General features: G+C 40.3%; 37 protein-coding genes and 1 tRNA gene (2 of these 38 cut by a window edge). 24 read left to right on the top strand and 14 right to left on the bottom strand.

The features are described from left to right. Positions 1-1286 carry the 5' portion of an MFS transporter gene (locus tag ACNOGP_RS21930; RefSeq protein ID WP_418213735.1) on the bottom strand. It extends 43 nt beyond the left edge of the window, so 1286 of the gene's 1329 nt are visible here — the first part of the coding sequence; its start codon is at positions 1284-1286; its stop codon lies beyond the left edge, outside the window. A 168-nt stretch (positions 1287-1454) separates the two neighbouring features. Between ACNOGP_RS21930 and ACNOGP_RS21925 the strand changes: the two genes are divergently transcribed. Beyond that, positions 1455-2357, top strand: a complete 903-nt coding sequence (locus tag ACNOGP_RS21925) for a helix-turn-helix domain-containing protein (RefSeq protein WP_418213734.1) — start codon at positions 1455-1457, stop codon at positions 2355-2357. Between the two features lie 346 nt (positions 2358-2703). Here ACNOGP_RS21925 and ACNOGP_RS21920 read toward each other — a convergent pair whose 3' ends face one another. Further along, positions 2704-3867 carry an exo-beta-N-acetylmuramidase NamZ domain-containing protein gene (locus ACNOGP_RS21920; RefSeq protein WP_418213733.1) on the bottom strand — a complete coding sequence of 388 codons (1164 nt, stop codon included), beginning with the start codon at positions 3865-3867 and terminating at the stop codon, positions 2704-2706. Positions 3868-3934: 67 nt separating this feature from the next. Here ACNOGP_RS21920 and ACNOGP_RS21915 point away from each other — a divergent pair, with 67 nt between their 5' ends. Next, the gene (locus ACNOGP_RS21915) at positions 3935-4471 is read left to right on the top strand and encodes an HDIG domain-containing metalloprotein (RefSeq protein ID WP_195475026.1); all 537 of its coding nucleotides are present in this window, start codon (positions 3935-3937) and stop codon (positions 4469-4471) included. Positions 4472-4560: 89 nt separating this feature from the next. Beyond that, a complete protein-coding gene (locus tag ACNOGP_RS21910; RefSeq protein ID WP_007767018.1) occupies positions 4561-7269 on the top strand; it encodes a putative LPS assembly protein LptD in 2709 nt (902 codons plus the stop codon). A gap of 80 nt (positions 7270-7349) precedes the next feature. On the opposite strand, the gene ung is transcribed toward ACNOGP_RS21910, so the two are convergent. Both ung and asnA read right to left on the bottom strand, forming a co-directional pair. Then, entirely contained in the window at positions 7350-8012 is a 663-nt protein-coding gene (gene ung, locus ACNOGP_RS21905; RefSeq protein ID WP_418213732.1) for a uracil-DNA glycosylase, read from the bottom strand. Positions 8013-8017: 5 nt separating this feature from the next. Further along, positions 8018-9055, bottom strand: coding sequence for an aspartate--ammonia ligase (gene asnA, locus ACNOGP_RS21900; protein ID WP_143864966.1), 1038 nt, complete (start codon positions 9053-9055; stop codon positions 8018-8020). A gap of 218 nt (positions 9056-9273) precedes the next feature. Here asnA and ACNOGP_RS21895 point away from each other — a divergent pair. Further along, positions 9274-9346 (top strand) — tRNA-Arg (locus ACNOGP_RS21895). A 601-nt stretch (positions 9347-9947) separates the two neighbouring features. On the opposite strand, the gene ACNOGP_RS21890 is transcribed toward ACNOGP_RS21895, so the two are convergent. Beyond that, complete coding sequence (locus tag ACNOGP_RS21890) at positions 9948-12800, bottom strand: bifunctional fucokinase/fucose-1-phosphate guanylyltransferase (protein ID WP_418213731.1); 2853 nt, start codon at positions 12798-12800, stop codon at positions 9948-9950. Positions 12801-12818: 18 nt separating this feature from the next. Then, positions 12819-13511: an HAD family hydrolase gene (locus ACNOGP_RS21885; protein ID WP_007767008.1), complete on the bottom strand. Its 693-nt coding sequence runs from the start codon at positions 13509-13511 to the stop codon at positions 12819-12821. A 102-nt stretch (positions 13512-13613) separates the two neighbouring features. Between ACNOGP_RS21885 and ACNOGP_RS21880 the strand changes: the two genes are divergently transcribed. Next, positions 13614-14114 (top strand): DUF5035 domain-containing protein, encoded by a 501-nt coding sequence (locus ACNOGP_RS21880; RefSeq protein ID WP_032839490.1) that lies wholly within the window; start codon positions 13614-13616, stop codon positions 14112-14114. Positions 14115-14234: 120 nt separating this feature from the next. Here ACNOGP_RS21880 and ACNOGP_RS21875 read toward each other — a convergent pair whose 3' ends face one another. From ACNOGP_RS21875 to lysS, 3 genes are all read right to left on the bottom strand, one after another. Beyond that, on the bottom strand, positions 14235-15572 hold the full coding sequence (locus ACNOGP_RS21875; RefSeq protein WP_007751853.1) for a glucose-6-phosphate isomerase: 1338 nt from the start codon (positions 15570-15572) through the stop codon (positions 14235-14237). 19 nt (positions 15573-15591) lie between these two features. Beyond that, positions 15592-16587, bottom strand: coding sequence for an NAD(P)H-dependent glycerol-3-phosphate dehydrogenase (locus ACNOGP_RS21870; protein ID WP_287663849.1), 996 nt, complete (start codon positions 16585-16587; stop codon positions 15592-15594). A gap of 87 nt (positions 16588-16674) precedes the next feature. Further along, the gene (lysS, locus tag ACNOGP_RS21865) at positions 16675-18405 is read right to left on the bottom strand and encodes a lysine--tRNA ligase (RefSeq protein ID WP_195475021.1); all 1731 of its coding nucleotides are present in this window, start codon (positions 18403-18405) and stop codon (positions 16675-16677) included. 75 nt (positions 18406-18480) lie between these two features. On the opposite strand from lysS, the gene ACNOGP_RS21860 reads away from it, so the two are divergent. The 3 genes from ACNOGP_RS21860 (at position 18481) to ACNOGP_RS21850 (ending at position 24180) form a co-directional block, all read left to right on the top strand. Next, complete coding sequence (locus ACNOGP_RS21860; protein ID WP_418213730.1) at positions 18481-19866, top strand: MATE family efflux transporter; 1386 nt, start codon at positions 18481-18483, stop codon at positions 19864-19866. Positions 19867-19969: 103 nt separating this feature from the next. Beyond that, on the top strand, positions 19970-21040 hold the full coding sequence (locus ACNOGP_RS21855; protein ID WP_143864972.1) for an efflux RND transporter periplasmic adaptor subunit: 1071 nt from the start codon (positions 19970-19972) through the stop codon (positions 21038-21040). Beyond that, on the top strand, positions 21037-24180 hold the full coding sequence (locus tag ACNOGP_RS21850) for an efflux RND transporter permease subunit (RefSeq protein WP_418213729.1): 3144 nt from the start codon (positions 21037-21039) through the stop codon (positions 24178-24180). Before ACNOGP_RS21855 ends, ACNOGP_RS21850 begins: the two co-directional genes overlap by 4 nt. Here ACNOGP_RS21850 and ACNOGP_RS21845 read toward each other — a convergent pair. The 5 genes from ACNOGP_RS21845 to ACNOGP_RS21825 form a co-directional block, all read right to left on the bottom strand. Then, positions 24177-24416 carry a DUF4248 domain-containing protein gene (locus ACNOGP_RS21845; protein ID WP_418213728.1) on the bottom strand — a complete coding sequence of 80 codons (240 nt, stop codon included), beginning with the start codon at positions 24414-24416 and terminating at the stop codon, positions 24177-24179. The genes ACNOGP_RS21850 and ACNOGP_RS21845 overlap by 4 nt on opposite strands. A 140-nt stretch (positions 24417-24556) precedes the next feature. Further along, positions 24557-25021 carry an HU family DNA-binding protein gene (locus tag ACNOGP_RS21840; RefSeq protein WP_195532663.1) on the bottom strand — a complete coding sequence of 155 codons (465 nt, stop codon included), beginning with the start codon at positions 25019-25021 and terminating at the stop codon, positions 24557-24559. Between the two features lie 95 nt (positions 25022-25116). Continuing rightward, positions 25117-25743, bottom strand: a complete 627-nt coding sequence (locus ACNOGP_RS21835) for a DNA-binding protein (RefSeq protein WP_195475019.1) — start codon at positions 25741-25743, stop codon at positions 25117-25119. A 352-nt stretch (positions 25744-26095) separates the two neighbouring features. Then, positions 26096-28894, bottom strand: a complete 2799-nt coding sequence (locus tag ACNOGP_RS21830; protein ID WP_418213727.1) for an outer membrane beta-barrel protein — start codon at positions 28892-28894, stop codon at positions 26096-26098. Positions 28895-28943: 49 nt separating this feature from the next. Next, positions 28944-29672 (bottom strand): GntR family transcriptional regulator, encoded by a 729-nt coding sequence (locus ACNOGP_RS21825; protein WP_418213726.1) that lies wholly within the window; start codon positions 29670-29672, stop codon positions 28944-28946. A 144-nt stretch (positions 29673-29816) separates the two neighbouring features. On the opposite strand from ACNOGP_RS21825, the gene ACNOGP_RS21820 reads away from it, so the two are divergent. The 16 genes from ACNOGP_RS21820 to ACNOGP_RS21745 form a co-directional block, all read left to right on the top strand. After that, the gene (locus ACNOGP_RS21820) at positions 29817-31547 is read left to right on the top strand and encodes a class I mannose-6-phosphate isomerase (RefSeq protein WP_418214789.1); all 1731 of its coding nucleotides are present in this window, start codon (positions 29817-29819) and stop codon (positions 31545-31547) included. Between the two features lie 37 nt (positions 31548-31584). Further along, positions 31585-32688 carry an ROK family protein gene (locus ACNOGP_RS21815; protein ID WP_418213725.1) on the top strand — a complete coding sequence of 368 codons (1104 nt, stop codon included), beginning with the start codon at positions 31585-31587 and terminating at the stop codon, positions 32686-32688. A 24-nt stretch (positions 32689-32712) separates the two neighbouring features. Next, entirely contained in the window at positions 32713-33873 is a 1161-nt protein-coding gene (locus tag ACNOGP_RS21810) for an MFS transporter (RefSeq protein ID WP_418213724.1), read from the top strand. Further along, positions 33873-37124: a SusC/RagA family TonB-linked outer membrane protein gene (locus ACNOGP_RS21805; RefSeq protein WP_418213723.1), complete on the top strand. Its 3252-nt coding sequence runs from the start codon at positions 33873-33875 to the stop codon at positions 37122-37124. The genes ACNOGP_RS21810 and ACNOGP_RS21805 overlap by 1 nt, the downstream gene beginning before the upstream one ends. 22 nt (positions 37125-37146) lie before the next feature. After that, complete coding sequence (locus ACNOGP_RS21800; protein ID WP_418213722.1) at positions 37147-39063, top strand: RagB/SusD family nutrient uptake outer membrane protein; 1917 nt, start codon at positions 37147-37149, stop codon at positions 39061-39063. 18 nt (positions 39064-39081) lie between these two features. Next, the gene (locus ACNOGP_RS21795) at positions 39082-41430 is read left to right on the top strand and encodes an FISUMP domain-containing protein (RefSeq protein ID WP_418213721.1); all 2349 of its coding nucleotides are present in this window, start codon (positions 39082-39084) and stop codon (positions 41428-41430) included. An 86-nt stretch (positions 41431-41516) separates the two neighbouring features. Beyond that, positions 41517-43085 carry a sulfatase gene (locus ACNOGP_RS21790; RefSeq protein WP_418213720.1) on the top strand — a complete coding sequence of 523 codons (1569 nt, stop codon included), beginning with the start codon at positions 41517-41519 and terminating at the stop codon, positions 43083-43085. Between the two features lie 14 nt (positions 43086-43099). Further along, positions 43100-44539, top strand: a complete 1440-nt coding sequence (locus tag ACNOGP_RS21785; protein WP_418213719.1) for a sulfatase — start codon at positions 43100-43102, stop codon at positions 44537-44539. After that, positions 44532-45944, top strand: a complete 1413-nt coding sequence (locus ACNOGP_RS21780; RefSeq protein WP_418213718.1) for a sulfatase — start codon at positions 44532-44534, stop codon at positions 45942-45944. Before ACNOGP_RS21785 ends, ACNOGP_RS21780 begins: the two co-directional genes overlap by 8 nt. 7 nt (positions 45945-45951) lie before the next feature. Further along, positions 45952-47364: a sulfatase gene (locus tag ACNOGP_RS21775; RefSeq protein WP_418213717.1), complete on the top strand. Its 1413-nt coding sequence runs from the start codon at positions 45952-45954 to the stop codon at positions 47362-47364. A 7-nt stretch (positions 47365-47371) separates the two neighbouring features. Then, complete coding sequence (locus ACNOGP_RS21770; protein ID WP_418213716.1) at positions 47372-48772, top strand: sulfatase; 1401 nt, start codon at positions 47372-47374, stop codon at positions 48770-48772. A gap of 4 nt (positions 48773-48776) precedes the next feature. Then, a complete protein-coding gene (locus tag ACNOGP_RS21765; protein WP_418213715.1) occupies positions 48777-50561 on the top strand; it encodes a GxGYxYP domain-containing protein in 1785 nt (594 codons plus the stop codon). A gap of 16 nt (positions 50562-50577) precedes the next feature. After that, the gene (locus ACNOGP_RS21760; protein ID WP_418213714.1) at positions 50578-53715 is read left to right on the top strand and encodes a GH92 family glycosyl hydrolase; all 3138 of its coding nucleotides are present in this window, start codon (positions 50578-50580) and stop codon (positions 53713-53715) included. A 162-nt stretch (positions 53716-53877) separates the two neighbouring features. After that, entirely contained in the window at positions 53878-55464 is a 1587-nt protein-coding gene (locus ACNOGP_RS21755; RefSeq protein ID WP_418213713.1) for a GxGYxYP domain-containing protein, read from the top strand. A gap of 25 nt (positions 55465-55489) precedes the next feature. Further along, complete coding sequence (locus ACNOGP_RS21750; protein ID WP_418213712.1) at positions 55490-56428, top strand: alpha/beta hydrolase fold domain-containing protein; 939 nt, start codon at positions 55490-55492, stop codon at positions 56426-56428. Between the two features lie 5 nt (positions 56429-56433). After that, positions 56434-57671: the 5' portion of a metallophosphoesterase family protein gene (locus ACNOGP_RS21745; protein WP_418213711.1), read on the top strand. It continues 559 nt past the right edge of the window; only the first 1238 of its 1797 coding nucleotides appear in the window; the start codon lies at positions 56434-56436; the stop codon falls past the right edge of the window.

Here is a 57671-nt window from a genome sequence, read left to right as displayed (position 1 = left end):
GATAATAATGTGAAGATGAAGCCGATTAGCATGGCTGTGTGGCAAATAGCAACCATATCTGCTGTATGGGTTGTACAAGCTACCATTACAGAAAGCCCGACAGAGCATCCTATCTGATGTGCCGCATTGACCACCCCGGATGCCGCTCCTGAGTCTTTAGGTCGTACTTCTTGTATTCCAAGATTTGTAAGAGGGCTCATCACCAATCCCTGCCCAAATCCAATCAATATCATCGGTATGCCTATTCCCAGCCAATAACCGCTCGTAGTATTTAAATAAAGCATGCCTATAAATCCGGTTAGCATCAATACAAAACCCCCGAACAGAGTTCTTTTATCTCCCCAGCGCCTTACTGCCCGTGGAACCTCTATTGCACCCCAAAAAGTAAATAGGGTTAAAGGAAAAAACGCAATACCCACCCATAAGGGCGAAAACATAAAAACCTCTTGTAGATATTCAGACACGAAGAAATAAAATCCCATCATCGCTCCGGCAAATAATATGCGGGCTATGTTGGCACAAGTGCGGGACTTGTTGAACAGACGCAAAGGCATAATGGGAGCTGTGGCTTTTGATTCAATTCGCATGAACAGAAAAAGGGAAATGCAGGAAACTATCAGCCATAGCCATATATTGCTTGCCCCATTAATGGCATAGACAAAGCTGAAAATGCCTATGACGGAAGCAATCGTTCCATAAATGTCAAAATACCCCTTGGAATGTTTTTTGTTATTTTTATTAAGCATTTTCATTGAAACAATAAGCATGAACACAATAAGTGGAAGATAAATAAAAAATCCATATCTCCAAGAAAAGAAACTGGCTAAAGTTCCACCCATAACCAAACCTATGCACATGCCTAAACCGGAAATAGAACTGTACCACGCTATTGCTTTTACACGTTCTTCGCCAGTGAAGTAGTCCATAATCAAAGCCAGTGAAGTAGGTGCGAGAATAGAAGCACCCACTCCTTGAATAAATCGGGAGAGAATCAATATTGTTGCAGATGTAGCGATTCCTGCAAATAGTGAACCAATTCCGAAAAGCAAGAGTGATAGGTTCAAGATAACTCGCCTACCGAAAGCATCGCTCAATCGCCCGCCCAATAGCATGAAACATCCCCAAGCCAATACATATGAATTCTGCACCCATGACAACACAGATTGGTTTAAATCCAAATCTTTAGCCATGTTCTCCAATCCTGTAATGACTATCGCCCCATTGATGGCAGTTGCCAAATAGCTTAACAATACAATGGTCAATATGAATTTCTTTTTTATCTCCATATTCTTATTCTTTTTTCGGGTGCAAAATTAGGGTGTATCAGGCTTGTAGTCGGTGCAAATACTACGGATAGAATTATAAATTTTATCGGTACAAGGTGGAAATTCTGTATTTCAATGCCTGTATTGACTGGAAATAAATACCTTTGCTTTAGAATTTTGCAATAAACGATGATGAAAATAGCAGAAATAAAGAATATACGGCAATATTGTGATATGATTGGGGCGGAAACATTACATCCATTAGTTAATGTCGTGGATTTCGCAGCACTTCCACCTATCCGTTATATCAATTTGCATCGGAGAGTAGAGTATTATGCCATTTATTTAAAAGAAAGCAAGCATACGGCTTTAAGGTATGGGCATAGCGTGTACGACTATGAAGAAGGTACACTCGTTTTCATAGCTCCCGGTCAAGTGGTCGGTTCAGAAGAAGATGGTGAATATCATCAAGTAAAAGGGTATGCGTTGCTGTTCCAACCTGATTTGTTGCAAGGCACTGAATTGGCACAGAACATGAGGCGTTATTCTTATTTCTCTTACGACATTCACGAAGCATTGCACCTGACGGAGCAGGAAAGGTCAATTTTTGTAGATTGTCTGATACACATACAAAATGAATTGCGGCATTATGATGAGCAAAGCAAATATTTGATTACTGACTACATTAAGTTGGTTCTTGATTTTTGCGTTCGCTTTTACGACAGGCAATTCAAGACACGAACAATAGAGAATAATAATGTCTTAGCTCGGATGGAAAAATTGCTTGATGATTATTTCCTTTCTTCCTTGCCTGTGCAGAAGGGATTGCCTACCGTGCAATACTGTGCCGATAAGCTATGCCTTTCCGCTAATTATTTGGGCGACCTTGTTCGGAAAGAAACCGGAATCTCTGCTTTGAAGCATATTCATCGCAAAACATTGGAAATAGTAAAGTTACGATTAGATGACCAGTCCAAATCTATTAATCAGGTTTCAGAACAGTTAGGCTTCTCTTCTCCGCAACACTTTAATAGTTGGTTCAAAAAAATGGAGGGAAAAACGCCCAATGAATATAGGGTACAGGGGTATTAAAAAGATTAGTTGAATAAGTTTAGTCTATTCTTTTGCCTATATATCCAAAACGGACTAAACCTATTTCTATTGACAGCAAATTATATATGCTGGCGAAAAGAAAAAAAATAGTATTTTTCTTTTCGCCAGTTTTACTTTTATGGTTAGGGGGCATTTGTTACCTTTGCACATGAAGCCCACCACAAAGCGATTTCTTCGTTTTTTTTGTTACTATTTTGTTACCCACTGTTAGTAATAGGTGGGCTTTTGTTTTGATAATCAATATTGTATGCTGTCGTATATATAATATGTGGCAAAATATCATTAATAGTTGGCAATTGTGGAAGAAAAGAAAGCGAGAAGAGAATCAATAAAGCAGATACTTCTTTCTCGTCTCCCGATAAGCCTGTAATTCTTTTTTCCAACTATTTCGAATAGTTTCTTCAGATTCTCCTCTGAGAATAGCTTTGCGCACCGTGTCGGTTCCCATAAGTAAATCAAACCATCGGGGGCGGGAAAAGAATCCGGCTCCTTCACCTGATATTTGATAAAAACGTAGGAAGTAGTAAAGGGTAAAACCATTAGTATCCGTGTTGTTCCGTAGGTCTTCTCCGTAGCAGGCTATTCCTTTGTGTAATGGATTCTTGTCGAATCTGGGCAGGGAACGAGGAGTGAAAACGAAACTGCCATATTTTTTATTGGGTGCACCTAATACCTGAAAAGGAAAGGTTGTTCCCCGTCCTACGCTGATGCGGGTTGCCTCAAAAGGACAAAGTGATGCATACAAACGAATAGACTGGTCATTGGGCAGATTAGGAGAAGGTTTAATCGGAAGCGAATAGGGCTCTCCATGTTTCCAGCCTGTCATTGGAATTACTTTTAATAAGCAGGCGTTTTTTTTGTTGGCAATCCATCCTTCTCCGTTTATCATTTGTGCCAGCTCGCCTATGGTACATCCATGAAGTATAGGAATGGGAAGCATACCAACAAAACTCCGATAGGGGGATTTGAGTACCGGACCGTCTACATAGTCGCAGGGGTTAGGCCGATCTAGTACGAGCATTTCTTTTCTGTTTTCTGCACAAGCCTCCATGACATAGTACATTGTACTGATATAGGTATAAAAGCGCGCTCCTACATCTTGGATATCAAACAAGATGACATCAATGTCTTTTAATTGACCAGCGGTAGGCTTCTTATTATTGCCATAAAGTGAAATAATAGGGATACCGGTGCGTAGGTCCTTTCCATCCTTTACTGTTTCGCCCGCATCCGTATTGCCACGAAAACCGTGTTCGGGGGCAAATACTTTCACTATTCTTATATCCAACTTTAATAAGGTGTCGAGCAAATGAGTCTGTTCTATTCCTACAATAGAAGTGTGATTGACTACCATTCCGACACGTTTGCCTTGAATAAGTGATAAGTATTGTGCGATACGTTCTGCACCGGTTGTTATCTTACTGTGGGTATATCCTGAAGGGGATATAGCGAGTAGAAAAAAAAGAATGAGCAAAGTTCTAGCTTGCATGTCGGCATTTTTTTGTAATATTGCACAAAAATATTAATTTCTCATCAAGAGAACAAAAAAACGACACATGAATCCATACGAAATCATTGATAAGTATTATCCGGAGAATACGGAACAGCGACAAATCTTAGTAATACACAGCCTTTCAGTGTCAGGAAAGGCTATGAAGATGCTAGATGCACATCCGGAATTGCATTTGAACCGGAGTTTTGTGAAAGAGGCCGCTCTTTTGCATGATATCGGTATCTTTCAGACAGATGCTCCGTCCATTCGATGTTTCGGTACTCATCCTTATATCGCTCATGGATATTTAGGAGCTGAAATTTTGCGTGCTGAAGGTTTTCCTCAACATGCGTTAGTTTGCGAACGCCATACAGGGGCCGGTCTTTCCTTGCAGGATATTATTGATCAGCAACTTCCGATTCCTCACCGTGAGATGCTTCCTGTCACATTGGAAGAGCAATTGATTTGTTTTGCGGATAAGTTCTTTTCTAAGACTCATTTGGATGAGGAAAAGACGGTGGAGAAAGCACGGAATAGCATTGCAAAATATGGTGAAGAAGGGCTAAACCGTTTTGACAGATGGTGCTCTCTTTTTTTATAGCACTAAAAAATAATTAAATAACGGAGATTCTAACTCATAATTGGTGAAGTTTGTGTACTTTTGCCACTTCAAGCGTAAACTATTAGTTAATGGCGCCATTGAAAGCAAGAATACTTATATCATTTATACTGCTGATTGTCTTACTGATGCTTCCCGATGAGGCTACGTCTCAACGTCGAAGGAGAGGAATGATTACCTCCAATACTGCACAAAAAGATTCACTACAAGGAAGCGATTCGTTGAAGGCAGATACGGTTACGGTACGCATTGATTCTATAGCACCTGTTAAGAAGAAGCAACCGCTCGATGCACCGGTTGTTTATGAATCCAACGACTCCACTGTTTTTACATTGGGAGGATCGGCCACACTTTATGGTAGTGGAAAAGTGAACTACCAGAATATAGAGTTAGCTGCGGAGGTTATCTCGATGAATCTTGACAGCAGTACGGTTCATGCATACGGTATTAAAGATTCTACCGGAGTGGAGAAAGGTAAACCGGTCTTCAAGGAAGGGGATACTTCTTATGATACGGAGACTATCCGCTATAATTTCAAAACTAAAAAAGCCGGGATTACCGATATTGTCACTCAGCAAGGTGAAGGTTATGTGACCGGAAGCAAAGCTAAGAAAGGGGCCAATGATGAAATCTTTATGGAACACGGTCGCTATACTACTTGCGATCATCATGATCATCCTCACTTCTATATGCAGCTGACTCGTGCAAAAGTGCGTCCTAAAAAGAATGTGGTGACAGGACCTGCTTATCTGGTAGTGGAAGATGTTCCTTTGCCATTGGCTGTACCGTTTTTTTTCTTTCCGTTTTCTAGTAGTTATTCATCCGGTTTTATAATGCCGACTTACATGGACGACTCCAGTCGTGGTTTCGGTTTGGCTAACGGAGGATATTATTTTGCTATCAGTGATATTATGGATTTGAAGATGACGGGAGATATCTTTACAAAAGGTTCATGGAGGCTTTCCGGGTTGACAAATTATAATAAACGCTATAAATATTCCGGAACGTTGCAGGCAGATTATCAGGTCACCAAAACGGGTGACAAGGGGATGCCGGACTATGCGGTATCTAAAGACTTTAAAATTGTCTGGAATCATCGTCAAGACGCTAAAGCCAGTCCGAACAGTACTTTCTCGGCCAGTGTAAATTTCTCGACCAGTAGTTACGAACGTTCTAATATCAACAACCTCTACAACTCTCAGTTGCTGACTCAGAATACGAAAACATCAAGTATCAGTTATTCACGTAGTTTTCCCGATATCGGCCTGACGCTTTCCGGGACGACCAATATCGCTCAGACAATGCGTGATTCTTCTATTGCGGTAACCTTGCCCGACCTTAATATAACATTGAGCCGTCTGTTTCCATTCAAACGTAAGAAGGCTGCGGGAGCCGAACGTTGGTATGAAAAGATATCCATTAGTTATACCGGACGTCTGACAAACAGTATTCGTACAAAGGATGACCGCTTGTTCAAAGCAGGTCTGAGCGAATGGGAAAATGCAATGAATCATAATATTCCTATCAGTGCTACTTTTACATTGTTTAAGTATTTGCAGGTTTCTCCTTCAGTCAATTATACGGAACGTTGGTATACCCGTAAAATTAATCAGCAGTATAATGAAGTGGACCACAGATTGGAGTCGTTGCCGGGTGATACGTTGAACGGTTTCTACCGAGTGTCTAACTATTCGGCAAGTTTGAGCTTGAGCACGAAGCTTTACGGTATGTATAAACCTCTTTTCGCAAAGAAGAAAGAAATACAAATCCGTCACGTATTTACTCCGCAAGTGAGTTTGAGCGGTGCTCCGGGATTCAGTAAATATTGGGAAGAATACACAGACTATAATGGTAACACGCAATATTATTCACCTTTCACCGGACAGCCTTACGGTGTGCCTTCGCGTGAAGGTTCGGGTACGGTTAGTTTCTCTATTTCCAATAATCTGGAAATGAAGTATTATGATGCAAAGAAAGATACACTGAAAAAGGTGAGCTTAATTGATGAATTTGGAGCGAGTATGTCTTATAATATGGCAGCCAAAGAACGGCCATGGAGTGATTTGAGTATGAATCTCCGTTTGAAACTGACCAAGAATTATACGTTCAATATGAATGCGTCATTCGCTACTTATGCCTACACGTTCGATAAAAATGGTAATGTGGTTACCGGCAATCGTACAGAATGGTCTTATGGTCGTTTCGGACGTTTTCAAGGCTATGGATCTTCTTTTAATTATACTTTCAACAACGATACCTGGAAGAAATGGTTCGGACCGAAAGAGGAACAGGGGAAGGATAAGAAAAAAGGAGACGAGGAGGATGAAGATTCAGACGGGAGCGATGAAGAAGAGGCTACAACTAAGAAAGTAGAGAAAGCCGCGGCTGATGCGGATGGTTATCAAGTGTTTAAAATGCCGTGGTCATTAAGTCTTAGTTACTCATTTAATATTCGTGAGGATAGATCGAAGCCGATTAATCGTCATTCAATGAGATATCCTTATACCTACACACATAATATCAATGCGAATGGAAATGTGAAGATCTCCAATAATTGGTCGCTCTCATTCAATTCCGGTTATGATTTTCAGGCAAAAGAAATTACGCAGACCTCTTGTACTATCACACGTGATTTGCACTGTTTCAACTTGTCTGCCAGTCTTTCGCCTTTCGGACGTTGGAAATACTACAATGTGACAATCCGTGCGAACGCAAGTATCTTGCAAGACTTGAAGTATGAGCAGAGAAGCCAAACTCAAAGTAATATTCAATGGTACTAAAATAGATGAATATATAAAAAGTGGCGGCATTTTTCTTTCGTAATAAATGCCGCCACTTTTTATATATTATTGCAAACTTTCTACCAGATAATTTCTGTTTTTCCGTGTGCCTTCAAATAATCGTTTGCCCGGCTGAAATGTTTGTTGCCGAAAAAACCATTGTAAGCAGAAAGGGGAGAAGGGTGTGCTGATGTGAGTACTAAATGTTTGTTGCGGTCGATAAAAGCCCCTTTCTTTTGTGCGTATGATCCCCACAAGATAAATACGATATTTTCTCTATTTTCTGCTAACGTGCGGATGGCTGCGTCAGTAAAGACTTCCCATCCCCGATTTTGGTGTGAACCGGCTTGATGAGCTCGCACAGTTAGGGTAGCATTGAGGAGCAGAACTCCTTGCTCGGCCCAACGTGTTAAGTTACCCGTAGCAGGTGCATCGGTACCAAGGTCCGCTTTAATCTCTTTGAAGATATTTACCAATGAAGGAGGGAAAGGAATTCCGTCATTTACGGAAAAACAGAGACCATGTGCTTGACCGGGACCATGATAAGGATCTTGCCCTATAATTACAACTTTCACTTTGTCGAAAGGACAAAGGTTGAAAGCATTGAAAATCAGTCTTCCCGGAGGAAATATCTGATATTGACTATATTCGCTTCTGACGAAATCTGTTAATGTCCGAAAGTAGTCTTTGTCGAATTCAGGTGCTAAATGTGCTTTCCAGCTTTCTTCAATTTGTACGTTCATGATAATTATATAAGGTGAATTTCTAGTTCTTCGCATTCCTTGCGCATATCTTCAGGCCAAATACTGGCTTGTATCTCTCCGATATGGGCTTTACGAAGGTAAAACATACACAAGCGAGATTGACCGATACCTCCACCGATGGATAATGGAAGTGTGTCGTTCATCAAACGTTTATGGAAATAAAGTTCCAGTCTTTTCTCTTCTTTTTCTTCTTTTAATTGTCGTTGTAGAGCCTCCTTGTCTACACGTATACCCATTGATGATAATTCGATGGAACGTTGCAGTACGTCGTCCCACAGAAGAAGGTCACCGTTTAATCCGGGTAAATTATTCAGTCCGATTGTTGTATAATCATCGTAATCCGGTGCGCGTCCGTCATGTTTTTTACCATCACTCAATTTGCATCCTATACCAATGATGAATACAGCACCGTATTTTTGGCAGATGGCATGCTCACGGCATTTAGGTTCCAAGTTAGGATAGAGTTGGCGTAACTCCTCTGAATGAATAAAATGCAGCTTTTGTGGTAAACAAGGTTTAATTTGGGGATACATTTCGTATACCATATATTCGGTGCGAATCATGGCTGCATAAATACGGTTTACGATTTCTTTTAGGAAGTGTATGTTTCTGTCTTCATCAGTGATAACGCGTTCCCAGTCCCATTGATCCACATATAGAGAATGTAGATTACCCAATTCTTCATCTGAGCGAATTGCATTCATATCCGTATAAATGCCATATCCCGGTTCAATGTGGTAATCAGCTAAAGTTAGTCTTTTCCATTTGGCCAATGAATGAACTACTTCTGCCTGTGCGTCTCCCAAGTCTTTGATGGGGAAAGAGACAGGACGTTCAATTCCATTTAAGTCATCATTGATACCCATTCCTTTTAATACAAACAAGGGGGCTGTAACACGTCTGAGACGTAATTCAGATGATAGATTTAATTGGAAGAACTCTTTTATTTGTTTAATTCCCAGCTCGGTCTGTTTGAGGTCGAGTAGTGGTTTATAGTTCTTAGGTTTTATCAAGTAACTCATAGGTTTGTTGAATGTTAATTGTCGGCAAAGATAGGAATAAAATTGATATATGTAATGGTAAATCTCTAAAAGATTGTCAAATTGATAAAGTATATGCTCTAAATCATTTCAAAATAACAAACTCTTAATAAGATGGATTGCCTTAAGAACTATAAAAAAAGGAGAAACATTAGGAAGATGAGAAGATTTTTTATACTTTTGCTTCGCATTAAAAAAATGGCCTCGTAGCTTAGTGAATAGAGCGTCAGATTCCGGTTCTGAAGGTCGTGCGTTTGAATCGCACCGGGGTCACGAAAAAATCCCTTGATAATCAGTAGATTGTTGAGGGATTCCTTTTGTTTAGTGGTGTCGTTTAAGAGTGGATTCATAATGTAGAATAGTATATAATCAGCACTCTTGTTTCCTAATAGTTTCCTAATTTATAATGAACTAATATGGACTTAATCTTGTCTAATATGTCTTATTGTTGATCTATTGTTGACCTTAAATTCATATTTAATCGTAAACTCCGAAGACTGAATTTACTTCTCTTCCATATTGATTTCATACCTCTTCTTTCATGAATCGGTACCATCTTTTACTTTATACTTGCATAATTTAGTTCAAATTATACAAATAAGTTGTTTAATACAATCGGTATTTCCGTAGAAAATATTATTTTTGCAATGATGATAATTTGTATTAACCCTAGATTTTGCTTATTATGGAAGAAGCTGGAAAAAAGAAATGGTCTAGTATTGTGTTGATTGTTGGAGCTATCATCTTTATCGTTCTTTTAATTTATTTTACAGTAATCTCAAGTATTAATCTGTAAACAAGCCAATTATGAGAATTGAAAATTAGAGCCTGGACATGACGGATAATTCCTATGTCCAGGCTTTAATTTGAGATTTTAGCTTCTTGAAATCTGAAGTCCTTTATCGGAAAGAGACATTTCTACAAAGCGGGCACGTGGATTTGGAGCCTCTTCAGTCAGAATCCGACGAATCAGTCCTGCGGCTTGTGGATCTTTGGCTACCATATACAGATAGCCACCACCACCTGCACCCGGCAGTTTATATCCTAACGTATAATCTTTGATCTTTTCGATAATGGCAGCTACTGCCGGTGGATTTGTTCCACAATCCAATGCTTGGTTCTGTATCCAAGTTTTGCCCACCAGATTGCCGAAATTAGTGAAATTACTACGGAGGATAGCTTCGCTCATATCCATAGCGTGTGCTTTCATTTCCGCCAATAGACTCAGATGTGTGCCTGAATTAAGGAACATGGAACTGACTATTTCTGCCAGAATACCTTTGGCTGTGCGGGTGATTCCCGTGTAATATAATAAGTGGCAGTCACGATAGTCAGGATGAACAAATAGCTGGTCGGGCAGCCATCGTACCAATGGATTCTGTTCGAAACCTGCTTCGGATTGAAGTAGCTTGACACCAGAGAAGACACCGCCGTATTGATCCTGCCATCCGCCTCCTGTGGTCAATAACTGTTCCAATACAAGTGTGTAACTGCAAATCTCGTTTTTATCCCAAGCCAGTCCGCAGAAGTCATTGATTGCTCCGAGTACGGTAGAAGCCAAAATAGAACTTGTTCCCAAACCTGAACCGGCAGGAATCGCTGCTAATAACGTTATTTCAAGGCCCGAACCAAAAGCTTTCAATTGCTCTTCCAGTGAGGTGTAACGTTCGGCAGAGAATGCGGGAGCGAAACCTGCCAAAGTAAGAGCGGCTTTGGGGATAGAAAACGGAGAACCTACTTTCTTGTAGTCTTGCAGTTCATCATAATTACTTATGACCTCCATAGCTCCCATATCTATAGAACGAAGAACAATATGGAACTCCTTGCACGGTTTTACATATACCTGTAAGGGTGGCTGACCGTTTAATTCAATGGCGAGATTGACAACACTTCCTCCCGAATAAAGAGAATAAGGAGGTGTATCCGTCCATCCTCCTGCCATGTCAATTCGTACAGGGCTGCGCCCCCATACGATTTGATCGGAATAAACGCTGAGTGTCGGATGATTTTTTCGTGCGGACATTGCTCCTAGTAAACCATCGCGGAGAAGTTGGAAAGCTGCTTGTTCTTCTTTCTGCCATTCGCCGTTTCCACGTAATTTCATAATCCGTGCACGGAGCATTCGGTTATGTACCCGTACCATTGGAGCCGCATCTTCTTTCAAAATGTCGGGAGTTTCCAAGTCTAAATGTACAAACTCGTTGGCAGCATCCTGTAAATCGAGCTGATAGAAAACACTTTTCTCATAATTAGCTGCCAAGCCTTTCCAATTCTCACACCGATAATTGCGACGTTGGGTGTAAAGACGTTTGAGATTGGCATTTGCCGAGATTTCATCAGCAGAAACTTTCACGGATTTCTTCCAAAGTTCTTTCCCTTTTTCCAATTGTGGCTCCGATGTCATCCACCGGAGTACTATTCCTAATTCCTCAATGGAATTGGTTCTTGGGAAGATAGCAGCCGATTGTAAGTCGTCCGTCCGGCCTTCGATTGTTTCCCAGTCAAGTCCTCTTTCTTGCATCCACTGTGAAAAAGGGATATTGAGATACACAGTCGTTTCATTGTTCAGAGCTCCCTTGAATATGTCATCCAATCCATACGGGCGTGCTATAAAATCATGTTCACCGATAGGGATGATATCGATGCAGACATTGTCAGGAAGAGTTATATTCCAATGGTTTTCAGGAACTCCCGTTATGATTTGGCGTGATCCCAGTTTCCATTCTTTTCCCACATGGCTGTTTTCGATCCACAAATTAGCATTGTTGGCGGAAAGAGATACCTGTGTGATGGAATTCTGAATGAAAATAGCCGGATTCGGTTTTACTTTACGGTGCATGATTTTCCGTTGGTCGCGTACCTTATCCTGTATGGTCAAAGTAGAAGATATCAATTCGTGGCTTGTGCCGTAATGATAAAATTCTCCACCGGGCAGTGGCAGGATTGCTACCGATAAGCGGTTGATTTCTTCATCTTTCGTTTTAGGGTGTTTTCCCAAAGCCAGGCCGTAGTCCGAATATAAGTCATAATAGTTAATATCGCTCGTTCCACTTTTTAATGACCGTTTCATTAATACTTCAATGGCACGGTCGCTTAAAATCCAGATACCGATATCCATCAAGAAGAGATGTGTCTTCGACAGCCTTTCCAAGTCTTCGAGAGAAGGCTTCTGTAACATGAAATCAAGAATCTCCGGACTTTCCCGATTAGAAACAAACACACCGTGATGTGTTGCTAATGAAGGATTTACCCATAAACCGTAACATACCACGTCTGCATTCGGAATGTCTTGTAGTGGCTTTTCCGAACGGATATATACATCGCCGCTCGCTATCAAAGTATTCAGCCCGTCGGGAGCTTGTTTCATGATTCTTTCATATAGCGGCAGTTGCAGCGACAGCAGGTTCTGTCCTAGCTTTTGTCCCCGTTCCCAACTGAAGATTGGGATCGGAGTCAGTATCTTGCCGGAAGGACCGTAGCTTGGCAGGCGACGGCTTTGTCCGCCCGCATGGAGTAATATTCTTTTCTCTCGTCCTATCCAATCACTGAAAGGAACTTGTGGAGCAAATTCCTGATGACAGGCTTGCAGTAGCCATGTGGTTCCACCACCGGAGCCTAATTTGCTTCCGACAGGATCAGACGTGCAAAACCAATCGGTACGATTCACTCCTTCCAGTTCATGAAAGCAATGAATTAAATTTGGGGGTAAAGACAATAACTTTTGCATAGTGGAATTGGTGTTAACTTAGATCGAATCTAGGTGAATTAAGCAGTTGTCCCATTCATCGCATAAGGCTTGCATGGAAGGAAACAATAAATCAGCTCCGGAATCCAGCAAAACCTGACCATCTAGCGGACCTGTATTAACGGCGATAGTGAATATGCCAGCTTTATGTCCGGCTTCCACTCCTAAAGGAGCGTTTTCTATAACTACGGCTTCGTCGGCTTTCAGTCCGCCTTTTTTAAGAGCCATCAAATAAGGTTCCGGATTTGGTTTCCCATATTTCACATCAAAAGCTGTTACCATCAGTTCTTTATGAAACATTCCGGGAAAGTTGTGTTCCAGCCGTTCGAGCAGAGACAACTGTCCGGAGCCTGTCACTACCATAGGAACCAGTCCTTCATTTTTTATTTTTTGCAGCAACTCCCATGCGCCGGGCATCCGCTCGGCTTCTGTGTAAGAATTGAATAAGACACTCTTCTCTTGATAGATACTTTCTATTTCTTCCTGTGTTGCCTCCCTACCCAATTCGCGTTGGAATACAATATTGATAGTAGCGGCTCCCGTTCGTCCTTCGTGCATATAAGCTTCTTCGCGACTAAGAGTAAGTCCATGCGATTTCATTACATTATGCCAAGCTTCAGAGTGGTAAGGCATAGAGTTAAAGAGCACACCGTCCATATCGAATAGGACAGCTTTTATCTTTTTCTGAGACATATCTAAATATCTATTAATTAGTTTTGAAGCACAAAGTTACACATTTTTTGCTATTTAGAAGATAATATGTATTTTTGTAGCATTATAAAATTAGACGATAGCATGAAAAAGAGAGTATTATTACTGCTACCATTGTTTCTAGGCGCCTGCTCCGATGGCGGGGAGAGTCCCATCATTAAAATAGAGAAGCTATCTGTTAAGGTTGATTCTGACAATAATAGCGTTGAAGGAGAAGACTATGCCAATAAGATGGATAATTTGCCGACTCTGAAAGTGGGGGATGAGGTGGAAGCTCTTTTACTTTTGGACGGTAACGGAGCTGAATTAAAAACATTCAAACTTCAGAATGATGAAGAATTGGCTACTAAGCTTATTTATAAAGAGGAGGAAGTTTCGACTGAGGGAAATCTGACGGATGAAGATAAAGGGCAACTGCGTTTCAAAGACGGCGTGACACAAAGTCAGGTTATAGTTCGAGCTACCATCGAACACGTTGATGAGAACGGTGACGTGAAATTGGAATTTTATCTTTCCTCCAAAGCTGAGTGTGAAGGAGCTGAAGAAGTCATCGGACTGAAAACAACGAATGAAAAAGAAAATTGATAGCTGATTGCAGTTTATTGGTTTAAACACAGAATTAACGCAGATTCTCGCAAAGGAACCTTCTTATAAAGAAGCCTGATCTGCGAAAATCTGCGTTAATTCGCATTTAAATAATATTACTTACAGTCTTGCCTGAATCGCTTTAGATTCTTCTTCATAACCCGGCTTGTTCAGCAAAGCAAACATATTCTTTTTGTATGCTTCCACACCCGGTTGGTTGAAAGGATTGACGCCTAGCAGATAGCCACTGATACCACAAGCCTTTTCAAAGAAATAAAGCAGACCGCCGATATTGTACTCGGTCAGTTCCGGAAGAACGATACGCATATTAGGTACACCGCCGTCAACATGAGCCAATTGAGTACCCAATTCCGCCATTTTGTTTACTTCATCCACGCGCTTGCCGGCTAAGAAGTTCAAGCCATCCAGATTTGCTTCGTCAGAAGGAACTTCCAGTTTATGATTTACCTTCTCTACTGAGATTACAGTTTCGAAGATAGAACGTTCACCTTCCTGAATCCATTGGCCCATAGAGTGAAGGTCAGTTGAAAAATCCACCGATGCAGGGAAAATACCTTTATTATCTTTTCCTTCAGATTCCCCGTAAAGTTGTTTCCACCATTCGCTCACATAGTGCAATTTCGGGCAGAAGTTAACGAGAATTTCAATCTTCTTGCCATTTCTGTATAACTCGTTACGGGTCGCGGCATAGATAGCAGCAGGATTTTCAGCAAAAGCAACGTCAGAACCACATGCCTTTTCCATATCGGCAGCACCGGCAACCAGTTTCTCAATGTCGAATCCGGCAACTGCAATCGGCAGTAAACCTACCGGAGTCAGTACAGAAAAACGTCCGCCCACGTTATCGGGGATGATGAACGTTTTATATCCTTCCTTGTCGGCTGTGACACGGGCAGCACCCTTTTTTGCGTCCGTAACGGCAACGATTACTTTCTTGGCAGTTTCTTTACCGCGTTGGTCTTCACATTGTTTTTTCAGCAAACGGAAAGCGAGTGCTGTTTCAGTTGTAGTTCCTGATTTGGAGATATTAATGACACCGAACTTCTTGTCTTTCAGATATTCAGTGAGTTCATACAAATAATCTTCGCTGATATTATGTCCGGCATAAATCATGATCGGATCAGCCTTCTTATTCTGCAACCAGGTAAAGCTGTTGGACAGAGCCTCGATGACGGCACGTGCTCCCAAGTAGCTACCACCGATACCGGCAACGATTACTACCTCGCAGTTATCTCTCAAAACCTTTGCAGTAGCATTTAAGTCAGCCAGGTGTTCTTTAGTGATAGAAGAAGGCAAGTGCAACCATCCTAAAAAGTCATTACCTTTGCCTGTTCCTTTTTCAAGCATTTCCTGTGCGGCTTTAACCTCAGCTTCGTAAGCAGAAACTTTTTCTTTGGAGATAAATCCAAATGTCTTTTCAATGTTCAAGTTTATCATATCGTTTTTGTTTATAAGGTTATCTAAAAGAATCAGTTAATAATTTAATCTCGATCATGGGCGAGATACGCTCGTACAGGATGTTGTAAACAGCGTCCAATATCGGCATATTGACATGATGATGTTTGTTGATTTCCTTGATACACTTCGTACCATAGTAACCTTCCGCAATCATTTCCATTTCAATCTGTGCACTCTTCACGGAATATCCTTTGCCTATCATCGTGCCGAATGTACGGTTACGGCTGAAATTGGAATAACCGGTCACCAGCAAGTCCCCCAGATAAACAGATTCATCTACGTTTCTGTTCAACGGGTGTACCGTGTTTAGAAAACGGTTCATTTCCTGTATGGCGTTGGAAATCAACACAGCTTGAAAGTTGTCACCATATTTCAACCCACTGCAAATACCGGCAGCAATGGCATATACATTTTTCAGCACCGAACTGTATTCGATACCCGAAACGTCGTCGCTGACCGAGGTTTTGATAAAACTACTTCCCAATCTGCGCGCAAAGATACGTGCCTTATCCTTGTCGGGACAAGCGATGGTTAGATAAGAAAGACGTTCCAAAGCCACTTCTTCCGCGTGGCAGGGACCTGCCAGCACAGCGATGTTTTCAGATGGTACGCCATATTCCTTAGTGAAGTATTCGGACACGATAACATTGTCGTCGGGTACGATTCCTTTGATAGCGGTAATGATAAATTTATCTTTAATCTTGGTTTTCAGCTTTTTCAAGTGTGCCTTCAGATAAGGGGAAGGAGTGACGAAGATTAGTGTATCCGATTCTTTCACAATATCGTTGATATTGGAACTGAAAGAGATACGTTTGGTATCGAATTTCACTCCTGTTAGATAGGCCGGATTATGCCCTAATCTCTTGAAATCTGCGATGCGGTCGTCGCGTCGCATATACCAATTGATAGAGTCTTCTTGAGCCAGACACATCTTTGCGATGGCTGTAGCCCAACTTCCTCCGCCCATTATCGCTATCTTGCCGGGTAATTTCATTTCTAATTGAAAGTTGAAAGTGGAAAGTTGAAAGTTAAGACTTGAAAATGTTATTCATATAACAACTTTCAACTCTCAACTCTCAACTTATTTAAGTTTGTTAATCCACTCAGTTACGTCGTTTACCGACGGATTGGTAAGCTCTAATTTATATTTTTTGTTGATACCGCAGATGTCTTGGTGCAGTTTCTGCGGATTCACATCTTTCATGTCGTCTACTGTGTTGTAACCGGCTTTCTGGATAACCGGCACCCAGTCTTCTGCGATTCCCAGTTCCATATATTTAGCGGCCGCATCCTTCTTCACAACCTTTTCCGGACGCATTTGCGGGAAGAACAATACTTCCTGAATAGTAGTCTGTCCGGTCATCAGCATTACCAGACGGTCTATACCGATACCGATACCCGATGTCGGAGGCATACCGTACTGCAAAGCACGCAGGAAATCCTGGTCGATGATCATCGCTTCGTCATCACCCTTGTCGGCAAGACGCATCTGCTCTTTGAAGCGTTCTTCCTGATCCAGCGGGTCGTTCAATTCGGAATAAGCGTTTGCCAACTCCTTGCCGTTGACCATCAATTCGAAACGTTCGGTCAATCCTGGTTTAGAACGGTGCATCTTAGTCAACGGAGACATCTCAACCGGATAATCAGTGATGAAAGTAGGCTGGATATATGTACCTTCACAGAACTCTCCGAAGATTTCATCAATCAGTTTGCCTTTTCCCATTGTCTCGTCGATTTCCTCCATTTTCAGTTCCTTGCAAACCTGGCGGATTTCCTCTTCATTCTTACCGTTCAGGTCGTATCCTGTTTTTTCTTTGATAGCGTCGAGGATAGGCAGACGGCGATAAGGAGCTTTGAAGCTGATCGTTTTTCCGTCAACAACACTTTCCGTACAACCGTTTACAGCGATACAGATACGTTCCAGCAACTTCTCGGTAAAATTCATCATCCAGTTGTAATCCTTGTATTGCACGTAAAGTTCCATACAAGTAAATTCCGGATTATGAGTTTTGTCCATACCTTCGTTACGGAAGTTCTTACCTATCTCATATACACCTTCAAAACCACCTACGATCAGTCGTTTCAGATAAAGTTCCGTAGCGATGCGGAGATATAAGTCTATATCCAATGAGTTGTGATGTGTGATGAACGGACGTGCGCTTGCTCCACCGGCAATAGATTGCAGGATCGGAGTTTCCACCTCTGTATATCCGGCTTCGTCCAAAGCGTTACGCAGCGTTTTCACTACGGTTGCGCGCTTCAGGAATGTTTCTTTGATGCCGTCGTTTACCACCAGATCCACATAACGTTGGCGATAACGGAGTTCGGGGTCTTCAAAAGAGTCGTATGCTACTCCGTCTTTGTATTTTACGATAGGTAGCGGTTTAATAGACTTGGCGAGTACGGTCAACTTCTTTGCATGGATACTGATTTCACCCATTTGTGTACGGAATACGAAGCCCTCGATACCGATAAAGTCACCTAAGTCGAGCAGGCGTTTGAACACAGCGTTGTAAAGTTCCTTATCTTCTCCCGGACAGATATCATCACGGGTGATATACACCTGGATGCGGCCCTTCGAGTCCTGCAATTCGATGAAAGAAGCTTTACCCATTACGCGGCGGCTCATGATACGGCCGGCTACGGAAACCTGGCGCGGCTCCTCGTCGTCTTTGAATTCAGCTTTGATATCTGTAGAGAAAGCATTGGTTACATACTCTGCTGCGGGGTACGGATCGATACCCATTGCACGAAGCTCATTCAGGCTGTTACGGCGAATGATTTCCTGTTCACTTAGTTCTAATATATTCATTTCGTTACGTATTAACTCAATTTTGGAGGCAAAAATACGAAACTTTTCTCATATATCCTGTAATCCGTCTCTTTTTTGTATCTTTGCCGCTTCAAACTAATAGGTATGACAGGACAAAAGACACCCACTGCGCTGGGTACGGAAAAGATTGGGAAGCTTTTAATGCAGTATGCCATTCCGGCAATTATAGCCATGACGGCATCTTCTCTTTATAATATGGTAGACAGTATTTTCATCGGTCACGGTGTGGGGGCAATGGCGATCTCCGGGTTGGCGCTGACCTTTCCACTGATGAATCTTGCCGCAGCTTTCGGTTCGTTGGTCGGTGTGGGAGCGGCGACACTTGTTTCGGTGAAACTGGGACAGAAAGATTACGATACGGCCCAACGGGTGCTCGGCAACGTACTGATTTTAAATATTATAATCGGGCTTGCCTTTACGGTGGTTACTTTGATATTTCTTGACCCGATTCTCTATTTCTTCGGCGGCAGTGATGCGACGGTAGGTTACGCCCGCGATTATATGGTCGTTATCTTGTTAGGTAATGTCATTACCCATCTTTATCTAGGTTTGAATGCTGTGCTCCGTTCAGCAGGCCATCCTCAAAAAGCGATGTATGCCACGATTGCTACGGTAATCATCAATACGATACTCGATCCGGTCTTTATCTATGGTTTTGGCTGGGGGATTCAGGGAGCGGCTGTGGCTACCATTACCGCGCAGGTTATCGCGTTGGCATGGCAATTTAAATTATTCTCCAACAAAGAAGAATTGCTGCATTTTCATAAAGGGATTTTCCGGTTACGAAAGAAGATTGTTGTAGATTCGCTTGCCATCGGTATGGCACCGTTCTTGATGAACCTGGCGGCTTGCTTTATTGTCATCCTGATAAATCAAGGATTGCAGCGTCACGGAGGTGACCTTGCCATCGGGGCGTTCGGAATTGTGAACCGGCTGGTGTTCCTTTTCGTAATGATTGTGATGGGCTTGAATCAGGGAATGCAACCGATTGCAGGTTATAATTATGGAGCCAAGCAATATCTTCGTGTGACGAAAGTGCTGAAAATAACGATTTATGCCGCTACCATAGTGACAACTGCCGGATTTCTGATGGGAATGTTGATTCCCAAACTCGCCGTTTCCATTTTTACAACGCATGAAGAACTGGTTGATATTTCTGCCAAAGGGTTGCGAATCGTCGTGATGTTCTTCCCGATTGTCGGTTTTCAGATGGTGACTTCCAATTTCTTCCAGAGTATCGGAATGGCAGGCAAGGCAATCTTTTTGTCAATATCCCGTCAAGTGCTCATTCTGATCCCCTGCCTGTTGATTCTTCCACAGTTTTACGGACAATTGGGTGTCTGGATCAGTATGCCGGTTTCCGATATCACAGCCAGTCTGATAGCAGGAACAATGCTGTGGTGGCAGTTCCGGCAGTTTAAAATCCGGGAAAAATCATAATGGACTAGAAAATACGCCAAATCGGACAAAAATTGTCCCGATGCCCCTTTGTCGTCTTGCTCGTTTGAGATACATTTGTGGAAAACAAATTGCAATCTAAAATATGAGACGATTCAACTTATTATTAGCAGGAATTTTAGCCGTTCTATCGGCTTCCTGTGGTCATCGTACGCAGGGTACGGAGGACAGGCCGACAGTAAAAATCGATACAGTACTTTCTGCCGATGAGCAGACATCATTGCAATTTCCGGGTAGGGTGAAGGCTGCGCAGGATATAAGTCTGGCTTTCCGGGTGAGCGGGACTATTTTACGTATGCATGTCAATGACGGTTCTTATGTACGTAAAGGCCAGCTGCTTGCCGAGTTAGACCCTACCGATTACCAGATTCAACTGGATGCGGCGGAAGCCGAATATCAACGTGTGAAAGCGGAGGCCGGACGTGTGATGGCACTTTATAAAGAAAATGTGACGACACCCGATGCCAATGACAAGGCTGTGTATGGATTGAAACAGATTACCGCCAAATATAATCATGCCAAAGACCAATTGGAGTATACCCGTCTGTATGCTCCTTTCAACGGTTATGTGCAAAAACGCCTTTTCGATTCACATGAGACGCTTGCTGCCGGTATGCCGGTGGTGTCAATGATTAGCGAAGGCAAGCCGGAAGTGGAAATTAATCTTCCGGCTGCGGAGTATATACGCCGGGAACAGTTTACAAGCTACCATTGTACGTTTGATATTTACTCCGGACAGCAATATTCATTGAATCTGATAAGCGTCACTCCCAAAGCAAATGCCAATCAATTGTATACCATGCGCCTGCAACTGGAAAGAACGGGCGGACAACCTCTTCCTTCTCCCGGCATGAATACGATGGTCACCATTGAACGTACTGAAAACGGGCAACGAAATTTATCTGTACCTACAGGTGCGGTTTTGCATGAAAAGGGAAATACGAGTGTTTTCCTGTATAATTCTTCTACGCAGACTATTCACCGTTGCAGTGTGACGATGACCCGTTTGCTCAGCGACGGACGTTGCCTGGTCACTTCGGATGAAATAAAGCCCGGAGCACTGGTTGTGGCGTCGGGTGTGCATCATGTGAAAGATGGCGAAAAGGTGGAACCTCTTTTACCCGCTTCTGAAACCAATGTAGGAGGATTATTATGATAGATATAAGTAAGTGGGCATTTGAAAACAAGAAGCTTATTTACTTCTTGATTGCCGTGCTAGTGCTTGGCGGAGCTTATTCGAGCTATGAAATGAGTAAACTTGAAGATCCTGAGGTGACGGTGAAAATCGCTATGGTAGTAACTGTCTATCCCGGAGCTTCTGCGCATCAGGTAGAGTTGGAGGTGACTGATGTGCTTGAGAAGAATATCCGCACGATGGGAAACATAGATAATGTGGAAAGTTACTCTTACAATGACCTCTCCCTGATTCAAGTGGAACTGAAAACTACGGTCGGTGAAGACGACGTGGAACAATGTTGGGATTTGTTGCGCCGAAAAGTAGCGAACGCGCAGGCGGAACTGCCCGCAGGTGCCGATCCTCCTTTGGTGAAGGATGATTTTGGAAATGTTTACGGAATGTTTTATGCTTTGACGGGTGACGGCCTTTCGGATAGGGAACTATCCGATTATGCGGAGCTTATCAAACGGGAGGTCAGCGAACTCGACGGAGTGGAGCGGGTGGATTTGTATGGAGAGCGTTCGGAGTGTATCAATATCTCTCTGTTGCAAGACCGCATGGCGAATCTGGGTGTGAAACCTGCGGAGGTGCTTGCTACGCTGAACGGGCAGAATAAGACTACTTATACCGGATATTATGATAATGGCGATAACCGTATCCGTGTGACGGTCAGTGACAAGTTTAAGACGGTGGAGGATATCGGACGTATGCTGATTCAGGGACATGATGACGACCAGTTGCGTCTGAGTGATATAGCCCGCATCGAAAAAGATTATGAAAATCCCACTCGCAATGAATTGTTTTACGACCGTCAACGAGCTATGGGAATTCTGATTGCCGCTTCTTCGGGGTCGGATATTATCAAGATAGGTAAAGGAGTAGAGCGTAAACTGGAGCAGTTGAAGGCGGAACGGCTTCCGACAGGAGTCGATTGTCACAAGGTGTTCTACCAGCCGGAACGTGTTTCCGGTTCATTAGGGACATTTATTATCAATCTGATAGAATCCGTCATCATTGTGGTTGTCATCTTGATGATAGCAATGGGATTTAAGAGCGGGATGATTATCGGTATCAGTCTGGTAGTGACGGTGTTCGGCTCTTTCCTGTTCCTGTATTTTATGGATGGTACGATGCAACGTGTTTCTTTGGCTTCGTTTATCCTCGCTATGGGGATGCTGGTAGATAACGCGATAGTCATTATCGATGGCATTTTGGTGGATTTGAAAGCGGGTAAAAGCCGGATGGAAGCAATGACAGCTATCGGGCGACAGACTGCAATGCCCTTACTTGGAGCTACTCTGATTGCGATTATTGCTTTTCTCCCTATCTTTATGTCGCCCGATACTGCCGGAGTCTATACAAGAGATCTGTTTATAGTGCTGGCTGTTTCATTATTGCTGAGTTGGGTGCTTGCTTTGGTGCATGTGCCTTTGATGGCGGACCGCATTCTGCATCCGGGAATTGCGGATAAAGAGACGGATGCCGGAAAACGTGTTTACGAAGGGAAGATATATGCAGTATTGCGTTCCTTATTAAGATTCAGCCTGTCACATCGCTGGAGTTTCGTTTTTGCTATGTTGGCATTGGTAGTACTTTCCGCTTTCAGCTACCGTTTTATGCGGCAGGGATTTTTCCCGGATATGGTGTACGACCAACTTTATATGGAGTATAAATTGCCGGAAGGAACTAATTTCACGCGTGTCACGAGCGACCTGGAAGAGATTGAAGCTTACTTGAAAACCCGTCCGGAGATTACGCATGTCACGGCTTCCGTAGGAGGAACGCCCGGACGTTATAATCTGGTACGTAATATAGCCAATCCCTCTCTGTCCTATGGTGAACTGATTATCGACTTCACTTCTCCCGAAGACCTGGTGGATAATATGCCCGAAATTCAACAATATCTCTCGGCGCATTATCCGGACGCTTATGTGAAGTTGAACCGTTATAACCTGATGTTTAAAAAGTATCCCATTGAGGCGCAGTTTACAGGCCCGGATCCTGCTGTGCTGCATCAATTGGCGGACAGTGCCCGGTGTATTATGGAACAAAGTCCCGATGTGTATCTTATAACCACTGACTGGGAACCGCAGATACCGGTGCTGACCATCGAGTACGACCAGCCTACCGCCCGTGCTATCGGGCTGAGTCGCAATGATGTGAGTCTTTCCCTGCTTTCGGCTACGAGTGGGATTCCGATAGGTTCATTTTACGAAGGAATCCATCGGGATAATATTTACCTTCGTTGCCTGGACGAACAAGGCAGACCGATTGAGAATCTTGATAATACCCAAATCTTTTCGTCTCTTCCCTCACTGAACGGTCTGTTGACGCAGGAGATGATGATGAAGTTGAAAACAGGTACGCTGTCAAAGGAAGAGTTGGTGGAAACGCTGATGGGGACTACTCCGTTGAAACAGATAAGTAAGAAGATTGATGTGAGATGGGAAGACCCGGTGGTTCCCCGTTTCAACGGACAGCGTAGCCAACGGGTGCAATGTTCTCCCGTTCCGGGAATAGAAACGGAGAAAGCCCGCCAGTCTGTGGCGGAACAAATAGAGCAAATTCCGTTGCCGGACGGATATAAGCTGCAATGGCAGGGAGAAAGGAATGCCAGCACGAAATCCATGCAATATTTGTTCAAGAATTTTCCGTTTGCCATCATTCTGATGATTGCCATATTGATTATGCTGTTCAAGGATTATCGCAAGCCGACCATCATATTTTGTTGTATTCCTTTGGTTTTTGTCGGTGTAGTGGCTGTAATGCTGCTTACCGGGAAAACATTCAATTTTGTAGCGATTGTCGGAACTTTGGGGCTGATTGGAATGATTATTAAGAATGGTATTGTGCTGATGGATGAAATCACACTGCAGATCAGTCAGGGGATAGAACCGGTTACGGCTTTGATTGATAGTGCGCAAAGCCGTCTGCGTCCGGTGATGATGGCCTCGCTGACTACGATTCTGGGTATGATTCCGTTGTTGCCGGATGCAATGTTCGGTTCTCTGGCGGCTTCCATTATGGGAGGATTGTTGTTCGGTACATTGATAACGTTGTTGTTTATACCTATTTTATATGCTCTGTTCTTTCATATAAAATATTCCGGTCATTCCTAAGGAATGTCCAGAATATTGGTGATAATTCTGACTTGTCGGGGAGTGAACGTGCGTGTTCGCGGATGGTAACCGGTTTCTGTCAATAAACGGAATAACTCTTTGTTCATTTTAATCCATTTGGTGAATATACGTATGGCACAACGTGGGGTGATGCTTGGGCTGTACATACAGGCTAATTCCTTTTTTGTATAGGATTTGAAAATGAACGGTTTTTCTTCTTCGATTGATAATTCCATTTTTATAGTTTTTATTATTAGAAGTTGTAAATATACAAAATTATAGGGCGTTTGTCAAGGGATTAATAGAATAATGTGGAAGAGAGTGTCATTTTACTATTCATTGTGACACTCTCTTCATGCCTCAAAGAGGGCAGGGGTTATTCTCCCGGATCGGGAGCTTCTCCATCCCCTTTGTCCGGATTTACCGGTTCATCCGGTACCATAGAACCATCAGCGGAGACAATCATCTTTTGGACACTGACTTTGTTCAACATCTCTTTAAATTTATATCCTGGGGTAAAGATGATTTTCACTCTTCGGATAGTATCGCTATCCACATCTTTGGCGGTATCCTGACTATCACAATTCAGACTGGGACGAAAGCAGCCAAAATCACCTAATTGGACTGATATACCTTTATTCAGGTTCATATTCAGCGTATCAATGAGTGCGTCGAGCACAAATTTGACAGCTCCACTGGGTACTAATCCGACTTTGGTAATTTCATCACACAGATTTCTGAAATCCAACGTATTGGTGATTACATTCTGCGCTACATACTTTTCGGTTTTAGTCTTGTCAAAACCGAATGTTCTTTTTTTAATAACATATTTCAGTGACATAATTTTGTTTTTTTTAATTAATACTTTTGGTTATCGTTTCTCTTTCTTTGTGATCACGATGCAAAGATATAACAGTCACTTACCGGTGAGGTGCTTTAATGGTGCTCAATGAATGCAGATTGGTTTAGACTTGTGTATACGCTTAATTTTCCGACTCCTTCTTTACGGATAACTCCATCGCTGATGAATGAATTTAATTCTTGGATAGCAATCTTCTTATTCCGTCCGGTTAAGAGGGAATAGTCTGTCCGGCTGATAAATAAATGATTCTCCAAATATTTGTTGAGACGTGCAAGGCAGGTTTCCCGGCTAATGCTATTTCTTTTGGGACGGATCGGTGATTCGCCACGCTGTAATCTCATTTTGTCACTGACCTCCTTTTTGAATGAACGGCTTGCGCGAAGATGGATGTTTTTCATTTTAATAGAGGTGGAGCGGATTTCTTTTTTATCTTTTACCGGTGGGCATTCCAGCGATGTGGATAGGAAACCGAAATTTCCTATTTCTACATTCCAGCCCTCCGCCAGCAAATCTCTGGCTTCATTGGAAAAAGATTCCATTGCACCTGTCAGCAGGCTGCGGCTGATTCCTGTGAATTTATGCACACGGTCCAGAAATTCGTCTTTACTTATTGTTCCTTTGGATACAATACGGGCATGTAACGGCTGTTTCTCCTGTTTGTTAGGACTGGGAGTTTCAAATAAATCATATATTGCACTCATATACTGATGTCTGTTGCTTTATTAGTTAGTATTAATTCGTTTTACAACTGTTGACTTTTAGTTCCACAGTTGTTTCCCTTTAGTTCTATATCTATTATCGTTTTGTTCCATATCTGTGGAACGAATCGGTATCTACTACAAAAGTAGGTAGTTTATGTAGCGTAGAGGTGCTTTAGATAGCAGGAGTGTTAATTTATACTTTAAGAAAATGTCCGCAATCTGTTCTTGCTCGACTGGATGTAATAACCGTTCCTTATTGCGGATGCGATAATACATATTAAAGAATATAAATTTTGGCGTATGGTAATTGCTATGGTATGTGACTTTATTGGTGTATCAGATTGAGATTGTTTCACTGTCTGCCTTTCTTTTTGTGGTATGCCCTTAAATGATAGACGAATTGTATTCCTGCATATCGGCCTATACCTTGGTTGGTAATATTGTTGGTACCGGAGGCATTGATAGTATGTACATAACGGTAGTTGTTGTTATTGAAAAGATCGTTTATGCCGATACTAATCTCGCCGAGATGGTTACGGAACAACCGACGGCCTAGGTAGAGATTACATAATAAGATTCGATCATTGTAAGAGTCTGAGATACCTTTTAGTTGCTGGAAGGTGAGGGAACCAGTGAAAGTAAATCTGCGCCAGAAGGCCCATTTGATATCTCCTGAAAATATTTGTGAGAAGTAGTCGTTGCTATTCTTTATCCCTTTTGCAGTGAATTCACCTTGTGAATATTGTCCGGAATAATTAATGCGAAAGTCTAAATCTTCACTAATGTTGCTTGATAGTGAAATGGCTGCAAGGTGGTTGTTGCGATGAATGGGCGCTTTTTCACCATTGATGACACCTGGTAAAATATTCATGGTAGAGCTTACTGTTATGTTTAGATTGCTGCGTAGGGCATTTACGGGAAACCCGTAGGTAACTTTGCCTTGTAGTCGATGGTATCCACCGATATTGGCGGAACGGACGAATTGATTGCCTTCTCCTAGTGTAACTCCTTCTGTTACAGTGAAATCAGGGTTGTCTATTACTAAAGAGTCTCCGATATAGTTGTGGCTGCCACTATAGTTCAGAGAGATGGCAAAGGTACTGCCGCGGGAAGGATTGGTATGTATGTATCGTACTCCCCAATCGTGCAGATATGATGGGTTTAAGTTGGGATTTCCTGCTCTGATGAAGCTCAAGTTGGCTAGACTTACAACATTCTGAAGTGAGGATGCTGCTGGATTGATAGTGCGTCCTCTGGCGTCAATCCGAATTGTATTTGAGCGATTGGCGGTAATATTGGCTACAACTTCGTATGTTGGATTGTCGAATGATTTTCTATTTTTGTCGGTAGATGGAAGGATGCTGATTCCTTTGAAATCAATATGTTGAAATGCTGCGCTTACCATAACAGACGTTTTACGGAATGCGTATTGAAAACGCGGTCCTATCTTATGTGTCAAGTATGTTCCACTGTTGTTGCTTGACTGTCTTGTGTCTGCTTCCCTATTCAGTTCCCCCGTTTTCTTATCTAATAAAAATACCTGTTTATTTGCTTTGTCGTGGCTATACAGAAAAGAGTATTCCCAGCTCATACGCAGAAATCTGCTTAATGGTTCTGTATAAGTGATTCCAGTACGTGTTGTTATTCGTTCGGTTGTGTTAGTGCTTTGTTGGGCGGAGTAGGCAGTCGCATTTTCCGGTATCAATGGAATATTCGGTTTACGGAAAGTGTATTGTTCATTTTCCGCATCAGTTTTATTGTCATAGTAACTGCCGAATAATGAGAATGACAAAAACCGTCCTCTTTTATTAAATCGGTAACGATAGGTGAGTGAATTGGCGAGATTGATACCTAATCTGTCATTTTGATTATTGCCTAGTCGATTGTGCAGAAAGCGGATGTCTTCTTCAGAAAAACGGTTTTGTACGTGTATTGTCTGTTGCCTAAGGTCTGATAGATTTTGTATTTTCACTGACGGGCGGACAACAAAGCTGTGTCGGGTACCGGCGCTTAAGTTTATTTTGGCGGAGAAGCGGTGATTATAACTTGAAGCTTCGTAGTCATTTTCTGCATCGGTAAGTTGTGTTTTTGTTCCGTCTCCTAAATTTTCCTGTTGACTGCTTTGCTGATTGTTGTTATTCGTTCGGTTAAAGAAGTAACTACCGGAAAAACATTGGGTGTTGAGGTTGGCACCGATAGATTGTACTGACGAAATGCCCGGAAGCGGTTTTACTATAAAATCGGAGTTCCCGTTCTTGCCGCTCTCTTCAGTAGCCCCCACTATGTCTTCGGTAACGAAATTGTGTAGACTGAGGTTGTTTGCCATTCCAACTACAGAAAGTTTATGTTTGGGAGTAAAATTATTTAGATTACCTCCCATTATATATTTGTCTGGAATACCGTAACCACCATATATACGACCGAAAATACCTTGACGGCGTTCTGATTTAGTTACGATATTGATAGCTGTGTATCCACGTCCATCATCTACTCCTGTCAGTTCTGCCTCATCGCTTAGTTTATTGAATATTTCAATGTCTTCTACCATATCTGCCGGAATGTTCTTTAGTGCTGATAGTACATCACTACCAAAGAACTCTTGCCCGTCTATCATTACTTTGTTCACTTTTCTGCCATGTGCTTCTATTCCTTCCGATGAGACTGAAACGCCGGGCATTTTGGTTATCAGTGATTCGGAATTGGCTCCTAAAGCCACTTTGTAAGCATTGGCACTGTAACTTAATGTGTCCCCGCTTTGCGTAGATCTAATAGCGGGAACACTGACAAGGACTTCATTAAGTTGTACAGATGAGGGTTGAAGTAATAGTGGATTTAGTTGAAAGGATGGTTTGTTGAGACATATTTGTCGGAATGCGGGGTTATATCCTAAAAAGGTAACCTTAATTTGGTAGTTCCCATAAGGAAGGTCTTGAAACTCAGCACGACCTTCGGTGTAGGAAATGGCATGGAATCTTTTTTGATTGTTCAGACATACTAATTCAAATACAGCTCCTTCAATTGTTTCGTTAGTGATTGAGTCTCGTAGGTAGAACTCTATGTTGCCATATAGCTGTTGTGCATGGCCGATAACGGAAAAGCAAAAGGAAATTGTTATAAAAAGTATGATACGAGTATTTTTTGTAGATAACATATAATACTTATTTGCGGACGGTCAGAACTGCCGCATGAAAAAAACTGATTTATCTGCTTGCTTCTATGGTATAAGTGAAACTGTCTGCCCGGTAGTATCCAATGTTGTATTCGATTGGGATTTCGTTCACATCATAAACGAATCGCTTCCTTATTAATATAGGATCACTTGATTTAATATCTAACTTTTCTGCTATAAATTCTCCGGCTAAACGTGCTGTAATTTCTTCTTTACTGGTTTTTACCACTATATTATATTGTGTTTCTAGCATTTCATATAATGGGCGGGTAAAATCTTCTTCACCTGTTAGTGGAATATGAGGGTTGAAATATGAGATAAAGTACACAAACGGATATTCTTTTTTCCCTCTTACACGCTCCATAACTACACAGCGGCTATCGGAATTGGGACCTAAATCAAAGAAAGTTCCAATTTCTTCTGTTGGACGTTTTAGACTGATATGTAATTCAAAGTTACGTATTTCAATACCTAACATCTTCATTTCTTGTGAGAAACTAAGCCAATTCTTTACTCCGCCTACAATTCCTTTCTTTACGACTTTTGTTCCGAATCCTTTTTTTCGTAATAAAAGGCCTTCGAAGACTAACTTATTAATAGCTTGTCTTAATGTGTTTCTAGAAATGTTTAATTGTGCAGACAAATCTACTTCGTTCGGAAGTAGTTTCCCGTTTTTGTATTCTTCGGATTCAATAAGCCTTCTAAGAATTGCTTCTGCTTGAATATGAAGTGGTTTATTACTGCTATGATCTATTTCCATATCTTTTGAATTGGTTTAATTTTTGGCAAATATAAGATTTATCAAAAAATAATCCAAGTTTTGTTTGGAATAAAAATAAAATCTTTATATTTGCACAAAATAAACTATGTATGAACATATAAATTCTTAAAAATGAAGATGAATATAAGGAAGGCTAATTATGATAAATATCCTTCAACAAAAATGTCGGGGATGCTTGTTCAGGGTTGGGATGCTATCATTTCTGTGTTAAAAAAGCAAATGGATGCAAGAAAAGTGCTGGCAGTGGATTTATATACTGGAGTATATGAAGAAGAAGTGCTGGATGCTTTTTCAAAAGAATTCTCCGGAAAGGTGATGAATGTACGTGATTTGATGAAACCGGAACAAGAGATCCAAACTTTGACGGAACGCTTCATGACGGAAGATGTGTTGTTTGGCTATGTGACCAATTTGAAGCTGGAAGATTATTTTGATGCGGATAAATTAGCTGCTGCGCAAAAGCAAATTAGTGAAGCGGAGGATACTATTGTAATAATAGGTACGGGAGCTGCCATGGTGGCTCCGCAGGATGCGATGATTGTATATGCGGATATGGCACGTTGGGAAATTCAACAACGTTTCCGTCGGCATGAGGTAAAAGCTTTAGGGATAGACAATCGGAAAGATGCCGTTTCTTTGCAATACAAGAGAGGCTATTTCAATGATTGGAGAGTATGTGATAGGTATAAGGAAAGATTGTTTGACAGGGTAGAATTCTGGATTGACACCCATGTGGCCGGAACACCGAAGATGATTGATAAGGATACTTTCTTTAAAGGGGTAGAGGCAACGGTGAACACGCCGTTCCGGGTAGTTCCTTTCTTCGATCCGGCTCCCTGGGGTGGTCAATGGATGAAAGAAGTTTGCGATTTGGATCGTGAACGCGAAAATTTTGGTTGGTGCTTTGACTGTGTGCCCGAAGAAAACAGCCTCTATTTTGAGGTGAACGGAGTGCGCTTCGAACTTCCTTCGGTCGATTTGGTTTTGCTGAAAAGTAAAGAGTTGCTTGGCGAACCGGTGGAAGCACGCTTTGGAAAAGACTTCCCCATCCGTTTCGACTTTTTGGATACGATAGGTGGAGGTAATTTGAGTTTGCAGGTACATCCTACCACTCAATTTATCCGTGATAGTTTCGGTATGTACTATACACAGGATGAAAGCTACTACATGGTAGACGCGGAAGAAGATGCCGTAGTTTATCTGGGAGTGAAAACGGGTGTTGATAAAGAAGCGATGATCGACGATTTGCGTAAGGCACAAAAAGGTGAATTGGTGTTCGACGCAGAAAAGTATGTCAACAAGATTCCGACAAAGAAACACGATCACTTCCTGATTCCGGGAGGGACGATTCATTGTTCCGGTGCGAATAGTATGGTGCTTGAAATAAGTTCGACTCCGAACCTCTTTACTTTCAAACTATGGGACTGGCAACGTCTGGGACTGGACGGAAAACCACGCCCAATCAATGTGGAACGTGGTAAATGCGTAATCAACTGGAACCGGGATACGGAATATGTAAATGAACATCTTCGCAACCAGTTTAAAGAAGTGGCTTCCGGAGATGGGTGGATTGAGGAACGTACCGGATTGCATCCGAATGAATTTATCGAAACCCGCCGTCACCGTTTCTCGTCACCGGTGCTGCATCACACAAACGACAGTGTAAATGTGCTGAATCTGCTGGAGGGAGAAGAGGCCGTCGTTGAGAGTCCTACTCACGCCTTTGAACCTTTCGTGGTGCATTATGCGGAAACATTTATCATTCCTGCCGGAGTGAAAGAATATACCATTGCCCCGTATGGTAAATCGGCAGGAAAAGAATGTGTAACGATAAAAGCCTACGTACGCTTTTAATAATGAAATAATTCATTAATCTAATATCTTGAAACCTATGTACGAACATGATGAACGAATCGTAATGACGCTTGATGCGGGAGGCACTAATTTTGTGTTTTCAGTCATACAGGGCTGTCGCGAAATAGTGGAACCTATTTGCCTTCCGGCAGCGTCCGACGACTTAGAGCGTTGCTTGTCTGTTCTTGTAGAAGGCTTCCTGGAAGTTGAAAAACGATTGCCTAAACTTCCGGTAGCTATCAGTTTTGCTTTCCCCGGGCCTGCTGACTATGAGCATGGAATTATTGGTGATTTGCCTAACTTCCCGGCTTTCAGGGGAGGAGTGGCACTCGGACCTTATTTGAAAGAGCAATTTGGTATTCCGGTTTTTATTAATAATGACGGTAATTTGTTCGCCTATGGTGAAGCTTTGGCGGGCACTTTACCCGAAGTAAATAAGCGTCTGAAAGAAGCAGGCAGCAGTAAGGTATATAAAAATCTGCTCGGAATAACACTGGGTACGGGATTTGGTGCCGGAGTGGTGATTGACAATCGGTTACTGACCGGAGATAACGGTTGCGGCGGTGACGTCTGGATTATGCGGAACAAGAAATATCCCGAAATGATTGCGGAAGAAAGTGTCAGTATCAGGGCCGTCAGACGAGTATATCAGGAACTGACCGGAAAGGATGCTTCTTCTTTGACTCCCAAAGATATTTTTGATATTGCCGAAGGAACGGCAGAGGGAGACCGCCAGGCTGCTGTCCGGAGTTTCAATGAATTGGGAGAAATGGCGGGTGATGCCATTATCCGTGCATTGAATATTGTAGACGGTCTGGTGGTGATTGGCGGAGGAGTGGCCGGAGCGGCTAAATACATACTTCCGGGAATCATGAATGAAATGAACCGTCGGATTGGAACATTTTCCGGAACATCATTTTCTTGTTTACAGATGGAGGTCATTGACCTGACGGAAAAAGAAGGTATGGATGGTTTTTTAGTAGAAAAAGATAAAATGGTGAAGATCCCATTTTCGGAAAAATTAGTATCATATAGTTGTCATAAAAAGATAGGTATTACTGTTTCTTCTTTGGGAACAAGTAAGTCAGTGGCACTAGGAGCCTATACTTTTGCTTTGTCGCAATTGGATAATGTGGAGTGAAACTTTAATGAAATATGTTGAATTATGAAAGAAAAACACATTTTAAAGATTTTACCTGTACTTTTTGGATTTTTTATAATGGGATTCTGTGATGTAGTAGGAATTTCAACTAGCTATGTAAAAGAGGATTTTGGACTGAGTGAGACATTGGCGGGCTTTATTCCTTCAATGGTTTTCATTTGGTTCTTGTTATTCTCCATTCCAATAGCGACATTGATGTCAAAATGGGGAAGAAAAAGAGTTGTACAGGTCGGAAATATTGTTACTTTTATAGGAATGATAATTCCCTTTGTGTCCTATAATTTTATTACTTGCATGATTGCTTTCTTATTTTTGGGATTTGGTAATACAATTTTGCAAGTAAGTTTAAATCCTCTTCTCACGAATGTTGTAAAAGGTCAGGCGCTTACTAGTTCATTAACGGCTGGGCAGGTTGTCAAAGCTGTATCCTCTTTTAGCGGTCCTTTCATAGCAATGTTTGCCGTTCATTATTTTGGTAATTGGAAATATCTATTTCCTATTTTTGCATGTATCACATTAGTTTCTTCTTTGTGGCTTTGGAAGACTCAAATAACTGAAGAGAAACAAAAGGAAACAGATGCTACCATAAAAAGTACGTTTGTATTGCTGAAAGACAAAGATATATTGTTACTTTTTTTAGGCATTGTTTTTGTTGTAGGCGTGGATGTCGGCATGAATACTGTAACCCCTAAATTATTGATAGAGCGTTGCTCTCTATCCGTGGATACTGCGGGGCTGGGGGCGAGTGTTTATTTCTTTTGTAGAACAATCGGTGCATTTATTGGAGCCATGTTATTAGCTAAAATTTCAGAAGGGAAATTTTATTTAATCAATGTAGTTATAGCTGCTATGGGCTTGTTAACCTTATTTTTTGTTGGTGATGAATATCTGATTTTGACTTTGGTTGGAGTTATTGGATTTACTTGTTCTAGTATTTTCCCCATTATTTACTCTGTTGCGATGCAGAAAGTTCCTGCTAAGGTGGACGAGGTTTCAGGTCTTATGATTACAGGGGTGTTCGGTGGAGCAGTTATTCCTCCCCTCATGGGATTGATGACCGATATACTGGGTAGTCAGAAAGGCTCTTTATTAGTAATAGGTGCGAGTGTCTCTTATCTGGTTTTTTGTGCGTGGAGAGTTAATTTTATTTCTAATATTAAATAATGAAGACAAGTATGATTGAGAAAGTGAAATGGTTGCATGTTGTCTGGCTTTTTATGTCCATGATTTTTGCACAGAATGTGGTAGCACAAACCCGGACCGTAAAGGGGGTTGTGTGCGATGATAATCAAGAGCCTATGGCAGGAGTTACAGTGGTAGTACCTGGAACTTCTGTTGGAACATCTACAGCGGTAAATGGAACATTTACTATAAAGGTGCCAGCTGGCGCTAAAGTATTAGATTTTACATTCATAGGATATAAGCGGAAAAGAATATCTTTGAATCGCGAACTACCTTCTACATTAAAAGTGGTGATGCAGGAAGACGCGACTCAACTTGATGAAGTGGTGGCTATTGGGTATGGAACACAGCGTAAGGCTGATATTACGGGAGCAGTTGCTTCTGTCTCTTCCGATGTTACAGAAAAACGGGTCGTGACGAATATGATGGATGCTTTGCAAGGGAAAATAGGTGGAGTGAGAATTTCATCATCAGAAGGTGGTCCGATGGGTGGATTTGATATTAATATCCGCGGTAATACTTCACTTTCGGGCAACAGTGAACCTCTTTGGATTATAGACGGACTTCCCGGAAATAGTGAAAGTGTGAATCCGAACGATGTGGAATCTATTGATATTCTAAAAGATGCTTCTTCTACAGCAATATATGGAGCACGTGGGGCTAATGGTGTGATTATTGTGACTACCAAGCAAGGAAAGAAAAACTCTACAAGTGTGGATTTTAGTGCTACAGTAGGAGTGCAATCGAGTTCTAAGAAATTGGATTTATTGGATTCTTATAATTTTGCGAAGCAGAAATATTTCCAACAATTCACTTATCAAAAATATACTCCGGGGTTGTATGAATCTTTAGGATATACAGGTCTTGATTTATTTATTGATCCGGAAGGTAATATTTATCAAAAAGGTAATGGTACATATTATGCATTTGACAATTTTGAACGCTATGCGGCAAATGATGCTGTAAATACTGATTGGCAGGATGAAATGCTTTCTTCCGCTTTATTACAAGATTATAGATTAACAGTTCGAGGTGGTGGCGCCAGAAATACTTATTCTGTTATGTTATACTATTTGAATAATGAAGGTATTTTGAGGAATACTAATTCTGAAACATATTCTGGACGTCTAAATTTTAATCAAGAAATAGGTAAGTATGTTCGTTTTAAAACGAATACTTCTTTTGTAAGAAAATTTAATAATGGTATTAGCGGTAACATTCAGCAGATGCTTACGTTAGCTCCTACAAAGCCTGCGGACTATGATCCAAGCGATGATCAATTCTTATTGCCAAATGAAGTTCCCGGTCGTGTTGTCAATCCTATACAGCAGGCTGATTTAATTGTAGATAAGACATCTACCTACAATTTTATGACTAATAATAATATTGACATTAAGATTAATAAACATTTGTCTGGGACAATTACTTTGGGATATACTAAGTCAGGTTCTTTGCGAGATGAATATTATCCATCTAACGTACAACAAGGGTGGGATTATAATGGGCGTGCCATTAAGACGATAAATGAGAGTGAAAAGATTTTTAATGAGAATGTAGTGCGTTATGATAATAAGTGGGGCAAACATAAATTGGGAGCTGTGATAGGTAATACATTGGACAGATCTTGGAGCAAAATGGTAAAAATTGAAAATCGGAATTTTGGCTTGGAAAATTTGAAAGAGGAAGGTCTTGGTAAAGGGACTGAACCGCAAATTCCAACTTCGACTTATGTACAAAGTTCGTTGGCTTCTTTTTATGGACGTATTACTTATGATTGGGCTGATAAATATTTGTTCAAAGCAACTATGAGAGCAGATGGTGCATCTAATTTCTCTAAAAATAATAAGTGGGGTTATTTCCCGTCAGCAGCTTTTGCATGGAGAATCAATCAAGAAGAGTGGTTAAAGCATGTGAAAGTCATTTCGAACATGAAATTACGATTAAGTTGGGGAGAATCAGGAAAGAGAGCCATTGGTAATTATACTACATTGGCTAATATCGGCACTGGCTTTTATACAGGTAATGGTGAAAATTTGGAAATGATTTCTTATCGTCAGAACTTGCCAAATGATAATTTGAAATGGGAGACTACCTCTGAAGTGAATATAGGTTACGACATGGGCGTGTTAAACAATCGTGTTATGGTAACTTTTGATTTCTATCGCAGAAAAACAAGAGACTTATTATATAGTGTACCGGTGGCTACTTATTCAGGCTTTGGTTCTCAGATACAAAATCTAGGAGAGATACAAAATCAAGGTATGGAGTTGGCTTTCTCTGCTAATATCATAAAGAAAAGAAATGTAAACTGGACATTTGATTTCAACATTTCCAAGAATAAGTCTAAATTGATAGAAATTGGAGAAAGAGGATGGGAAATCAATACTGTTGGTGCTGGAAATTACTATTTAAAAGAAGGATTGCCTCTTGCCAATTGGTATGGTTATCAGACACAAGGTATTTGGCAGACACAAGCAGAATTGGATGCAGCGTTGGCAAGTTTTAATGAACATGTGGCATCCGGAATAGGACCGCAAGCTGGGGACTTGTCGAAGGCACAATATGACCGTTTAAAACCGGGATATCGTAAAATAAAAGATCAACCGAATGCGGAAGGAAAGTATGACGGAATTATTAATGCAGATGATAGAGTTATTTTGGGACAAGGTGAACCAAATTTCGTAGGTGGTTTTTCAACTTCCTTCCGTTATAAATGGCTGACTTTGGATGTGGCTTTTACTTATAATGTAGGCAATAAAATTTATAATAAGGCAGGGCGTATTTTGGAAACGGATATAAGCCAGCGAAATCAGTTTGCGGCAACTGCAAACAGGTGGTTCCCCACGTTGTATCATTATGACCCTAATTCACCTGACCATAGAGGTGAATTGTTGTGGGAAGGAAATCCTACAAATGATATATTATCATGTATGCATGGACAGGGCAATGATGATACGATATATGATATTTATTTGGAAGATGGCTCTTTCTTGAGATTAAGTGACATTACTCTCTCTTTCAATTTGCCTAAAAAATGGCTTAAGAAAGCGATGATGAAATCGGCAACAGTTTTTGTAACTGGTAAGAATCTATTTGTATGGTCTGACTACAAAGGGTATGATCCTGAAGTAAATATGTCTACGGGCGCTGCTAAATATCTTTGTCCCGGATTGGATAACTGGGCTTATCCTAAATCTCGAATCATCTCAGGTGGGATTAAACTATCATTTTAAGTAACTGACTAAAAGAATTCTGATGAAAAAATATTTATTCTTTATATTAGTATCTTCTATCCTAGTAGGTTGTACTGATTGGCTTAAAGAAGAGCCAGTGGATAGATTTGTGGAGGATAATTTCTTTGTGAACAAGAAATCCTTGCGGACTGCTTTATTGGGTGGATATGGGCGTTTTGCCGATTTATATGTCGATAAATGGGCAGCATGGCTTGGTGAATGGGGAACAGATGCTGTATGTACGCAGAATGTTGCTGATAGTTATGGTTATCATCGTTATTTGTTTGCTTCTACAGCTCCTATAATTAATACATGGTACAATGTACATTATGAAGTTATTAGTCGTTTTAATACTGTGTTGAAACGAGTGGATGAAATTCCAGATATGACTACAGCTGAAAAAGAGGAAGTGAAGGGAGAATGTTTGTTTATGCGTGCACTATGTTATTTCAGATTGGTTCAGACTTTGGGACCTGTACCTTTAATATTGGATGAATTTAATGAGATGGACAACAGCCTTCCACGTGCTTCGGTAGGTGAGGTATATACTGCCATTATTAATGATTTAAAGATCGCTTCTGAAGAAGGACGCTTACCGGATATGAGAGTTGCTGACTTTACTCGTACTAATCGTACAGCTGCCCGTGCATTATTGGGAAAAGTATATCTCACTTTGGCAGGACATATGGAGAATGGTAAAGTGGATGCTGTGCTAGCTACTATTGGCAGAGAAACATTGGGGTATCAGAGTTATACAGAATATACATCTGAACAACTCTATCAGTTGACAGAGGAGGCATTATTTCCTTTGATTGGCTCTGTAGATATAAGCAGTGGTAGTTATGAAGATATATTCCTGTCGTTGACATTCAATAAAAATACGAATTCTGAACTTATTTGGCAAATTCAATTTAATTCAGATAAAGCGGGAAGTGCTTGGGCAAAACATGCGGGAGTAATATGCAGGCCCTCTGCCAATTATGATAAATTATCTGGCTCTGGACGTTATAATGTTTTGTATGTGCCTGATATGTATTATTCATATAGTGCTGGTGATGTGCGCCGTGATTGGAGTTGTAATTATAGTTGGTATAATGGGACAACGAATAAATGGACATTCTTTGATCCCCGTTTGGGATATGAACAACAAGGATATACATCTTGGTGTAATATTCAGAAATTTAGGGAAAAAGAGACTGTATTTGAACAGTCTGAATTTGCTGACCCTAATCAACGTCCTACCAATTATCCGTTTCTTCGCTATTCGGATGTAGTATTGATGTGTGCAGAAGCGGAATTGATGCAGGATGGCATAATAAGCGAAACTACTTTTGCGGAAATCCGAAAGATTGAAAGTAGAGCTCGCGGTGGTATGAGTTCTTCGGAAAGGTTGGCTTATTTGAAAGTTAGAAAGAACGAGTTGTATGAGGAATATGTAAAAAAGAATGCGGAATTTGTAAAGGCTAATGAATATTATTTGTCAGTAAAGGATAATCCGAACATTCCTCAAAGTATAAAAGACTTGGCTTTGGCAGAGAATGATAGATTGAGCGCGGAACGTGGTAATGCAAAAGGTGAATCAGATCATGCTGCAAATGAACTTAAATTGTGGGAAACCGGAATAGCACCGGCAGCCAGTATACCGGGATATCAGCAAGGATTGGAGCCACAACCGTTCTTGGAATATACTCGTGAGGCATTTAACTTGGAAGCGTTGAAAAGGGAAAGACTATTGGAATTGGCTTTTGAAGGGCATCGTCGTTATGATTTGCTTCGTTGGGGTGAATTGGTGGAGAAATATGATGGCGTGCGTACTATTAAAGAACAGATAAACGGTATGGGACGTATAAGTGATTATAATGTGTTGCTACCATTACCGCTTACTCAAGTGGATTTGTCTACAAATAAAGAAGGATTTTTTCAGAATCCTGGATATTAAAATTGTAAAAAAATAAATATGAAAAAATATATATCATTAATTATTTGTATTTTATTGCTCCCGTGCTTGTTTATGGCATGTGAGAATGAAGAACGTAAAAATATTCTGCCTCCTGTAAGTTTTGTGCAACGCTTGTTGGAAGATGGTACAATAGATACTGAAAATATGAGGTTTACACTTGTGGGGGAAGTGAAAGCCAATGAAGAAATTGGTGGAAATGCATCTTTGAAATTTGAATATTGTAATGGATATGGTAGAAAGGCAAGAATTGCTGTAACCAGTGCAGCCAACATTATAAAAGGTAGTGCCACTGTGGATTTGCATGGGGGTAGTGATACTGCTTCGGTGGCGGTTCCTTTATATGGTGCTCCGAAAGATATGGGAAATATTGAAGTATGTGTGTCTATCTTAGCTGAAGGTACTGCTCCTGTAAATTTACGTGCTAATTTGGTGGTAGCAGATCCGGTTGAATTATATCGGGTGGATTTTGATAATATTGTTTGTGAAGGAGAAATTTATGACAATATAGAAGGTAGTACGTTGTTGAAAATACCATATACGAAAGGTTATGGTCGAAGTGCTACGGTGAAGGTGGAGTCAGAAGTAGGTCTTTCGGGTAAAGAGGTACGTAAATTGAACGGTGATTATGCTAGTTTGAGCGAAGGAGAAGCAGGTGTTATGGAGATCCCTATATTTGGTATTCCTAATGAAAATGGTGAAGTGGATTTGACTATTACAGTTTTTTCTGCAGGTGGTATGTCAGTTGTGGGCAAAGCTCGAATTACGATATTGGAGAATACAGATGTATTTCCCGAATTGCAGTTGCTTCCAGAAGTGCAACTTTCCGGTGCATTATATCGGAATGCTTTGATAGGCGAGTTGTCTAATGCCAAACTTATAGTTCCTTATAAGAATGGATATGGAAGGAATATAACAGTGAGAGTGAATGAAGTTAACGGTATATCAGCCGAAGAAAAGAGTTACAAACTTCAGGGAGGTGCTGTTGAGGGAACTTTTGAGATGCTGCTGCAGGGAACTCCACTCCTTGCCGGTGAGAATGAACTTACTATCTCCGTTATTACAGAAGAAGGACTGGAGCTAAGTCAGAAGGTAATTGTTGTGGTGGATTACCCTGCTGAACTTATTATAAATGGATGTACTGTACAAGGAGAGTATTATGCAAATATTGTTCTTGGCACAGATGCTTGTATAGAAGTTTCATATGAAAACGGATATCAAAGAAATGTGAAATGTACGGCTGTTCTTGATGGAACGGCAAGTGGTATAACGTGTAATATACCAGTTGACCCTATTGTTTTAGCAGATAATGCTGGTACATTTACTATTCCGTTAATCGGAACAAAACCTGTTGCTGGAACTTTTCCATTTATGCTGATTTTTGAGCCTGAAAATGAAAGTATGAAAACGGTTTCAGGTATTATAATGGTTTCAGGTGAAAAACCTATTGAGTTTGATTTTGACGATATTTTATTTGATGGAAATCCGGTCGTGTTGAATGAATTTGTAAGTATAACATTAAGGATACCTTTTGCAAATGGATCAGGAACATTTGATGCTGAAGTTTCAGGTGCGCTTACAGGAAGTGTTAGTGATGTAACATTGTCAAGTACAACAGGATATTTGGAAATACCTGTGTCTGGAACTCCTAATAGAGAGTTAGGCAGTATGAGTATAAAGATAACCAATGTTGAAAAGAAAACGGTGTATACTCAAGAGGTTCCGTTTTATGCTGGTACTCGAATTCATTATAATGGGATAGATTATTATTCTGTTTTTGTAGATGTGGATAAGAATGGTAAAATAGGAGCTGGGGAAATTTGGCTGGATAGAAATATCGGAGCAACTTCCAATGAACCGGGAATATTTGAACCAAATGGGGCTAATATGGATTGTGTAGGACATTACTATCAATACGGAAAGTCTTATGGTGAAAATGCAAATGTGCTTGATGAGACAACCGGATGGTGCGATTATGATGCTGAGTGGATAAATCCGATAGGTGATTGGAACATTTGTCCTGAGGGGTATCGTTTGCCTACTGTCAAGGAGTGGGAGGCTATTTGTACCCGAATTGCTGAGATTAACACATTCTTAGGCATAAGTAATACACAACAGCATATGATGGATTCTGCTCTGAAATTGCCTTTGGGAGGATGGATGAATAATAGCTTTGCGAAAGGAACTTGGCCACAAGGAAAGATGGGATGTTATTGGACTTCAGACCGTTTTGGAGATAATGATGTAATAGCTTTCCAATTGCAACAAAATGGTGCATATAAAGCGATGAGGTGGAGTGGAAAATCCAATCAAGCAAGATTGCAAGTTCGTTGTGTTAAACAATATTAAACAGTGTAGTTATCCTCAATCATATGGCTGAATTTCCTGTATTTTGATTCATGAATATGATTGAGGATGGTTTAAACAAATATATCATGAAAAATAAAGTAAAATTGGCTTCTTTTTTGGCTTTGTCAGTTACTGCTGCCAATGCTCAACTGGCTGATGGCCGTATGAATATTGTGTATATAATGGTGGATGACCAATCCTTTCAATCTATCAGTGCATATGGGCATCCGCTTTCCAAATTAGCTCCTACGCCTAATCTTGACAGAATAGCTGAAAACGGTCTGTTGTTCAACTGTGCTTTTGTAGAAAACTCTATTTCTGCACCAAGCCGTGCCACACTGTTGACCGGACTTTACAGCCACCAACACGGGCAGACGCGTTTGGATGGAGGTTTGCAGTCTGATAAGCATTTCTTTACCGAATATCTACAACAAGCCGGTTACCAGACCGCACTCTTCGGAAAATGGCATCTGAAAGTAGAACCCAAGGGTTTTGATACTTACAAAATTCTTAATGACCAAGGTGAATATTACAATCCGGTATTCCGTACTCCTGAAAGTAATGGGGAGTTTATACGTGAAGAGGGATATGCTACCAATCTTATAACTGATGATGCCATAGAGTGGCTAGTGCAAAGAGATAGAGATAAGCCTTTCTGTATCATGGTACATCACAAAGCACCCCATCGCAATTGGATGCCCGATTTGCAATATCTTGATCTTTACGAGGATATTACTTTCCCTGAGCCAGCAACCCTCTTTGATGATTATAACACACGTGGTGATCAAATGCGTACACATGAGCTTTCTGTGGCTAATCATTTGGGTTATGCTTTTGATTTGAAGGTACGCCAATTGCAGAATGAACCTACATTAAAATATATCCATAACAGTTTCTATATTGCTATGAATTCAATGAATGAAAAGCAACTGAAGGTATGGAACGAAGTATATGACCGCAAAAATAAGGCATTTTTGGCTAGTCGTCCCACGGGCAAGGAACTTGTAAGTTGGAAGTATCAGCGTTACATAAAAGATTACCTTCGTACTATTCATAGTGTGGATGTGCAGGTAGGTCGTATCTTGGATTATCTGGAAAACAATAATTTGATGAACAATACAATTATCGTATATACTTCTGATCAGGGCTTTTACAATGGTGAACACGGATTATACGACAAGCGCTTTATGTACGAAGAAGCATTCCGCACCCCATTGTTGATTGCTTATCCTAGTGTTAAAAAGAAGGGGGGGAAGTGTAACGAGTTGGTTCAGAATATAGACTATGCACCCACACTTCTCAATATAGCTGGTGTGGAAGTTCCCAAAGAAATGGTAGGTGCCTCTTTACTTCCATTGCTTAAAGGTGAGAAAGTGGATTGGAGGAAATCCGTCTATTATCAATTTTATGATTATCCTTCGGTAGGTAGAACTCGTAAACACTATGGTATTCGTGATAACCGTTATAAATTGATTCATTGGTATGGTGAAGGTAAGCAAAAAGATAAAGATATTGATTATTGGGAATTGTATGATTTGAAAAAGGATCCTACTGAAGTAAATAATGTATATGATAATCCTAAATACAAAAAAGTACAAGAACGTTTGTTTTATGAATTGCAGAAAAAGAGAGAGGAGATTCATGCAATAGAATAATAAGGAGGAACAGAATGAATAATCAATTTAAATATGGATTTTTGGGGATTACTTCTTTACTGTTTTGTGGCGCTTGCGTCACAAAACAGAATGAACAATTAAATATTTTGTTTATTACGGCTGATGATTTGGGTTATGAGTCATTGGGGTTCACAGGTAATACTACTCCTGATATTTCTCCTAATATTGACAGTTTGGCTACAGAGTCAATGCAATTCCGTAATGCCTTTGTGACTGTATCTGTAAGTCAACCATCTCGCTCTTCTTGGATTACAGGTCGCTATCCCCATCGTAATGGAGCTGTGGGGTTTAACCCAATCTGTAACGAAAACCCTATGTTGGGAAAACAAATGCGAAAAGCAGGTTATTTCACGGCTTTGTATGGTAAGGGTACTCATTTTGCGCCGATAACAGAAGAGCAATGGGATGACTGTGTTGCCGAATTGCCTAATTATGGTAGAGATGCTTCTGAATTTGAAAAAGTTATTGTAAAGAGTATAAAAGAATCGACTAAAAGGAATCGTCCTTTTTTTATTATTGCTAATTGTGCTGACCCACATCGTCCTTTCTATGGTACTCCCAATGATTATAAAGATACTCCTAAGCCTTCACGTGTTTATACGCCTAAGGAGGTAGATGTACCTGGATATTTGATGGATATTCCTGAAACACGTGAGGAACTATCGCATTATTATAGTTCTGTTAAGCGTATGGATGATATTGTTGGAAGAATGCTTCATGTTGTAGACTCTTTAGGAAAACGTGAAAATACGATCATTATTTATGCCTCAGATAACGGAGCCGCTCTTCCTTTTGCAAAAGGAAGTTGTTATTTACAGTCTCATAAGACCCCGCTGCTGATTCGTTATCCGGGTAAACCGGCTTCAGTTGATACTACTCATTTTATTTGCGGAATTGACATAATGCCTACTATCCTTGACATGGCTCATGCAGATAGTGTGCAAGGAATGGATGGATATTCATTCTATCCTTTATTGCAGGGTAAATCTCAACCGGAACGTGACCATGTGAATGTGGTATATCATCGTGAACATTTTATGCCTACTGAACAGCGTGCTTATCATGATAAAAAGTGGGGATATATTTATAATGAGTGGCGTGCATGGGAGTATGAACGAAAGATTAATTTTGTAGCAGATAACAATGTTGGCATCTTTGGTTGTGCTCAAGCGGATAGCGTACGTCAGCGTAAAGAATTCTATTTGCGGCGTGCGCCGGAAGAACTATACGACTATGAACAGGATCCTTTTGCCTTGCATAATTTGGTGGATGACCCTCGTTGTCAAGAGATATTATCTGATATGCGTACGAAAATGAAAGACTGGATGGAGTTTACTTGTGATTATTGTTGTTCAGGATATAATATTTATTTGAGCACTCTAAAAGAACAAAATAAGAAGTCGAATTTAAAATATAAGAATTGTCATGAATAAATATATACCTTTTTTTACACTTCTGACAATCTCAGCTACTGTAACTGCACAGAAAGCTAAAGGTTTGAATATTATCTTTATTTCAGCTGATGATTTAGGTTATGAATCTTTGGGATATACGGGTAATTCAACACCTGACATATCTCCTAATATAGATCGTCTTGCTTCGGAATCCGTGCAGTTTCACAATGCTTTTGTGACGGCTTCGGTAAGTCAGCCTTCACGTTCTTGCTGGGTGACAGGGCGCTATCCTCATCGCAATGGTGCCGTAGGTTTTAATCCTATATCTAATGATGAATTGATGTTGGGGCGTGAAATGAGAAAGGCCGGGTATTATACAGCTATATATGAGAAGGCAAATCATTATGCTCCTATATCTCCTGAGCATTGGGATGACTGTGTGCCTCATGTAGATGGTATGGGACGGGATGCTTCCGCTTTTGAACAATTAATTGTAAGAGGTATAAAGGCCGCTGAAAAACAACATCAACCTTTCTTTATAATGGCGAATTGTGCTGATCCTCATCGACCTTTTTATGGAACACCAAAGGATTATAAGAATGTACCCAAACCGTCACGAATTTACACTCCAAAAGAAGTGGATGTCCCTGGTTATTTGATGGATATACCCGAGACTCGAAGAGAATTAGCACATTATTATAGTTCAGTAAAACGATTGGATGATATTGTAGGGAGAATGCTTTATGTGGTTGATTCTTTGGGTAAAGATAAAAATACAATTATCATATTTGCTTCAGATAATGGTGCTGCTTTGCCTTTTGCAAAAGCAAGTTGCTATCTGCAATCTCATAAGACGCCTTTGTTAATAAAGTATCCGGGGAAAAAAAAGTTTGTGGACAGAACTCATTTTTTAAGTGGTATTGATATGATGCCTACAATTTTGGATATGGTGCATGCTAAAAAACTGGAAGGTATGGATGGATATTCATTCTTGCCATTACTCAACGGTGAAAAACAGCCGGAACGGGATCATGTCAATGTAGTGTTCCATCGCGGACATTTTGTTCCCACCGAACAACGTGCTTATCATAGCCAGAAATGGGGTTATATTTATAATGAATGGAGAGCATGGGAGCATCAACGAAACATTGAATTTGTTGCAGACAACAATGTGGGTATGTTTGGTCGGGCAGAAGCTGATAGTGTTCGTGCTAGAAAAGAGTTTTATTTGAAGCGTGCTCCGGAAGAATTGTACGATTACGAAAACGATCCATTTGCTTTGCATAATTTGGCTGAAGATCCTAAATATCGGAAAATCCTTTGGAATATGCGTGATAAAATGCATAATTGGATGGAGGCAACTAATGACTATTGTGGTTCCGGCTATAATATGTATGTTGCTCAAAAAAAGAGAGAAGAAAGACAAAATAGAATCAAAAAATAAGATTACGATGAATAAAAACATACAATTAATCCCTTTTCTGACACTTGCTGCAGCTAGCGTCAATGCACAACAGTCACAACCGAATATCTTATTTATTACTGCCGATGATTTGGGGTATGAATCTTTAGGGTATAATGGTAATTCTACACCAAACATCTCTCCCAATATAGATCGTTTGGCTTCTGAATCAATGCAATTTCATTGTGCATTTGTGACTGCATCTATCAGCCAGCCGTCACGTTCTTCTTGGATAACAGGTCGGTATCCTCACCATAATGGCACAGTGGGTTTTAATCCTATATCTAATGAAAATCCGATGTTAGGTAAGGAGATGAGACGAGGTGGATATTATACAGCTTTGTATGGTAAAGGAACTCATTTTGCTCCTATTACAGAGGAGCATTGGGATGATTGCGTACCTCACGTTACTGGTTCGGGTAGAAATGCAACGGAATTTGAGAAACTGTTAGTTAGAAGCATGAATGAATCGGAAAAAAGACATCAGCCATTTTTTATCATAGCTAATTGTGCCGATCCTCATCGTCCGTTCTATGGCACTTCGAAAGATTTTAAGAATGCTCCTAAACCTTCTCGTATTTATTCTCCTGATGAGGTGAATGTTCCCGGTTATTTGATGGATTTACCCGAAACACGCGATGAATTAGCACATTATTATAGTTCGGTAAAACGTTTGGACGATATTGTGGGACGTATGCTTCATGTGGTGGACTCATTAGGTAAACGTGAAAATACGATCATTATTTTTGCATCTGATAATGGGGCTGCTATTCCTTTTGCAAAAGGAAGTTGTTATTTACAGTCTCACAAAACCCCTTTATTGATAAGAATACCAAATAAATCTTCGTCTGTTGATACTACTCATTTTATTTGTGGCATTGACATGATGCCTACTATTTTGGATATGGCTCATGTTGGAAAAGTGGAAGGTATGGATGGTTTTTCTTTTTATCCATTGTTGGAAGGAAAAAAACAGCCGGAGCGTACTCATGTGAATGTGGTTTACCATCGTGACCATTTTGTACCTACTGAACAACGTGCTTATCATGACAAGAAATGGGGGTATATTTATAACGAATGGAGAGCTTGGGAAAATCATCGTGATATTAATTTTGTAGCTGATAATAATGTGGGTATGTTTGGTCGGGCAGAAGCTGATAGTGTTCGTGCTAGAAAAGAGTTTTATTTGAAGCGTGCTCCGGAAGAATTGTACGATTACGAAAACGATCCATTTGCTTTGCATAATTTGGCTGAAGATCCTAAATATCGGAAAATCCTTTGGAATATGCGTGATAAAATGCATAATTGGATGGAGGCAACTAATGACTATTGTGGTTCCGGCTATAATATGTATGTTGCTCAAAAAAAGAGAGAAGAAAGACAAAATAGAATCAAAAAATAAGATTACGATGAATAAAAACATACAATTAATCCCTTTTCTGACACTTGCTGCAGCTAGCGTCAATGCACAACAGTCACAACCGAATATCTTATTTATTACTGCCGATGATTTGGGGTATGAATCTTTAGGGTATAATGGTAATTCTACACCAAACATCTCTCCCAATATAGATCGTTTGGCTTCTGAATCAATGCAATTTCATTGTGCATTTGTGACTGCATCTATCAGCCAGCCGTCACGTTCTTCTTGGATAACAGGTCGGTATCCTCACCATAATGGCACAGTGGGTTTTAATCCTATATCTAATGAAAATCCGATGTTAGGTAAGGAGATGAGACGAGGTGGATATTATACAGCTTTGTATGGTAAAGGAACTCATTTTGCTCCTATTACAGAGGAGCATTGGGATGATTGCGTACCTCACGTTACTGGTTCGGGTAGAAATGCAACGGAATTTGAGAAACTGTTAGTTAGAAGCATGAATGAATCGGAAAAAAGACATCAGCCATTTTTTATCATAGCTAATTGTGCCGATCCTCATCGTCCGTTCTATGGCACTTCGAAAGATTTTAAGAATGCTCCTAAACCTTCTCGTATTTATTCTCCTGATGAGGTGAATGTTCCCGGTTATTTGATGGATTTACCCGAAACACGCGATGAATTAGCACATTATTATAGTTCGGTAAAACGTTTGGACGATATTGTGGGGCGTATGCTTTATATGGTCGACTCGTTAGGTAAGCGTGAAAATACGATTGTTATTTTTGCGTCCGATAATGGGGCTGCTCTTCCTTTTGCGAAGGGAAGCTGCTATCTGCAGTCTCACAAGACTCCATTATTAATAAGAATTCCAGGTAAGTCTTCATCGGTCGATTCTACTCATTTTATTTGTGGCATTGATATGATGCCTACTATTTTGGATATGGCTCATGTTGGAAAAGTGGAAGGTATGGATGGTTTTTCTTTTTATCCATTGTTGGAAGGAAAAAAACAACCGGAACGTACTCATGTGAATGTGGTTTATCATCGTGATCATTTTATGCCTACTGAGCAGCGTGCTTATCATGACCAGAAGTGGGGGTATATTTATAATGAATGGAGAGCATGGGAAAACCAGCGTGAAATTAATTTTGTGGCAGACAATAATGCTCACAAAATGTTTGGTAAGGCAGAAACAGATAGTGTTCGTTTAAGGAAAGAGTTTTTCTTGAAACGTGCCCCGGAAGAACTTTATGATTATGAACACGATCCATATGCTTTGCATAATTTGGCAGATGATCCTCAATATAGAAACGTATTGGTTGATATGCGTGCGAAAATGTTAAAATGGATGGAAGAGATGAATGATTATTGCTATTCTGGCTATACTATGTATGTGGCAAGGAATGGAAAACTAAATAAAAAGTAATTGAATGAAAAACTGGAATACAAATATTGTTATCATACTTCTATTATTGATATCATTACCGTTAGCATGTGCTAACTCTGAAGAAAAAGGCTGTAAAGAAGAAGATAGCGTGGAAACTCCAGATACAGATGATTCTGTTCCATTGGGAAAAGTCAAATTCTTTCCGATGTCAAAAAATGTCGCGAGTAATGTGGCTGTAATTAACACAATCAGATGGTCTGAAGCGGAGAAAGTAACTGCTTATTCTTTGCAAGGATTGGTCAACAGAGAAAAGGTTTGTATTTATATACTTCAACCGGGAGATAGAACTGCATATAACTTTTATAAGAGTAATGGGTATATGCCTAACGAAACGATCGAGACTAATATCTGGAAAGTGGCTAAGCAGTTTATACAATATTTTGATGGATTTGTAGCATACGATCCCGATGATTTCCATCAAATAGATTTGGCTACGAATATTTCGGGTGTCGAAAACAGATTAATGATCCCTATAGACAAGATTGACTATGTGAAAAATTCGTTTGGGACGAATGTTGATATCTTAGACTTACGCACACTGGGTTTGAATTCGTTAGTCGAAATGCACGATTGGTATATTAAGAATATATTTCCTAAGCAAAATAAAGAAGTGCTGGCTCTTGGCTCTAATGTACCTCATCACAATGTGTACAGAGATTATGCTATAGCTTTTAAGATACCTGTATTTTGGTTGCCGGGCAAAGCGGATGCCGATTATGATGCCAATTACGAGAAGAAGCTCTTTAAGATGCTTGAAAATACACCAACTAATATCCCTGTTTTAGGATTTTGGCCGTCTACCTATAATGGAAAAACATATGGATATTCTGAATACCAGGGTGTAGGTATGGCTGGACAGTATGGAAAGTTTACTGTGGTGAACGATTTCTTTGGTAATTATTCGTTTCATTCGGGGCTGAAACCCTGGAGTGATAAGTATGAACAGACTAAAGTCAGGAAGAAAAAAATGCATACTTATGATCCTCAAAAGAAGTATGTAGCCTTGATTATGATTGAAAGTGGAGATGCTATAGGGTATATGCAGGGCTTGTTTTGGGAAAGACAATGGGATCAGGAACATAGGGGTGATGTACCGGTTAGCTATGGAATAAATCCTTCTATGCAGTATTTGTTACCGGCGCAATTAAGATATTTATATGATACAGCTACTGAAAATAATTTTTTCTTTTGCTCTATTTCGGGTGCAGGATATTGTTATCCGTTTGAAGGCTATGGTTCTCGTACATGTAACCCTCAAAAAACGATAGATTCATATTTCAAGCAAACTGAGAATAATATGAAGCAAATGGATTTGGATATGTTGGGATTATATACACATCCTGCTAAATTTTTGGATAATAAAGATCGAAATCTATTGAATCATATTGCTAAAGTGGCTCCATCGATCAAGTCCTTTATTTTGGGAATGCATCATGTAAAAGGATTTGATGCTAATAATAGCCATGCCATGATTAACCAGAATGCAAGTTGGCATTATACGATTACGAATTTATTGCATTTAGAGGAAGAACTACCTGTTACGGAATGGGATAATAGAAACTATGATAAGAAAGCTGTTGATTATTTGATTGGTGAGATAAAAAAAGCTTCAACAAATGGTCAGTTTATTCAAGCGATGTTCTATTCCTGGACTTATGGACCAAGAAGATTGTATGCGGTAAAGGAACAATTAGAAAAAGAGGGGTATGTATTCGTTACTTTGAATGAATTTGATTATTTATATAGATTGTGGAAAACTGATAACTAACTAATAACTAACATTTATGAATAAGTTGAATTATTATCTGCTTGCTGTTTGCCTTGCAGGAGGATATATAGCAGAGGCGAAAGACGTCTTCCAGATAGGAATGGCGGACAATTCTTCAAAAGAATTTGCATTGGGCCCGGATAACTACAAACGTTTTGTGTATGAAGATTTCGGTTATGAAGATACCTATTATTTAGTGAATCACTCCAATTTGAAGGCAAAGTTCCCAGCAACATTGCCTGGACCGGCAGATACATGGGGAGGGACTTGGGGAACCTCAGGATGGCGTACACATGATATCAATATACTGTTTGGCGTAAAAAAAATGGAACCGGGTAAATGGACATTGGTGGTTGACTTGCTGGATTGTTCGCACTCTAATCCTCCTCTGCTGAAAATGAAAGTGAATGGAAAGTGGCAAAATTTTCGTTTAGCGGCCGGTGGCAGTGATAATAGCATTGATGGGGAGGTCAATAGATTGAAAGAACAGATATTGCGGTATGAAATTCCTGAAGGTGTGATTAAAGAAGGTGGAAACTGTATTAATTTTAATTCGATAGAAGGTTCGTGGCTTATCTTTGATCAAGTGCGCTTGGAAGGACCGGATAATGTGGTATTGGAAATACCGGACAAGGGTTTTGTTAGAGGTATTGAGGCTGCAAATTATACTTTGAGAGCCGAGAATAATAAGAGAATTCAACCTCTATTAGTGGATGTAGAACATTTAGAAGGTATGCCCCGATTATCTGTAATGTTGGATGGTGAGGAAATCCTTTCGCAAAAGATTGAGGCTGGAAGATATATTTTAGAAGCTCCTATGCCTGCTGTGACTCATCTTATTCAAAGTAATTATTCGGTGGCTATTGATGGTAAGGTCGTTAGAGAGGGTAAAATAGAACGTACTCCTCAAAAAGAACAAACTCTGGCTAATTATGTAGATACGCGTATTGGTACGGCTCATTCACGTTGGATGATCGCTCCGGGACCATGGATGCCTTTTAGTATGGTGAAAATGAGTCCCGATAATCAAAATAAAGGATGGCAGGCCGGATATCAATATAGTTTTGAGAGCATAGGCTGTTTCAGTCATATTCACGAATGGACAATGGCAGGGCTCGGTATGCTGGCTACCAATGGAAAGCTAATTTACCATGTAGGAGATCAAACCGATCCAAACTCCGGTTATCGTTCACGAGTAAACCGTGATACGGAAGAGGCTCCAATAGGACATTATAAAATATTTTTGGAAGATTACGGAATTAATGCGGAAGTAACGGCTACTACACGTTGTAGTTTTCAACGTTATACTTTCCCGAAAGATAGAGAGAATTCAAGAGTTTTGATAGATTTGCATATTCCGGCTGAATATAAATATATCCTCCCCGAAGTACAATTGAAAAAAGTGAGTGATTATCGTATTGAGGGTTTCGCACATCAATTGTCGAAAAGTGTATGGTATAAGGATGGTGACCAAGAATATACAGTACATTTTGTCATAGAGTTTGATAAGCCTATTAAACGTTTTGGAGGATGGCTGGATAATGAGTTGAATATTTCACCTAAAAACGATTTGTTGCAAGCTAAGAATTTGAAAGATGCAGGAGCGTTTGCCGAATTTGATACTTCATCCGACCAAGTTGTCCAGGTACGTACTGGTATTTCATTAGTTAGTATAACAAATGCAGCTGAAAATTTGCAGACAGAAATTTCTACACCTTTTGGTTGGAACTATGATGCGGTATGCCAGAATCAGATAGATGTTTGGAATGATATTTTTAATCGGGTGAAAATTACAACCAATGATCGTTCAGAGAAAATTCGTTTTTATAGTAATATGTATAGGGCAATTTGTAGCCGCAATACTTGGAGTGATGTTAATGGTGAATGGATTTCTGCAGATGAGAAAAAACGTAAACTACCGAATCCCAAGGAGGATGTGGCATTAGGGTGTGATGCTTTTTGGAATACATTTTGGAATTTGAACCAATTTTGGAATTTGGTTACACCGGAATGGAGTGGAAGGTGGGTACGTTCACAATTGGCTATGTATGATGCCAATGGTTGGCTGGCTAAAGGTCCTGCCGGAATGGAATATATTCCTGTTATGGTAGCTGAACATGAGATACCTTTGATTGTGGGTGCTTATCAGATGGGAATACGAGACTTTGATGTAGAAAAAGCATTTGAAGCATGCAAGAAGATGCAGACAACTCCTTCACAAAAAGTGGCAGGGGGAGTAGCTGGTAACCGTGATTTGGAAGCGTATTTGGAACATGGATTTGTTCCGATGGACAAGGGGCGTTTTTCTAATTCAATGGAGTATTCGTACGATAACTGGACAGTAGGACAATTGGCAAAATCGTTGGGTAAACAGCAAGATTATGAGCTGTTTAATGAGCGTGGATATTGGTGGAGGAATGCGGTGAATCCTAAGAACGGTTATTGCCATGTGCGGAAGAGCAATGGAGAGTGGTTGGAACCTTTTGATCCAATAGGTAGTAATGTGGATAGGCAATATGTGGAAGCAAATGCATGGCAGATGTCTTATTTCGTCCCGCAGGATATACCTGCATTGGCAAAATGGGTAGGTAAAAAGCGTTTTACCGATCGTTTAGATGAAGGATTTGAGAAAAGTTATAGTGTCCGTTATAATGCTCCTAATGACCAATATTGGGATTTTCCTGTGATTCAAGGTAATCAGCAGACTATGCATATGGCATTTATATTTAATCATGTGGGGAAACCTTGGTTGACCCAGAAATGGAGTAGGGCTATTATCGACAGATATTATGGCTGGGGAAAGGCTAATGCTTATTTGGGTGATGAAGATCAGGGGCAGATGAGTGCTTGGTTGTTGATGGCAGCTATGGGATTGTTCCAGATGGACGGTGGTTGTGCTGTTAATCCTACATATGAAATCGCAAGTCCGCTTTATGAAAAGATAGAAATTGATTTAGGCAAGCGATATGGACGTGGTGATAAGTTTGTAATTCGTGCTGATGGAGCTTCTCGTGAGAATAAGTATGTACAGAGTGCTATGTTGAATGGAAAGACTTTGAAATCTTTCAGTTTTCCGGCCTCTGAATTGTTGAAAGGCGGAGAACTCATTCTAAAAATGGGTAACAAGCCTAATAAAAAATGGGGTGTTCAATGAGTCTAAGTATTAGAAATAATGAGAGTTAAATTTGTAATATTGATTTTACTTTGTGTGGGAATAATATTCCCACACAAAAACTATGCTCAGAACGGACGTTTACCGAATAGTGACCTGTTTCCAATGTCTCCACAAAGCTCCTCCAAAATTGATGTGTTAAGAATGGATAAATTGACAGAGGCAGAGAGGTTAGTCGCTTATTCTTTACAGGGATTAGTAAATCGACAATGTCCTCAAATATACTTGCTCCATAGAAGCCAAACGGGTATTTTGGATTTTTATCGAGAGCATAAATATGTGAAGCGTGTGCGGGAGATTACAAAACTTGGTGAATTAGTCTCTTTATATAAGAAAGTTCCCAGAGGATTGGTCGTATTTGATCCAGAAAAGACGTATATGGTAAATTTAGCTTCCAACTTAGCGTCTGTAGAGGACCGTATAATGGTTGCCGAAAATTTGCTGGATAGTGTATTGGAAATTATGGGAAAGAAAACTAATGTGTTTGACCTTCGGCAGTTGAATCTTAAGGATGATGTAGAGGCTATTGATTGGTATATGGCGAATGTATTCCCTAAACAAAATCATCAAGCAATGTCTGTTGCTAACAATCATTCTATGAATAATATCTTTCGGGATTATCTGATTGCTTTTAAAATTCCTACCTTTTGGTTGCCAGGGAAAAAAGATATTGATTATTCTAAAGAATATGAAGAGAGGGTATTGAAACTATATCAAATAATGCCGGATAATATTCCGGTTCTTGGCTTTTGGCCTGCTAGGGATATAGATGGTAACAAGGTAGGATATCAAGAATTTCCTGGAGTAAAACTAGCTGGTGAGTATGCCAAATTCACGACAGTGAGTACGCATGTAGGCAATTATTCTTTTCATTCCGGAGTAAAAGTTGCCGGATATCAATATAAACAGACAAAGGTGCGTAATAAGCCTTGCCCCAAGTATGACAAAAGTAAGAAATATGTAGCATTGGTTATGACTGAAAGTGGAGATGCTCCGGGATATATGCTCACCAAGTTTAGGTCTTATCAGTGGGAGCAGCCAAATCGAGAGAAGGTACCTGTGAGCTATGGTATCAATCCGCTGATGCAATATTTGTATCCAGCTTTGACTAAATATTACTATGATTCAGCTTCGGAAAACAATTTCTTTTTCAATTCTATTTCTGGAGCGGGGTATTGTTATCCATTTGAAGGATATGGTTCGAAAACTAGCGATCCGGAAAAGACAGTACGAGAGTATTTCAAACTCACATCGGACAATATGAAAAAAATGGACCTGGATGTGTTGGCTCTTTATACACATCCTAAAAAAATGCTTTCGGGGACCGATTTACAATTGTTGGATACAATTGTGAAGTATGTACCGGTAATGAAGTCATTCGTGTTGGGTATGCATAAAGTAAATGGATATGATGCAGGGAATAGTCATGGTATATTGGAGGGGAATGTGTCTTATCACCATACGATAACTAGGTGGCCGAGTGGAAATGTGCATGGTTTCAATAAAGCTTATGAACCTTTGGATGAGAAAAAGGATGATTTTGCGGTAGAATATATGGTGAATGAAATACGTCGCAATAGTGCAGGTGGTAATTTTATTCAAGCTATGTTCTATTCATGGTTTTATGGCCCGAGACGTTTAGCGAAGGTGCAAGAAATTTTAGAGAAAGAAGGATACGTGTTTGTAACTTTAAATCATTTTGATAAGTTATACAGAGAAGCACAAAAATAATGGAATAAATAAAATTGAAATTATTGTGAAGAAGTATTTTTTATTACTTGTTTTTTTAGGAATGGTATGTATTACTTGGGCAAAACCTCCTAAAACTTACACTGTTCATCCCACCTATGCCGATATTAAATATGGTCTGCATGAACGTAATGTTCTGGATTTATGGATTGCAAAGTCAGACGTACCGACTCCACTTGTAATTTATGTGCATGGTGGTGGTTTCTCTGGTGGCTCCAAAGAGAAGTTGAACATGACTTACCTTAAAAAAATGTTGGCTAATGGTATATCGGTTGTTTCTGTCAACTATCGTTATTGTAAAGGAGAAAAAGATGGAGCTTTGGCTAGCATTGGTGATGTTAGGCGTGCGGTACAATATTTGAGAAGTCGTTCTAAGGAGTGGAATATCGATAAGCAGCATATAGGTATGTGGGGAGGTTCTGCCGGTGCTGGCGCTACTTTGTGGATTGCTTTTCATGATGAATTAGCAGACGCGGAATCAGACGATCCAGTATTACGAGAATCTTCCCGGTTACAGGCAGCATGCGGAGTGGCTGTACAAAGTACTTATGATACTTTTACATGGCCGGCACTTTTGAATATTTCTGAAGATTCTCCATTAATGAAACAGCTTCATGATAATTGGACTCCAAAATGGCTTGGATTGAAATCTATCAATGACAAAGATACGCCGCGTGGATTTCAGATGCGTAAAGATTTGGATATAATTTCAATGATAACTCCTGATGATCCTCCTTTCCTTGTATTTAATAATGCCAAAGGAACTATACCTCCTACAGAGTTCGGGCAAATGGTCCATCATCCATTGTTTGCGAAGATGCTTTATGAAAAAGGAAAAGAATGTCGGGTCGATTGCCGTGCATGTACTCCGAATGCTCCAGAATATGGATTGAATGATCCTATGATTGTTCCTGAATTTTTTATTAAGTATCTAAAAATATATTGATTTATATGGAAAATATGAAACAGAATTGGTTGTTTTTCTTTTTGCTAATTTGGGGATTAGTTACTCGTGTAGAGGCCATAAAGGCTATAGATAGTAAACATTTGGTGAAAGAAAAAAAATTCACGTTTGCAATAATTGGTGATCCGCAAGTAGCATCACGCGCTTATAAGAAGCAGGCTTTTGTAAATGCGTGGCAACAATTGGAGTTGATTTCAAAAGAAATTAGTGAAAGTGAGAAAAAGGTGGCATTTACTATTTCCATGGGAGATATTGTAAATAGTTTTGAGCCTCGTTCATTAGCTAATTTTACGGAATGTGTTAAAAACTTGAACACTCCTTTGTTTTTGGTTCATGGTAATCACGACAGTAAATTTCCTTATACGGAATATAGAGAGTATAGTGAAAAAATGACAGGTATCAGTGATATGTATTATTCGTTTGATGCCGGTAATTGGCATTTTATTATAACTCCTAGTCAAATAGATACTAATCATTCTTTAATGCAACAACCTGGATTTAAGGAATATGTTGATGGATTCACTCAGTGGTTGAAAGCCGATCTTGTTGCAAACAAGGATAAACCTACAGCTGTGTTTCAGCATTTTCATGCTATTCCGTTAGGTTTGACTCAATTGGAATGGTATACGCCTTCACGTAACCGTAGGCAAGAGTTGATGAATATTTTGTCAGAACATGGTAATGTGAAGTATTTTTTTAATGGACATATTCATAATGGCATTCATCCTGCTGTAAAACTGACTAAAATTTATCGAGGTATTACCTTTGTAACGGTTCCTTCCGGTATTCTTACTCGTCCTTTTCAGGATGAATTTCCAGAATATCGTTCGGGTGATAAGACAGGAGGTTATTATATGACAGTTGATGTGAAAGGTGACAAGTTTACTCTTTATGGACATTTAGCAGGCAATCCTAAACCTTATAAGTTTCCTGATACATTTGAGGTGATTGATGAATCAACAGAACCACGCTGGTTTTATAATATGCCGGAACGGGAATCTATACCTTTTTTGGTAAATGGCAACTTTAAAGATGGATTGGAGGGATGGAATAAAGTGTATCGTTATCAAGGAGATTATTTTAAAGCTTTTGTTGTAGAATCTAGTAAAGTTGCAGGACATAATTGTGCTACTATTGGAGTGCGCGCACCACAACCGGATTTATGGGGGAATGATGAATTTAATGAAATTTACCAGATTGTAGATGTAAAAGGCATGAGTACCCC

Origin of the sequence: Bacteroides difficilis (assembly GCF_048319815.1) — a bacterium.
In the GTDB taxonomy this organism is placed as follows: domain Bacteria; phylum Bacteroidota; class Bacteroidia; order Bacteroidales; family Bacteroidaceae; genus Bacteroides; species Bacteroides zhangwenhongii.
The sequence above is the reverse complement of the archived record's forward strand: the minus strand, read 5'-3'. Positions and strand labels throughout refer to the sequence as shown.

Excerpts from the sequence above, each read along its gene's own strand:
- ACNOGP_RS21925 (WP_418213734.1), top strand. The coding sequence starts at position 1,455 with ATGATGAAAATAGCAGAAATAAAGAATATACGGCAATATTGTGATATG.
- ACNOGP_RS21920 (WP_418213733.1), bottom strand. The coding sequence starts at position 3,867 with ATGCAAGCTAGAACTTTGCTCATTCTTTTTTTTCTACTCGCTATATCC.
- ACNOGP_RS21915 (WP_195475026.1), top strand. The coding sequence starts at position 3,935 with ATGAATCCATACGAAATCATTGATAAGTATTATCCGGAGAATACGGAA.
- ACNOGP_RS21910 (WP_007767018.1), top strand. The coding sequence starts at position 4,561 with ATGGCGCCATTGAAAGCAAGAATACTTATATCATTTATACTGCTGATT.
- ung (WP_418213732.1), bottom strand. The coding sequence starts at position 8,012 with ATGAACGTACAAATTGAAGAAAGCTGGAAAGCACATTTAGCACCTGAA.
- asnA (WP_143864966.1), bottom strand. The coding sequence starts at position 9,055 with ATGAGTTACTTGATAAAACCTAAGAACTATAAACCACTACTCGACCTC.
- ACNOGP_RS21890 (WP_418213731.1), bottom strand. The coding sequence starts at position 12,800 with ATGCAAAAGTTATTGTCTTTACCCCCAAATTTAATTCATTGCTTTCAT.
- ACNOGP_RS21885 (WP_007767008.1), bottom strand. The coding sequence starts at position 13,511 with ATGTCTCAGAAAAAGATAAAAGCTGTCCTATTCGATATGGACGGTGTG.
- ACNOGP_RS21880 (WP_032839490.1), top strand. The coding sequence starts at position 13,614 with ATGAAAAAGAGAGTATTATTACTGCTACCATTGTTTCTAGGCGCCTGC.
- ACNOGP_RS21875 (WP_007751853.1), bottom strand. The coding sequence starts at position 15,572 with ATGATAAACTTGAACATTGAAAAGACATTTGGATTTATCTCCAAAGAA.
- ACNOGP_RS21870 (WP_287663849.1), bottom strand. The coding sequence starts at position 16,587 with ATGAAATTACCCGGCAAGATAGCGATAATGGGCGGAGGAAGTTGGGCT.
- lysS (WP_195475021.1), bottom strand. The coding sequence starts at position 18,405 with ATGAATATATTAGAACTAAGTGAACAGGAAATCATTCGCCGTAACAGC.
- ACNOGP_RS21855 (WP_143864972.1), top strand. The coding sequence starts at position 19,970 with ATGAGACGATTCAACTTATTATTAGCAGGAATTTTAGCCGTTCTATCG.
- ACNOGP_RS21850 (WP_418213729.1), top strand. The coding sequence starts at position 21,037 with ATGATAGATATAAGTAAGTGGGCATTTGAAAACAAGAAGCTTATTTAC.
- ACNOGP_RS21845 (WP_418213728.1), bottom strand. The coding sequence starts at position 24,416 with ATGGAATTATCAATCGAAGAAGAAAAACCGTTCATTTTCAAATCCTAT.
- ACNOGP_RS21840 (WP_195532663.1), bottom strand. The coding sequence starts at position 25,021 with ATGTCACTGAAATATGTTATTAAAAAAAGAACATTCGGTTTTGACAAG.
- ACNOGP_RS21835 (WP_195475019.1), bottom strand. The coding sequence starts at position 25,743 with ATGAGTGCAATATATGATTTATTTGAAACTCCCAGTCCTAACAAACAG.
- ACNOGP_RS21830 (WP_418213727.1), bottom strand. The coding sequence starts at position 28,894 with ATGTTATCTACAAAAAATACTCGTATCATACTTTTTATAACAATTTCC.
- ACNOGP_RS21825 (WP_418213726.1), bottom strand. The coding sequence starts at position 29,672 with ATGGAAATAGATCATAGCAGTAATAAACCACTTCATATTCAAGCAGAA.
- ACNOGP_RS21815 (WP_418213725.1), top strand. The coding sequence starts at position 31,585 with ATGTACGAACATGATGAACGAATCGTAATGACGCTTGATGCGGGAGGC.
- ACNOGP_RS21810 (WP_418213724.1), top strand. The coding sequence starts at position 32,713 with ATGAAAGAAAAACACATTTTAAAGATTTTACCTGTACTTTTTGGATTT.
- ACNOGP_RS21805 (WP_418213723.1), top strand. The coding sequence starts at position 33,873 with ATGAAGACAAGTATGATTGAGAAAGTGAAATGGTTGCATGTTGTCTGG.
- ACNOGP_RS21800 (WP_418213722.1), top strand. The coding sequence starts at position 37,147 with ATGAAAAAATATTTATTCTTTATATTAGTATCTTCTATCCTAGTAGGT.
- ACNOGP_RS21795 (WP_418213721.1), top strand. The coding sequence starts at position 39,082 with ATGAAAAAATATATATCATTAATTATTTGTATTTTATTGCTCCCGTGC.
- ACNOGP_RS21790 (WP_418213720.1), top strand. The coding sequence starts at position 41,517 with ATGAAAAATAAAGTAAAATTGGCTTCTTTTTTGGCTTTGTCAGTTACT.
- ACNOGP_RS21785 (WP_418213719.1), top strand. The coding sequence starts at position 43,100 with ATGAATAATCAATTTAAATATGGATTTTTGGGGATTACTTCTTTACTG.
- ACNOGP_RS21780 (WP_418213718.1), top strand. The coding sequence starts at position 44,532 with ATGAATAAATATATACCTTTTTTTACACTTCTGACAATCTCAGCTACT.
- ACNOGP_RS21775 (WP_418213717.1), top strand. The coding sequence starts at position 45,952 with ATGAATAAAAACATACAATTAATCCCTTTTCTGACACTTGCTGCAGCT.
- ACNOGP_RS21770 (WP_418213716.1), top strand. The coding sequence starts at position 47,372 with ATGAATAAAAACATACAATTAATCCCTTTTCTGACACTTGCTGCAGCT.
- ACNOGP_RS21765 (WP_418213715.1), top strand. The coding sequence starts at position 48,777 with ATGAAAAACTGGAATACAAATATTGTTATCATACTTCTATTATTGATA.
- ACNOGP_RS21760 (WP_418213714.1), top strand. The coding sequence starts at position 50,578 with ATGAATAAGTTGAATTATTATCTGCTTGCTGTTTGCCTTGCAGGAGGA.
- ACNOGP_RS21755 (WP_418213713.1), top strand. The coding sequence starts at position 53,878 with ATGGATAAATTGACAGAGGCAGAGAGGTTAGTCGCTTATTCTTTACAG.